This is a genomic window from Phocaeicola plebeius, assembly GCF_003437535.1.
GTDB classification, from domain to species: domain Bacteria; phylum Bacteroidota; class Bacteroidia; order Bacteroidales; family Bacteroidaceae; genus Phocaeicola; species Phocaeicola plebeius_A.
Map to the genome: position 1 here is coordinate 1 of NZ_QSQT01000014.1, position 57,671 is coordinate 57,671.

The window sequence follows — 57,671 nt, forward strand, 5'->3', positions numbered from 1 at the left end:
GTTATGCTATTGAGAAAATGTGCAAGGAAAAGAAAAGTTTAAATCACTTCAATGCTCTACTTGTAATCCCAAAGAAATAATCTCTCGAATTAAATTTAATTTTAAGGATACTTCATCCCCTTGTAGGGCTGCCTCACAATGCTGGAAAACACGATTTCCACATCCTTTTCCAATATAGAAGATTTTACCATCTCGAGGGTCTACTAACGAATATACATAGAAACCGAGTTCTTCAATCGATTTATTGCTAAATTTATTCATACCTCTATTATAAAAATACACTGTTTCAAAATTACGGAAAAAACTTCTGTTTCCCAAGTTCTTCTATAGCCCCTAAAAATGATTCAATAACTTCAAAGCCCCCATTCCTGCCACATGCAGAAATGAGGGCTTTTTTTTAGAGCGTATTGTTTTCAACTCCAAACATCGTATCGAGCAATGCCCGTCCTGCCGAGGTTTTGAAAATCTTTTCTTTCACCTTGCGAATAGCATCGGCCGGCAGATTATCTTCGTAAATGTTAACTAGAAAATCGGCTTCCACCAGAATCTGATAGTCTATTCCTGTAATGGAGTCATACGTATGATGATGCCCTACCAGCCAGCATATCCGTTCTATTTGTACTTCAGAAAATGTCCCCATATCCGTCAGCAGTTTCCGGGCTTCGTCCGGACCTTCCAGCTCCTGATGCTTTCCATCGCAGACTCCGTATTTCTGCTCACAAATCCGGATACCAATGTCATGCACAATAGCTGCCGCCTCCAAAATCAGTTGAGTAGCCTCATCCACATGTTCTGCCAAACCAATCATACGGGCAAAATAATGTACTTTTATCAAATGTTGTATACGCTTCGGGTCACCTGCATTATAGGCTACCATTCTGCCTGCCAGTTCATGAAGCTGCCGTTCCGCAGCCCCGATAAATTCAGTTGTTTTCATATTATTTTCGTATTGTTACACATTTATTCTTGTACTTCATAATAAGGATATACAGGACCGAATCCTCTTCCAAACTTAAAGCGGGCTCCTAACTCAATGGACTGCTGAATAAACCTTTCCGCTTCAGCAACAGCAAACTCAATCCCATAACCTTTACTTAAAAAAGTCGCTATTGCAGAAGCAAAACTATCTCCCGTTCCATTTACATTTCGGGTTCGAATTCCTTCCTTCTTGTAAACCTTCATCACCTTCTCCACCGGATTATAATAATAATCGATAAAGAAATCACGGTTCTCCACCGACTTTATAACTACACTATTTCCCCAACGGCTCAAATCCTTCAAACATTCCTCTATATTACCCTCATTCAACTCCTTTCCACACAACCACTCAGCCTCTTTCTTATTCGGAGTTAGGATAGAAGCACGAGGAAATAGGTAATCTTTATAAGCTTGCACCGCATCTTCTTCCAACAATTTGTCACCCGAAGAAGTAACCATGACCGGATCAACGACAACTGGAATCGAGCTATATTCATCTAATATGCCTGCAACAAGCCGAATGATATTTTTAGAATACAACATACCGGTTTTTATGCAATCTGCCCCCACATCTCCAAGGAAAGAACGGATTTGTCCTGCAATCATATCTGCCGGTATCAAGTGTACTCCTTTTACATGAGTTGTGTCCTCATCTACAATACATATCACTGCTCCTGCCGCATACCCTCCACAAGCCACGATGGCTTTCATATCGGCCTGAATCCCCGCTGTTCCTAAAGGTTCGCTACCCGCAACAACGAAAACTTTATAAAGCTTATCTGCTATTTTCATAATATCCATCCAGCACTTTCTTCAAACTCCCTACAAATATATCCACTTCTTTCGTTGAAAGTATCAACGGAGGAAGTATTCTTAATGTATACAACCCGGAATAGCCGGTAAAAATCCGTTCCTCAAACAGCAGGGGTTCGCGTACCTCTTTCACCGGCACGGTCAGTTCCACCCCCACCATCAGTCCACGTCCCCGGATTTCTTTTATAAGCGGAGAGTGCAGTTCCTGCAACCGCTGCATCAGATACGCTCCCGTATGAAGAGCATTCTCTATCAGTTTCTCCTCGCGGATAATTTTCAGCACAGCCAGAGCGGCGGCGCATCCCAAATGATTGCCACCGAACGTCGTACCGAGCATTCCTTTTCGGGCGGCAAACATCGGACTGATCAAGACTCCCGAAAAAGGAAATCCGTTGGCTATCCCCTTAGCCACAGTGATAAGGTCCGGTTTGATGCCAGCCCATTGGTGAGCAAAGAACTTCCCCGTACGACCATAGCCCGACTGTATTTCATCAAGAACCAATACCACCCCATAACGTCTCGTCAGTTCCCTCAATTGCCGCAGAAAGTCCTCATCGGGGACCTGGATTCCCCCTACTCCTGAAATTCCTTCTAGAATTACGGCACACACATCTCCCTTGGCCAACTCCGTTTCCACTTCCTTTATATCCAAGGCCGCAAAATACACGTTATGATTCGTATTAATCGGTGCATGAAGGGCAGGATTGTCCGTCACTTCCACAGCCGCCGACGTGCGCCCATGAAAAGAGTTTCTAAAAGCCACTACCCGTTTTTTTCCCGTATGAAACGAAGCCAGTTTCAGGGCATTTTCGTTGGCTTCTGCTCCCGAGTTGACAAAGAACGCCCGATAATCAGGATACCCCGACAGCTCACCCAGCTCATTAGCCAGTCTTTCCTGCAACTTATTTATGACAGAATTCGAATAAAACATCAGCTGTTGCAGCTGCTCACTCATGCACTTCACCAGATACGGATGCGAATGTCCCACCGAAATCACGGCATGTCCGCCATACAAATCAAGATAGGCCTGCCCCTTCTCGTCATATACCTCACAACCTTTTCCCCTTACGATATTCACGGGAAAAACCGAATACACATCAAACAGTTCCATCATCTTTTACATTTTACGATATAGCCTGCGGCAAGATCATTCCATCCTGCCGTATTTCATTTCATCTCCATTCTTGTCATATTGCTTACGCTTGCCGGTGGGAGGGCTTAATAAAGTAATCCGTACCACCTCCGTACGATGAAGGCTTCTCTGCACCGCCTCATCAAACGCATCCATATGCTTGGGCAGGAAACGTTGACTGATGGCCCGAAGCGCCTCAATCTTCTCTTCCGTATCCGTCACCCGTTCCGCCTTGCCAAAAGCGATGGCCGAACGATATTGAAGTGTAAACGTGCCGTCCTTCGGCCCCACAGTAGGCTGGCACTTCGTAACCGCCGAAAGACATACTTCCGGATGCACGGCAATGGCATCCAGCTTATCCCCTTCAGGAGCACAATGAAAATACCACACGTCATCACTTGTACAAGCCAGTGAAAGCGGCACCCCGTATGCACTTCCGTCGACCCGGGTAAAGCTGACCGTGATATAAGGAGCCCTGCGCATAACCTCCAAAGCCCACTGACTATCCATTTCTCTACTTGCTTTTCTCATCTGTAATTCCTTTTATTCAGATTTTTCCTTTGTATTTGTTTCACAAAAATACGGCTCGCCAGTCAATCTGCATGTAAGATTTATGACAAGGGGATTAATTAACACTCTCACAAAAACAGATTAATCCTGCCTTTCTATTGAAAGTAATAAACAAAAAACATATTTTTGCAAAAGAAAATGCAGAAAGACAGATAATGAAAAGCATACCATTCAACGATTATTACAAGGAAAAACTTTTTTCTATTCCACTCTTTAAAGAACTGCCGGATTACCTGAAAAGTGAGATTCTAAAAAGACTTGACTTCCGTCTTCAGGAAATCAACGAGAATACGGTTATCCTGGAGCAAGGAGATATATGCTGTAATCTGTATGTATTGCTTGAAGGAACCTTGGAGGTGAACATTATCGATGCCAACGGCAATGAAGTCTTAATCGAACACATTGAGTCGCCTAGGGCTTTCGCCACCCCTCACCTGTTCAAGAAAGACAACCGTTTCCCCGCCACATTCCGTACACTGGAAAAGTCTGTCCTCCTGACTGCCACCAAGGACTCCACCTTCCATCTTATCAGCAAATATCCGGATATGCTGAAAAGTTTTCTCTGCGTATCAGGCAACTGCAACGTGTGTACCACCATGCGACTGGACGTGCTGTCACGAAAAACCATTCGCGAAAGAATCCTGGTCTATTTACTGAAACAGCTGGATAAAGACACTTCTACCGTGAAACTGACGCATACCCTTACGCAACTGGCCGAATACATTAACGTGACACGTCCGGCCCTGTCTACCGAATTCAATAAGATGGAAAAAGAAGGCATCCTCAAAAGGAAAGAAGGCAATTACATCGAACTGAACCGAAAAGCCATAAAAGGCATTATATAAAGAACAAGGACCGCTCCTTCAATGTGGAACAGTCCTTGTCCTTTTTTATTGCGCACGTAACTATTATTTTTTGAAAAGAGTCGGATTGACGTTCAAAGACACCCATCCCCAGTCTTGCCAGCTTTTGTGATTTCCTCCTTTCACGACATCCATTGTCGAAGTTCCTCTCATCAGCGAGTAACCCACCGAAAGGCTGACATCTTTCATGATTTTCCAGTCCAGCTGATAATCCAGTTCAGACCCTAAGGTACGGTTCAGGCTCTCCAGCTTCACACCTGTGGCGAAATAATGATAATTCAGTCCCATCGATACAGAAGAAGATACCTTATAACCTACTCCTATCTGCGTGTCAGAAAGTCCCGGTGCATAGCCATTCACAAAATCGGACGCATAAAAATAATCCATTGCTCCGTAAAATTTATGATGAGTGCCATACAGCGGATTAAAAGCCCGGTAAGTGGCATCGGACTTCTTACTACCACTCAGGTAATCAGTTCCCACATTGACCGTCCAGCTGTCATTGATAGAATACGAAGCCCGCACACTTCCCATGAAAGCAGAAACCTTGCGTGCGGATACATTCTTTCCTGTCTGATAATAGAAAGATCCTGACAGATTCCATGAGGCCGGGGTGAATTGTACGTACGTGCCCACCGTCTGCATATATTGTGTATCCGACTCTCGGGTTTCGGCATCACCTCCTTCCTGACCCAGATTCATGGCCAGCACAGAAAGTTTCACAGGTGCAGATGCGAAATCATAATGATACCACAAGGACTGCATATTTTTATAAAGTTTGGTCTTGCTGCTGTCATAATATGTTCCGCCTATCAGGGTCTCGTCATTCTGGTTGAAAGCAAAGATACCATCCAGCTGATGCCCTCCATGTCTGTAGCCTATTTTCAGGGCATCATGATAGCGCCCTGCCACGTTCCAGTCCAGTCCTCCCAAAATGCGCTCATCATCATACACCAGCGACTGCCTTCCCAGCTGCATGAACCACGAGTCATTCAGATGGAATGCAGCCCAAGCCTCGTTCAATATAAAACGCCCGTTTTTGTCAACCAGCGCATCCTGCCCCCACACACCGACATGCTGTGCCGAGAACTTCAACGACAACTTCTTGCGTTCATATCCCAAAGTCAGTCGGGCACGTTCATTGATAAACCCCGCAGGTTTATCACCCTCACCGCGGGGAGACAGCGCGCCATTCCGGTATTCTCCTCTTGTACGAATCTGGGCTGAGGCCCAAAAATGACTTTCTTCATTCTCCTGAGCATGGACCAAGGACACCTGCCCAAGAAGCAAAGCCACCGCCCATGCAGACAAAATTCTTTTTCTCATACTCTCAGCGTTTTTATCAGTTCATATTATAGGTGTGAATACTGCTTCCTTGTGCGGAAGGCAGGTAATTAATGCCCCACCAGCACATCTGCAGAAAAACAAAAGAAATCAGCAGGACCGACAATGACAACCGACGCTTCTGCTGTAACCCTATTCGCATGTGAATGTAAGTAAGATACGAAAACCAGGTCACAGCCGCCCAAGTTTCCTTGGGGTCCCACGCCCAGTAATGTCCCCAGGCTTCCTTCGCCCATAAGGCACCGGTAAGCATTCCCAGTGTCATGAACGACAGTCCGACATATACAAGGTTATCACACAAGGCCATTTCCTTCTCGTCACACCGGTTCTTTCTGACCCAGAGCAGGTAAATGGCCATCACGGCAGAAGCTCCCAGCATGGCATAAGCGAACATATAAATAATGACATGAGGAGCAAACCAGGGACTCTGCAAGGCAGGCATGAGCGCTTTATTGTGTATCTCCGGCTTCAGAATATTCACACAGATAAAAACAACCGACGGCAATGTGCCAAATCCTAATATCCATTTATATTTCCACCTTATGTAAGTAATCAGTCCGGCAAAAGGCAAAAAGAACGAATACCACAAACGGGTTTCTCCCATCGTACGCAGAGGAGGACGCTCCAGTGAATGCCACAACAAGCTGATAAATGTACCAAACACCACAAGCCCTAACACCGTACACGCACATGCGCGCAGACGACTCCCCTTAAAGGCACTCCATGCACCAGCTATCCAGCACAGCACAGCCACCAGGGCAAAATAACTAAACCAGTCCCAATTCAGCATATTCTTCTCAACACTTATTATTCTTCTGGGCCGTTACGAACATGCATACAGCCCCCAACATCATCATTACAATTCCCACATAAACTACCGGAAGCCATGGGTCTGACACCAGTTCAAACACACTGACATCACTCCAGCGACCTTTGCCCTCATCGTAGCTTAACTGATAGATTTTCCAGCCTTCCACTTTCGCCGGCTTATTGACTTCAATTGTCTGCTCAAGCTTTTTTCCTGTCTCTGTATAAATTGTCACCTCAGACGAGAAGCGCCGTGGCTCTCTGTCGGGCATCACCAGGCTGCAGACACTATCGAGCCGGAGCGCCTGATACGGGAACAGAAAACTTCCGCAGCTTACCCAGCCGTCTGCCATCTGCTTTCCATCAGCAGAAGTAGCCCTGACATGGACGGCACACGTAGCTCCCATGCTCGGCCATTCCACGTACCTCACCGTATCTTCTCCTGACACGGAGGCAGCCATATCTATCTTGTTACGTACCTCAATATTCCATCCGGGCAACACACCCTGACTGACACCCTCTTCCAAAAGCAGATGAGCAGGTGCGTTGTCTGGCAAAGCTCTTCCGGTAGCATTGTCTATCAGCATCAGCTTGGGAGGATATTCTTCTATACTGAAATTCTTGAGTTCGATGGCCAGTGGTAACTCGGTTAACTGCCCGTTCGTGTCCGTAGCACGCCATTCAACCTGACCCACACGTGTATTCATCGTCAACCGTTTCATATCGGCACTACCCAGTGTAGCAGATACCAACGCCACGAATAACCCAAAATGATTCAGCAGAAACGGTATCTTCTGAAACCGAAATGAAAATAGGTGCTTGAGCGATACCAGTCCTACGATGGACGTCATCCAAAAATACTCCAACACGAAAGGCCACCATGAAATCATGCGGTTAAACATGGAAATACCCTCAGCAGGTACATGTCCCGGGACCTGCTTAATCATACCCATACAGAATGTAAGGACCGACACAGCTGCCAGCGAAGGAATCGCCGCTTTGTACGACATGGCCCAGCGCACGAAATAAAGCTTTTTCCGCAAAGAATACAATGCCACCAGCCCCACCAGGTAAGCCACTGCCACACACAAATTCAATGGCCAGGAAAAGCTGTTCCAGTCTACTCCACCCGTCATCAAATGAAGAATAAGACCTATGACGAGCAATCCCGCACAGGTCATTATTCCTTCTTTTATCCCCCAAGTATTTTTCCACATAACACTTAAATGATACGTTCCTTCAGTTTTGCTTCTTTCAACCAGTTCGGAACCGTTTCATTCAAGAAACGTTCTTTAGCAGCTTTTTCAGCCGGGATGTCCAGACCTATGAACTCCTGCGCTTTCTCTTTGGTAGAAATATCCGGCATCGGCACACTCTCCGTGTAACCGTGCTTAGCCAGAATACGGACAAGAGAAAGACGGGCCTGCAGTGCTCTGTCCAGTCCATGCGACAGGATTCGCTGAATTTCCTGAGGTGCATGGAAAGCAGCTCCATGAGAAGCTACTCCAAAATCCCAGCGCCACTGAGCTTCACGCAGCAGTTTCAATACCGGTTGCATTTCATTCTCTGTCGCTCCCTTATCCCAGGCGAATTTAGCTTCGATATGTGCCGAAGCCAGTTCTTTTTCCAGACGGGTTCTGATCTCATTGGCCTTACGCTGACGTTCATACACGTTATTGCGCAATGTTTCTTCACTTTCACGATGACACACCTGACACGTACGGTCTATCATGGCAAGCGGACTCTGGATGTGATGGTCACTGAATTTCATTCCTCCCTCACTCTTATACGGCATGTGACAATCGGCACACGATACTCCTCTCTGTCCGTGAATGCCCATCTGCGAAATTTCATAGTCAGGATGCTGTGCCTTGAGAATCGGTGTACGGCTCAAAGCATGCGTATAGTCAGAAAAGCCGGCTTCATCGTAATATTGCTCGATGGCCTCTACCGTCATGCCCTTGTCCCATGGGAAAGTGAGGTACTTGCCGTCTCCTTTAAAGTAATATTCCACATGACACTGTGCACACACCAGCGAGCGCATTTCCTGAGGAGTGGCTTTTGTGATGTCTTTTCCCTGACGGGCAAAAGCTTCAATCAGGGCCGGACGGCTAATATGCAAATCCATTGTTTCTGAATCATGACAATCTGAACAGCCTATCGGATTCACAATCTCATCGCCGAAAGCAGCCCACTTGTTATTGTAGAATGAATCTACCCCTATCTCCTGCATCATGCGCGGTACATCAGGACTCTTGCAGGTCCAGCAAGTAGAGGGCTGAGGGCCGTCTTTTTCACCCTGAGGTGCTCCTGTTCGCAACGTGGCACGAATGTCTTCAATGGCATGCATGTGGCCACGAGGAGTGGCATAGTCTTTTGAAAAGGCATAGCCTGCCCAAAGAATCACCATCTCCGGCCGCTGTGCCAGCACATCCACCTGCACATTTCCGTTGAATTCACTTTCAAAATCTGTACGGGCAGTTTCAGTCCAAGTCTGATATTCTCTCGGGAAATCTCCCTGGAATTTCTCGTTCTGAGCCACAATCCCTTTCATCGGATTCTTCCGGTTATTAAATATGCTTGCCACTTCGGCCCTGCGCTCTGACAACGCAGACACGGCAAGTCCTAAACAAAACACGACGGCCATTGATGCACCAAACAACAGCCATCCCTGCCAAGATTTAAAATTATGAATCATACTATACGAGTTTTAAATTATTCTTTCATCTTTCTCAACCATTCCGGAACTGGTGAATCCGGCAGTGGCACAATGGCCGCCGGTGTGGACGACAGACTGTTCTTTCCTCCATGGGGCACATCGCGGTGGCAATCCCAGCAGGCTTTTCCCTTTCCCACTTCCGACATCATATAGTCTATGCGGCCGGTCTTTACCAGTTCCGTATTCAACTGTTCATGACAGCGGATACAATTGTTCATGATGACCTGTGAACTGGCCGGATGTGCCTGAATGACCTGAGGCTCCGAACTGGTTAGAAAAGCAGCCACGTGCTTCACGCCGTCCATCCCTTTGAACGTCCACTTCTTCAAAAAATTCTCATGTGGCACATGGCAGTCGTTACACGTCGCATTTCGCGAATGAGAGCTGTGCATCCAAGTGGCATAATAAGGTGACATGATGTGGCAATTCACACAAGCCGAAGGCTCGTCGGTGAGATACGTATGTGCTCTCAAGAGGTAAAGGAAGTACAGTCCACCGCCTGCCACCACTCCTGCAATGAGAGCCGTTATCATTTTTTGTCGTTTGGATAGCATCATATAATATACTTTTTTGCAAAAAAAAGATATTATTTCAAATTCAGGTGTAATAAATATGACACCCAGCCCAATTTTGCAGACATATAACATGCGATTCCTACCCAAAAATCACAAAGAACTTGAAGACAACCCTGAAACCTCCCTATAAAATTAAAGCCGACCCATAAGATTATACCTTACAGGTCGGCCACCATCATTTATAAAACATGTACGCCACTGCTTATATTTTCTCGGCAATACGCTTTACCACACCAGGACCTTCATAGATGAAAGCGGAATACACCTGTACGAGGTGAGCTCCCGCATTCCGCATGGCCTTTGCCTCAAACGGTGTCATCACACCTCCCGCACCAATCAGCAACATGTCCTTGGGAGCATGTGCCGACAAATACTTCATCACCTCCAAAGACTTATGAATGACCGGAAGTCCGCTGATGCCTCCGGCTCCTACCCGTTCCACTTCAGCCTGTGCGGAATGAATCAGAAGCGAACGGTCCTGTGTAGGTCCCGTAGCAATGAAACCGTCAATATGATGCACCTTTGCAAATTCAATCACCGCATCCAGTTTCTCCACCGGCACATCGGCAGGCAACTTCAGGAAGACCGGTCTGTGGAAACGCTGTTTGTAGCTCTCGAGTGCAGTCAACACGTCAGTCAGAATCTCAGGCGTCATACTGCCCCAGTTTATCGTATAATAATCCGCATAGGCACTGAAAGTCTCGTACAAATCTGTAATATCTGTCACGGCCCGCTCCACATCGGTCGGAGCATTGGTATTGATATTTACTCCCAAAATGTATTTTCCGTCCCGTTTCCGTTGCAGATTTTTCAGGACAACCTCTTTTCCGGGATTATTGAAGCCCGTACGTGAAACCAGCGCATGATCCTCCGGCAAACGGAAGATTCGGGGGAAAGGATTTCCTGCTACCTTTTCCGGAGTAACGGTTCCCACTTCCAGAAAACCAAAACCCAAATCACTCAGTTCGTCAAAGCAATTCGCCTCTTTGTCGAATCCGGCCGACAGTCCCACCCGATTGGCAAAAGTCAGGTTCCGCCATTGAAACGGTGTTGCCTTCGGACGATAAAATGCACGAAGAAGACATTTCACCGGTGGAAAATGACGATAAACATGAAGTAAAGCAACTATCTGACCGTGAATTTTCTCGGCATCCATACGGAACAACCAGGGACGAAGAATAGATTTGTACATAATCATAATGTTTTTAGTTTCGTGATACAAAAGTACGACATCTATCTGGATTTTTGTCATAAAAAAAAGTTATCCCCTATTACCTGAAAAAACGTAAGTACGTTTGGGTCGAAACACAAGTTCGTTTAAGACAAAACGCAAGTGCGTTTTACTTCAAACGTACTTGCGTTTTACCTGAAATGTCCTTGCGTTTTAGTTCAAACGCAAAGGCGTTTTTTACCAAATCCTAATCTACTAAAAATCAAACATTTACAAAACCCACAATTTACATATTTCCCATCGTATTGACAACCTCCACCCGACTTAGCGTATGGTTTACCCGCTCCACATGAATCTGGGTGGCAATGCGTTCGCGCAGGGCTTCCACGTGACTGATGATGCCTACCTTCTTGCCTCCTATCTGGTGCAACTTCTCAAGTGCTTCCATCACCGTGTTCAGGTAGTCGCTGTCCAGTGTACCGAAACCTTCGTCGATAAACAGCACATCCACCGAAAGACTTTTCCGGTTGAGTGAAGACAATCCCAATGCCAAGGCCAGTGACACCAGGAAGCTCTCCCCACCTGAAATGGTGGATGTGGGACGTTTCACCCCGCCTTGGTATTCATCGCGCAACAGAATGGTAAGTCCACCCGGCGGACACTCCATACGGTAACGGTCGGTCAGCCGGCTCAGGTAATGATTGGCACCGGCCAGCAACTGGCGAAGCACGTAGCTTTGGGCAATGTTACGGAACTTCTTGCCGTCGGCACTGCCGAACAAGGCAGCCACTCCAGCCCAGTTGTCCACTTCCTTTTGCTTCACTTCTATCTGTTCCTTCACTTTCCGGATACGTTGCAGGCACTCTTCGTGATGTGCCAGCATCTGTGCGATGGCTCCCAAACGAGCCAACTTCCCGGTCTGCTGTTCTTCCAGTCGGGAAATGGTTTCCTCTACGACTGCCAGCGTCATCCCTTCGGTTTCCGACGGACGCTGTGCCCGATGTTGCGCCAGTTCCCGACCGACCCGTTCCATTTCTGCCCGCCGACTCGTCAGGTCGTTGTCCAACTTCTGCAAAGTACGGCGTGCCATATTCACTTTCTCCACTTCCAGTCCGGCCAGTTTCTCCAAATACTCACGGGAAATCTCGGGATGATCGACAAGAAAAGCTTCCACTCCGGTGCTTTTTTCCTCCCTCAACTTTTGCGATGTCTTTATGGCATGGCAGACAGAAAGCACGGAAGTGTTCAGCGTGTTCCATTGTCCCGGAAGTCCTTCCGGACACGGCCCGTCGGGTATCGTCTCTGCCGTCTCCAGCTCCCAGGCCGGAAGTTCCGACAAGATGGACTGACGGACGGACTGCACCTGCTCCACCTGAGAAGCCAGCGACTCAACCTTGTGCGAGAGTTGCTCTCTCCTCGTCTGCTGTTCCACATACCGGTCAGTTTCTTTCTTCAAGGCGGTAATGAAGTTTTCGCGGTCGGTCTTCCAAGCTTCTTGCCAAGGCGTAAAGACAATCAAGATCTCTCCTTTCTCCACGCACTGGGAAACGGTCAGTGCCTCACGCGAAAGTGCCTCTTCCAGCATACGCAGCTCGGTTTCCAAACGGGACACGGCTTTGTCGGCTTCCTCAACCTTCCGATGCCATTGCTCGCTGGCAGTGGTCAGTTCCTCCCGTTCCTTCGTCAGACGGTTCAGGCGTTGCTGTCCTTCCTCGGCTTGTTTCCACTGCGCTTCCAGCCGGTCGCATACTTCCAGCTGCGCCGACAAGGCTTGCTCTACCTGAGATACGACCTCGTCCGCTTCTTTCACGGTGGCATAAAGCGGCATATCTGCCACGGCCTTTTCCGCCAGAGAATAAGCTTCTTTTGCAATAGTCTCCTTCTTCGCCTCCATTTCTTCCAGTCGCATCAGAGAACGGACCTCCGCTTCCGCCCGTGCCAGTGCGGTCAAGACTTCCTCCGCCCGACGTGCCTTTTCTTCCAGCAACGCACGGACCGGTTCCAGCAACGACACAAAATGAGCCTCGCTCTTCAAGTCATCACCTACCTCCTTGCCACAAACCGGACACACATCGCCTTTTGACAGACGTGCGCGGGCTTCGCGTGCCCAGTCCTCGCACGACATCCGCTGCTTGTCGTACACCTGCTGCACTTCTTCCTTTTCCTTACGGCAAACTTCAGCCTGCGCTTTCAGTTGCGCTACCGTCTGTTGCTGTTTCCGGCAATCGTCCTGCAAGGTTTTCCGGTTCTTCTGCACATCCAGCCAGGCCTGTTCCTTTTCCGCACGGACAGAAAGTGCCTCCCGCAACTTCTTCCATCCGTCCAGCTGAACGTCTGCCTCCTGCTTCTTCTGCCGAAGTTCCTCCACTTGCAAATCCTCTAACCGCATGCGGCACACTGCCACCTCCTGCTGCTTTTCTTCCGCTACCTTTCGGGCCTGCTCATACGATGCCGTAGCTTCCTGCCGGACTTTCAACGTTTTTTGATGCATTGCCGCCTTGTGCGCTTTTTCTTTCCGGTAATCTTCCGACTGCTGGAACGCGCGCTGAATCTGGTCAGACAAAGCCGAAAGCGATTGCAACGATTCGTACACCGGCACCTTTTCCTGCACACCGGTAAGATAGGTCTCGCACGCCGCCCACTGTTCCCGGCACTGCACCTGCATACGCTCCAGTTGACCCAGGCCAACACTCAACGAACGGTACTTCTCTTTCAGTTGTTCCAGTTCTTCTTCCGACGTACGGATACGCTGCTGCAAGGCCACCTGTTCCGTCCACTGGAAACGCACATCAGCCGTACGGTCCCAGTCATCCAGCAACGATTTGTTGCGCTTGTAATCTTCCGATTCTACCCGTTCCGTCAGTGCCTGAAGCGCCTTTCCGGTCTCCTCCAGATCATGTGCCAACTTCTGCTCGTCGGTCAACCATTTCCGAAGGTCCTGCTCCTGCTTCAACTGTGTGCGGAGCGTAGCAGTTTCTTCTGTCACCTGGCGCTGTTCCGCCTGAAGCGCGGCCAGTTCCTCGTCAGTCAACAACACAATGCCGCCCGTCTGCGCCTTCAGTTCCTGCAGCTCCGCCTCCTTTTCGGTCTTCATCACGTAGATTTCCCGACTGATGCGCGAGTAGATTTCCGTACCTGTCAGTTTCTCCAGGATATTTGATTTTTCCTCCTCCTTGCTTTTCAGGAACTTGGTAAACTCTCCCTGTGCCAGCAGCGTAGTCCGGCAGAACTGCTCAAAGGTGAGACCGATACGCCGCTCTATCTCCGTACGTGTTTCGGTCGACTTATTCGTGAGCGGAGTGCCGTCCTGCAAAGAAAGTGTCCAGACCACTTTCTGAATTTTCCCTCCAGCCTTGTTGCGTGCCCTTGCCACGCTCCACACGGCCCGTAAGGCATCTCCTGCCGCATCCGTAAACCACAGCTCCACTTGTGCCGACACACTGTCGCGCCGCATCAGCATGCGTGAATCGTCAATGCTTACTTCACCCGTGCCGGAAAAGCTGTCGTTCTCGTCCAAGTAGCGTTCATTGGCTGCCTGTTTCAAGCGGGGAGTGGTGTTATAGAGTGCCAGACACACTGCATCCAGCAGCGTCGACTTGCCGGCTCCCGTCGGCCCACAAATCAGGAAGATGGAATCCTCGCCCAGCGGCCCATGCTCAAAATCAATGCACGCCTTCTCGATGGAGGCTATATTTTCAATAATCAGTTTCTGTAATTTCATGTGCTATTCCTCCTCTTGGCTTCGTACCCGTTTCACGGCTTCTTCCAGCATGTCGAGCATTTCCGGAGCGATGTCCCGCTGAAACTTGTCCTGATAATAGATGGCTGCTACCTGCGACGGAGAAAAAGTCTGCAAACGGTCTACATCCAGCTCTGTAATCTCCTTCTGCGTTTCCACTACTTCACGTTCCCACTTGTAACGGCAGAAACGGCACTGCTTATCACGAGCTAACTCGTAGGCCCGCTCCATGCAATAGGCCGGAGGTACATCCTGAATACGGACGTGCAACTGCACATACATCTTTTCCTCATCGGGAATGGCCTGCAACACCTCCAATGCCTCTTCCTGCGACACGGCCCGCGAAGGCAGCACTTTTAAGGGCCACACATTCCGCACCGGCAAGGTGCGCACTTCGGGCATAGCACCGTGTGCAGCCAGTTCTACCAGACTGACGGAATGCCCGTAACTCTCGTCAAAGTTGACCGGAAGCGGGGAGCCGCAATAACGGGCCCGTCCGCCGAGCAAGGTTTGCGGAAAATGGATGTGTCCTAAGGCCAAGTAATCGTATCCCTCCCCCATCAGGCGGATGTCCGTGTATTCCATGCCGCCGCGTCCGTCGTCCTGTCCGGTAATGTCACTTCCCGTCAGGGCCAGGTGGGCCATCAGCGCCACCGGAAGATTCCCCTGGTTTCGTTCCTCCACACGGTTCAGTAAAGTTTGGATAAAATGATGTTGCCGCTCTTCACGTGGGACTTCTTCATCGAGCGCCGGAAAGTTTTGCGGATACACATGAGGCAGGGCTATCACATAGCCTTTCAATTCGCCGCAACCGTTCTTCACTTCCACGATATGACGTTCCAGGTCTACCTGGCCGGCTTCATCCCTTCGGATAGAACCCACCACAGTGACTCCGGCATACTTCCACAGATTCCGGTTGATTTCCAGCTTGGAACTGCTGTCGTGATTACCTGCCGTGATGATAATCTGCATGGAAGGGCAGGTTTCATGAAATTCCACCAGCGCATCCGTGTACAACCGCTGGGCGGCTGCCGAAGGACTGCAATAATGAAACACGTCGCCCGACACGATCAACGCGTCGGGCTGTTCTGTGGCTACCCAGTGGCACAACTGCCGCAGAAAGTCTTGCTGTTCTTCGCTGCGGTCGTATTCAAACAGTTGCTGCCCCAGATGCCAGTCACTAGTATGTAATATTTTCATCCGTTTTACAAGGTTTTAGGAGGATAAAGGGTGTTCCACCAGGTCGGGTCATCCTGCAACCATTTGGCAAACCAGGCAAAGATGGTGTTCTGCCACTGGATGCGTTTCTGATAGTCCTTGATGTGATGGTCTTGTCCGTCTACCACTACCAGCGCCGTTTCACGTCCTAACAGTTTCAGGGCCGTAAACATCTGGATACTTTCGCCCACCGGCACATTGGTATCTACTGCTCCATGCAGGAAGAGCAGCGGAGTGTGTATCTTGTCGGCATTGAACAGCGGACTGTGGTCGACAAAGAGTTCCGGATTCTTCCACGGATAACTGTTGGCTGCCGATACTTCACTGTAAGAATAGCCCCAGTAGCCTTCGCCCCAGTAGCTGGTGTGGTCGCTGATACCGGCATGGGAAATAGCTGCCGCAAACAAGTCGGTCTTTGTCTGGAGATACTGCGTCATGAAACCACCATAGGAAGCGCCGATGCAACCGATTTTCTTGCCGTTGACAAAGGAATGAGCTTCCACAAACTTACGTGTTCCTTCGATGATGTCGTCGGCCACATAATCACCGAACGTATTCACATGACGGGCAGAAAATTCCTGACCGAAACCGGTCGCTCCACTCGGTTCTACCACATATACCACATAACCTAATGCGGCATACGCATGATGCGGATAACGGCTGGCAAAATTGCGGCTTGTGGGACTGCATCCGCCGTAGTAGTTAACTATCATCGGATATTTTTTGTTCGGGTCAAAATGAGGCGGTAGGTAGTAGCGTCCGCAAATGGTGTCCCCACGGGAGTTGACAAAGTCCCACGCCTTGCATTCACCTAACAGCACATCTTTCAAGTCTCCGTTCAAATCTTCTTCCAGCTTAGAGGCATCCTTCTTCAAATCGACCACATACAAACGATGAGAATTGGAAGCACTTTCTCCGTAGAACGATAACGAAGAGGCTTTCTCGGCCACAGAGAATCCCAATACCATTTCTTCAGGCACATTCACCTTCTCAATGTGTTTCTTTGCCGGATTCAGACGGAACAGTGCGATACTGTCACGGTCTTCGGCGGTGAAGTACACACAATTGTCTACAGCCGACCATACCGTCTGCATCACGTTCGGATTGAATGTCCGGGTCAGCGGTTCAATCTGCTTGCTCTGCAAATCCATCAGGTAAAGCTGATTATCAATCATGCTCGGGGTCTGTCCTTCCTTCACGTTCTTGCCGATGCCTCCCAGACACTCCGGTGTTCCGGCCAGCAATACCTGACGGCCATCGGGAGAGAACTGCGCATTGGTCAGGAAACCGTCATCTTTCACCAGTTCTTCCACCTGCAAGGTCTGCACATCCATCTTGTACACGGAGAACAAGGTGGTCGGGCGTTTTCCCATACGGTGGTTGGAAGCCATCATCAGGATAAAGCGTCCGTCGGAAGAGATGTCCGTAACCCACACATTCTTGTAACCGAAGGTCAAAGGCTGGCACACGCCCGTCTTTACATCAAAACGGGCCAGATACGTACGGTTGCGCCATCCCGGCTGGCGGTCGTCCGGGTCAATGAACTCATAGATTTCCTTCTTCTCTTCCGGTCCCTTCTGTACGAGAGTAAACAGCAGATAATCCTCTGTAGGTGCTACCAGAAAGTTGCCTTCCGGAAGATGGCTCACCCACACTTCCTCATGTCCGGATACAGGGTCTACCGTCACCAGTTCCCGTCCGGATACACCCTGACGTACATAGTAATATTTCACGGAACGCGGCATCCAGTACAGGGTTTCTCCACGGGTTACCAATATTTTGCCAGTCTTCAGTTCCTTTACCTTGGTCTGCGAAGTCATTTCCCCACCTTCCTTTGTTATAGTGTACGATGTAATCAGGTATTTCCCATCGGCTGAAAGTTCAGTACCCGTAAAGCGGGTACCATGCAGTACATCGGCCAGTGTAAACAGACGGCCCTGTTCGGTACGCAAGGTAAACACCCCGTCCTGCTTAGCATCCACGCTCACCTTCGGCACGTTTTTTTCGTCCGGCATGGAGAGGTACTTGATGACCATCTGATGCGTAGCCGGATTCAGCGACAACGAGGCATCCTCCACGCGCTTACCATCCACATACACCTGATAGTGTTCAGCCCCTTCCACCTTCAGTGACACTTCTCCATAGTGTGTATTTTCCAATACAAAACCCATAAGGTGCAGGGCATAGCCTGCCAACAGAGACAGCTGACTTGCCTGCTTCACTTCTGCTCCTTCAAGCAAAAAAAATGACACCGGCGTATCCAGCAGTGACTCCGCTTTCCACGACTTGGAATTAACATCCACACTGTCAACCTGATAAGGTTGTACTAATGCATACGGTCCTGCGTATTTAAACGTAGTGACCTCTATATTCTCAGCATTCACCAGCATGGTCCCGCAAAGAGAACATGCTATAAAAAGTTCCTTTTTCATCTCTTTTTTATAGTTTATTGCCACAAACATAATCAAAAATCATCATTTTTTTGTTATGTTTGTAGAACAACTAACGAAACCGTTATGAAAAAAGAACTAAGTGTGTATGTCCTTTCCTTGCTGATGCTGACAGGATGCAGTTCGGTACCGCTCACCGGACGTAAACAATTGTTGCTGGTTTCAGACCAGGAAGTGCTTTCTTCCAGCCTGACTCAGTATAAAGACTACATAAAAAGTGCCCAGAAGTCGACCAATGCCACCCAGACGGCCATGGTTTTACGAGTGGGAAAGAACATTGCCGCAGCCACAGAACGATACCTGCGCAGCAACGGACTTTCTGACGAAATCAAGGAGTTTGCCTGGGAATTCAATCTGGTAAAGAGTGACGAAATCAACGCATTCTGTATGCCCGGAGGAAAGATTGTGGTGTATGAAGGACTGATGAAATTGGTTTCGTCGGACGATGAACTGGCCGTGGTACTGGGGCATGAAGTAGCACATGCTGTAGCCAAGCACAGCAACGAGCGTATCAGCCAGCAGATGCTTACCCAGTATGGCGCACAAATATTAGGACAGACTCTCTCACAAAAGAGTGAGATGGTACAGACTATCGCCAGTACGGTATACGGTGTGGGAGCACAATACGGAGTAACCCTTCCTTTCTCGCGCAAGCACGAAACGGAAGCAGATTATATGGGACTGATTCTGATGACCATGGCGGGTTATAACCCTGACAAGGCAGTGACTTTCTGGCAAAAGATGTCGGCCAGTTCTGGTGGCAAGGTACCCGAATTCATGAGTACACACCCCAGTGATGCACGTCGTATCAATGACATTCAGAAAGAACTTCCGGCCATTAAAGCTAAATACCGCAAATAAAATATCTATCAAAAAACAACAACCATGAAGAAAGTCGCGATATTATGTTTAGCTGTATCCTTACTGAGTAGCGGATGCGGAACGACGCAACCGGAACGTACCGGTGCCATTGTAGGCGGTGCTGCCATCGGCAATAGTGTGGGAGGTGCCATCGGTGGACTGGTGGGCGACTCCCGTCATGGCTGGAGAGGAAGCTACAGGGGTTCTGCCATTGGAAGCATTGTCGGCACACTGGCTGGTGCTGCCATTGGTGGAGCGCTGACGGCTCCTAAATCGCGTGAAGAAAACAGGGCAAACTATCCCGTGAAACAAGTGTACGCCGAGCCGGACTATACACAGTCTGCCCTCTCCTCTTTATACATCCGGAACATCCGTTTCATAGATAACGACCATGACCATGTCATCAGCTCGGGAGAAAGCAGCAAAATCATTTTCGAAATCATGAATGGAGGAAATGAAATTGCCTACAACGTAATTCCCAGCGTGGCAGAAATCAGCGGAATGAAACATCTGCATATCTCCTCTTCCATTCTGGTGGAACAGATTCAGCCGGGAAACGGGGTGAAGTATACGGCTACCGTCACTGCCGGAAAACGTATCAAGACGGGTACAGCCACTTTCCGACTGGCTGTGACCGATACCCGTGGACAAATGTACGACCATAAAGAATTTACACTGAACACGGCACGTTGACGCGAGTCCGAATTGCTATATTAAAGTAGACAAATGGAAAAAGAACAATCGTTATGTAAAGAAAAAAAACGTGTGGAGCTGCACGAACCCAAACATTATAAAGTGATTCTCCACAACGACGACTTCACCACTATGGACTTCGTGGTGAAGGTACTTAAAATCGTGTTTTTCAAATCGCAGGAGGAAGCCGAGGCACTGATGCTGAAAGTACACCAGCAGCAATCGGCCACGGCAGGCGTCTATTCTTACGACGTGGCACAGTCCAAAGCACAGAAAGCCACTCAGATGGCACGTGAGGAAGGATTTCCTCTGCGACTGACCGTAGAACCCGAAGACAATTAAACTGTAAAAAATCAATGAGTCACATCGAAAAATCTGTATATGTAGACAAAGCGCTGTCGTTTGCTCAGGGCCTGGCGTTCCGTTATCGCCATGAATTCATTACTCCGGAGCATATTCTCAGCGCACTCTTTAACCAGGACCCTTTTGTGGAGGCCGTAGAAGAATGTTTCTGTCACATCCCGGTGATGGAAGAGGAAGTGGACGAATATTTGGCACAAAAAATGGAACAGGTGCCGGAAGATACCAACTATGAACTGCAGTTTTCCGTACAATCCAACCTGCTGTTTCAGAATGCGTATGCCTTCGTGGAATCATCCAATGCCGAAGTGCTGGACATTCCTCACGTAGTACAGGCCATGTTGCTGCTGCCGGAGTCCTGGGCTTGCTATTTTCTGAAAAAACACCTGAAGGAACGGATTCCGGATTTCATCAGCCAACTGGTAGTCATCTATGGAGACGACCTCAGCTTGGATGAGAATGATTCAGACGAACCTCATGGCATTTCCAAGAATTTCATTACCTGCCTGAACGAACAGCTGGAGAATCACAATCCGCTGATTGGACGGGAGATGGAACTGGAACGTACCATCGAAGTGCTGTGCCGGAAAGACAAAAACAACCCATTACACATCGGTGAACCAGGAGTAGGGAAAACAGCCTTGGCTTACGGACTGGCAGCCCGTATCGAAGCCGGAGAGGTGCCCGAGCGTCTGAAAGGCAGTCGTATCTACGAACTGGATTTAGGTAGTATGCTGGCCGGTACACAATATCGGGGCGACTTCGAACAGCGGTTGAAGAGTGTAATGAAAAGCCTCAGCGCAGAGAAGAAAGCCATTCTCTATATTGACGAGATACACAATCTTATCGGAGCCGGACAAATCGGTGATGGCTCGATGGATGCCTCCAACATGCTGAAGCCTTACCTGGAACAGGGAGACATCCGTTTCATCGGTTCTACCACCTACGAAGAATACAACCGTTATTTCTCACGCAGCAAAGGAATGGTACGCCGTTTCCAGCAAATCGACATTCAGGAGCCCAGCATCGACGAGGCTATCCGCATCATAGAAGGATTGAAGGAAAAATATGAGGAGTATCACCACGTAACCTATGAACCGGGAGTGATTGAGTATGCCGTAAAGGCCAGTGCCCGCTACATCAGCGACCGCTTCCTGCCCGACAAAGCCATCGACCTGATTGATGAGGCAGGTGCTTACCGCGAAATTCATCCGGCCGCAGACGGCACAAAGACGGTGGACAGAAAGCTGATTACCGAAGTACTTTCACGTACCTGCAAGATTGATGCCAATGCACTCAAGGAGGAAGACAACGCTTCACTGGAAGCATTGTACGAACGCATATCGGGACAGATTTACGGACAAGACGAAGCCATTCGTCAGGTAGTGGAGGCGGTGCAAATGGCCAAAGCCGGATTACTGGACGAGAACAAGCCGCTGGCCAGTCTGTTGTTTGTCGGCCCTACGGGAGTGGGAAAAACTGAAGTAGCCAAAGTATTAGCTTCAGAATTAGGTATCTCACTGGTACGTTTCGACATGAGTGAATACATGGAAAAGCATACCATCGCCAAACTTATCGGTTCTCCGGCAGGTTACATCGGATACGAAGATGGTGGTTTGCTGACGGATGCCATTCGGAAAACGCCCAACTGTGTACTGCTACTGGATGAAATCGAAAAGGCTCATCCCGACATTTTCAACATCCTGCTGCAGGTGATGGACTATGCAATGCTGACGGACAACAAAGGACGGAAATCGGACTGCCGCCACCTGATTCTTATCATGACTTCCAACGCCGGTGCTCAGTATGCGCATCAGGCTTCCATTGGTTTCAACAGTCAGGTAAGCACCGGACAGGCCATGCTCCGTCAGGTAAAGAAAACCTTCAAACCGGAATTCCTCAACCGTTTGTCGGCTTCCGTCGTATTCCATGACATGAGTCGGGAAATGGCTACGCAAGTGCTCGACAAGAAGTTGCGCCAGCTGGATGAAAAGCTGGCTCGCCGTCACGTCTGCCTGCACCTGACACCCGAAGCACATGAATGGCTGCTGAAAGAGGGTTTCAAACCGGAATACGGAGCCCGCGAAATGGACCGTGCCATCGCCGCCCACCTGAAGCCGTTGCTCATGCGTGAGATTCTGTTTGGCTCGCTGAAGCAGGGAGGTGACATCACGGTAACGGCCGAAAACAATCAACTGAGTATTCTCAAATAATTTCGATACCATGGTTTTCCAACTGACAAAAAGACTGGCTTTTCCGGACCCGCACTGGGGAGACCCTGACGGCCTGCTGGCCATTGGAGGTGACTTGTCCGTCGACCGCCTTATCCTGGCCTACTCCAACGGTATCTTTCCCTGGTATGCCTTCCGCGAGAAAGTCATCCAATGGTGGTGCCCGTTGCAGCGTTTCGTCATCTTTCCGGAAGAGATTCACATCTCCCATTCCATGCGCACGCTAATGAACAAGAATAAGTATAAGGTAACTTTCAACCATGCGTTTAAACAGGTGATACGGAACTGCTCCAAGCTCCGCATCGAACAGGAAGGAGCCTGGCTGGGAGAGGAAATGATTGAAGCTTACATCCGAATGTACGAACAGAACCTGGCCGCCAGCGTAGAAGTATGGGAAAACGACAAGCTGGTCGGAGGCCTGTATGGAGTGACTTTGGGCACATGCTTCTTCGGCGAAAGCATGTTCTCACTCGTACCCAGCGCTTCCAAGCTTGCCCTGATACGACTGGCCCAACTGCTCCATGCGCACGGAGGTACCCTTATCGACTGCCAGTTTGAGACGCCTCACCTCAAGTCAATGGGTGGCCGGTCCATCAGTTACGAAGAATATATGGAATGCCTGAAAGCAGAATAAAGCCCATAAAAAAAAGTCCGATTCCCTCTTTCAAGAGAACCGGACTTTTTTATGATATTACTGTAAGTATAGCCAATTAATATGCACGGGCAAACAAGACACGGCGTGCAGAAGGTTTGCCAGTCAGCATATCCACACCCGGAGTCAGGCTTTCTTCATCTGCTTCGAAAGGCAGACAGCGGATAGTTGCTTTCGTTTCTTCCTTAATGCGGTCTTCTGTTTCCGGAGTACCATCCCAGTGAGCCAGGATAAATCCACCTTTCTCAATCTGTTCCTTGAATTCTTCGTAAGTATCTACCTTATAGATATGTTCGTTACGATAATTCAATGCTTTCTGGTAGATGTTCTGCTGAATTTCTTCCAACAGGTTCTGTACGTATTCTTCGATACCGTCACAAGAACGAGTTTCTTTTTCCAGTGTATCACGACGCATGATTTCCATCGTGTTGTTTTCCAGGTCACGGCCACCCATTACCAGACGTACAGGTACACCCTTCAATTCATAGTCTGCGAACTTGAATCCCGGACGCTTGTTATCAGCGTTATCGTATTTCACAGAGATACCCATGCTGCGAAGTTTGTTGACGATACCTTCTACCTTGGCATCAATCTGTTTCAACTGTTCGTCGTTCTTATAAATAGGTACGATAACAACCTGAATCGGAGCCAAATGCGGCGGAAGAACCAGACCGTTGTCGTCAGAATGGGTCATGATCAAGGCACCCATCAGACGAGTAGATACACCCCATGAAGTAGCCCATACATAATCCAGCTTATTGTTCTTGTCAACGAACTGCACGTTGAATGCCTTGGCAAAGTTCTGTCCCAGGAAGTGAGAGGTACCACACTGCAATGCCTTGCCATCCTGCATCAATCCTTCGATAGTATAAGTATCCAATGCTCCGGCAAAACGTTCGTTTGCAGATTTCACACCCTTGATAACCGGCACAGCCATGTATTTTTCAGCGAAATCGCCATACACGTGCAACATCTTCTGTGCTTCTGCTTCAGCCTCTTCGCGGGTAGCATGAGCCGTATGACCTTCCTGCCACAAGAACTCAGCTGTACGCAGGAACAGACGAGTACGCATTTCCCAGCGCATTACGTTTGCCCACTGGTTACACAAGATAGGCAGGTCACGGTATGAGTTGATCCAGTTTTTATAAGTACTCCAGATAATAGTTTCTGAAGTTGGACGAATAATCAGTTCTTCTTCCAGTTTGGCAGCCGGGTCTACAATCACACCCGAACCATCTTCTGCATTCTTCAAACGATAGTGAGTTACTACCGCACATTCCTTAGCGAAGCCTTCTACGTGTTCAGCTTCACGGCTCAGGTAAGATTTCGGAATCAACAACGGGAAATACGCATTCACATGTCCTGTAGCCTTGAACATATCGTCAAGGATACGCTGCATTTTTTCCCAGATGGCATATCCGTAAGGCTTGATTACCATACAGCCACGCACAGGAGACTGTTCAGCCAAATCGGCCTTTACCACCAAATCATTATACCATTGTGAATAGTTTTCACTTCTCTTGGTTAGGTCTTTTAATTCTTTTGCCATAACTTTATGTAGTTATTTTATTCTTTAATATCAATTGAGAGTGCAAAATTAGTAAAAAAGATTTGTTTGCTCTTGATTTTGAAGCAGGATTTATTCAAAACGGATGGATTTTGCAGGATGAATGTGGCTTATCAGATAAGAAGGACCGACCAGCATCCCTACCGACACCAGCAAGGTACACACGTTCAACAATACAATCCAGCCCAAATGAAGCTCTACGGGCACTGCATTGACATAGTACGTAGCCGGATCTAACTTAATCGGTTCGAAAAAATACTGAATAAGACAACACGACAGTCCGATGACATTTCCCCAACACATTCCCCTTCCGATAAGGAAAACAGAAAATGACAGGAATATCTGACGAATGGAAGCGTTGTTGGCCCCCAACGCTTTCAACACCCCAATCATCTGCGTACGTTCGAGAATAATAATCAGTAATCCGGAAATCATGGTAAAGCCCGCCACTCCGGTCATCAGAATCAGAATGACCCATACATTAGTATCCAGCAAGTCGAGCCACGCAAAAATCTGAGGATAAAGTTCCTCTGAAGTACGGGAACAATAGATTGCCCCATAACGGTCTGTCTGTTCCTGAATATGACCACGAATATCGTCATTCACCGAGTCCAAGAAACGATAATCCGACACGGCCACTTCCACGCCTCCCACCTGATCCGGTTCCCAACCGTTCAGACGACGAACCATGTACATGTCAGTTATCAGGAAATAATCATCGAATGCAGAGAAATTGGTTTGGAATATCCCACTCACCGTCAACCGACGGGCACGCACATTGCCTTCTATATAATAAGTATAAAGCTTATCACCTACCTTCAATGAAAGTTTGTCGGCCATGGAGCGGGAAACCAGCACACGGTTGCTGGCTACGGAGTCCGTCAGTGCAGGAATCTCTCCTTCCTGCAAGTGTGCCTTCAGGTACGTCCAGTCGTATTCCTGCGCCACCCCCTTCACAATCATTCCCTGAAAGTTATCAGCGGTCATGATCATGCCCGGTTTCGTAGCGTAACGCTGCACGTGACTCACCTGGGGAATATTCCGTATCACCGACAACAAGCTGTCGTTTGCTACCACCGGATTCATCTGGTAAAGCTGAGCTCCTTCGATACTGGAAACCACAATATCAGAGCCCATGCCTATCACCTTGTCGCGCACCTGATGCTTGAAGCCGATGACCACCGCCACCGACACAATCATCACGGCCAGTCCGATAGCAATACCGGCCATCGCAATGCGTACGGCCGGTTTTGATACTTCTTTCTCTCCTTCCCTGCTACGGTAAATCCGTCGGGCAATAAAAAATTTCCAGTTGCTCATCATTCATCCACCCTTCCCGGATAGGCTTCGAGCGCCTTACGCAGAATGAACAAAGCCCGTACCAGGTCTTCTTTCTTCAATACATAAGCCACACGAACCTCGTTTTTACCGCCGCCCGGTGTAGTATAGAATCCGCTGGCAGGTGCCATCATGACGGTTTCTCCTTCATAATTGAAATCAGACAAACACCATGCGCAGAATTTCTCGCAATCATCCACCGGCAATTTAGCTACGGTATAGAAAGCTCCCATCGGTATCGGAGAATAGACACCCGGTATACGGTTCAATCCGTCAATCAAACATTTACGGCGTTCCACGTATTCATCATACGTTTCGCGAGCATATTCTTCCGGTTCATCGAGTGAAGCCTCAGCTGCAATCTGGCCAATCAACGGTGGACTCAAACGGGCCTGGCAGAATTTCATCACCGCCTTGCGCACTTCCGGATTCTTCGTAATCAGTGCACCGATACGAATTCCACATTCCGAATAACGTTTCGATACGGAGTCAATCAATACCACATTCTGTTCGATGCCTTCCAGATGACAGGCAGAAATATAAGGAGAACCTGTATAGATAAATTCACGATACACTTCATCGGAGAAGAGGAACAAGTCGTACTTCTTCACCAAATCCCGAATCTGATTCATCTCCCGGCGAGTGTACAGATACCCGGTCGGGTTATTCGGGTTACAAATCAAGATACCCTTGGTGCGTTCATTAATCAACTCCTCAAACTTCTCTACCTTCGGCAAAGAGAAACCTTCGTCGATGGTAGTCGTCACCGTACGGATAACCGCTCCTGCCGAAATCGCAAACGCCATGTAGTTGGCATACGCCGGTTCCGGCACGATAATCTCATCCCCCGGATTCAGACAGCTCATAAACGCAAACAGCACAGCTTCCGACCCTCCGGTAGTAATGATAATGTCATCGGCATCCAGGTGAATGTCGTACTTCTCATAATATCCCACCAGGCGCTCTCTATAACTTCTGTATCCCTGGCTGGGACTATATTCCAACACCTGGCGGTCAATATTTCGAATCGCATCGAGGGCCGCTCGTGGAGTAGGCAGGTCAGGCTGACCAATATTCAAGTGATATACATGAATTCCTCTCTCTTTCGCAGCTTCAGCCAAAGGCGCAAGCTTACGTATCGGCGACTCCGGCATTTCAGTTCCTCTGATGGATATTTTTGGCATATTTTATAGTTTAAAAAAGATTCTGAAATGCAAAGATAAAGCGAATGTCGAAATTAAACAACTTTGTGCTCAGAAAAATACGGCTACTCCTTTCTTTTGAGAAAAAGGCCCTCCAAGTAAAGTTTAACGCCTTTTCAGGCATTTTCCAAGTCTTCTACCCAAAAAATCCGTATGTTTGCTATCGATAACCAAACACTCAAGCATTATGAACCTTTACCTAATTATATTTACAGCCGGCACATACAAGGTAGAGCAAGTCTACGAAAAGCATAAAGACCTGTTCGTGGAACTGGAAAAACATTTCACCCTTCACCTTGTCAACTATACAGACTCTGAAAGCATTCCCAGCCATGAATACAAAATGGCATTCATAGCCAGCGGGGGTGTAGAGAATGCTGTAGTACGTTTTTTCAGCATCCTGCCCTATCCCATCACTCTGCTGACGGACGGCCTGAACAACTCACTGGCTGCCGCCCTTGAAATCTCGGCATGGATTCAGTCGAGAGACATGAAGGTAAAAATCATCCATGGATCAGTGCCCAATATGGTAAATCAGGTACTTTTACATCACCAGGCGTTTGCCGCCAAACGTTCCTTGAAAAAGAAACGCATCGGCGTAATCGGCACTCCAGCCTCCTGGCTGGTAGCCAGTCATGTGGATTACCTGTTAGCCGGACAGCGTTGGGGAGTGACTTACACGGACATCTCCATTGAAACCGTAGAAAAAGCTTTCCACGAGATTACGGAAGATGAAATAGGACCTGAAGCCTCTTTGTTTGCCAACCGTGCCAAAGGAATTCAGGAAGCAACCCCAGAAGAGCTGCTTCGGGCCATGCGATTATATAAGGCCATCCGGCGTGTATGCCAGGAAGAAAACTTGGACGCTCTTACCTTGTCCTGCTTCTCGCTGATCCAAAGTCTGAAAACCACAGGCTGCTTGGCCCTTTCTCTGCTAAATGACGAAGGAATACCTGCCGGATGCGAAGGTGACTTGCAGTCCATCATGACCTTACTGATGGTAAAAGAGCTCATCGGAAAGCCCGGCTTTATGGCCAATCCCTCGTTTGTAGACCTTGCCCGTAACGAGGTACTGCTGGCACACTGCTCCATCCCTACTAAAATGGCCGAAGAGTTTATTATCCGAAACCATTTTGAAACAGAAAGCGGCATTGCCATCCAGGGCATTGTACACCCAGGCGAAGTTACCCTCTTCAAATGTGGCGGAGAATGCCTGGACGAATATTATCTGTCATCGGGACATCTTATTGAAAATACCAATATGGTAACCTGTTGCCGCACACAGCTAAAGGTACGCCTGGATAAGCCGGCAGACTATTTCCTGCACAATCCGCTAGGCAACCACCACATTCTGATTCAAGGGAATTACACCGACCTCATTCAGGAATTCATGCAACAAAACCGTTGCAAACCAAGAATTGACTGATTTTTCAAAACCATTTATTCTCTCATTCAATTTATAATCGTATCTTTGTGTGAAATATTACAAATTGAAAAGCAAGAAAAATTATGATGCATAATTGGTTTGAATGCAAAATCCGTTACGAGAAAATAGCCGAAAACGGAATGAACAAGAAAGTAACGGAACCCTATCTGGTGGACGCACTCAGTTTCACCGAAGCTGAATCGCGTATTATCGAAGAAATCACTCCGTTCATCAGCGGAGAATTCACTGTATCCGACATCAAACGCGCCAACTACAGCGAGCTCTTCCCCAGCGACGAGGAAGCTGCCGACCGCTGGTTCAAGTGCAAGCTCTACTTCATCACCCTCGACGAGAAAAGCGGTGCGGAAAAGAAAACAGCAACCAACGTACTGGTACAGGCTGCCGACCTGCGCGATGCCGTGAAGAAACTGGACGAAGGCATGAAGGGTACAATGGCCGACTACGTCATCGCATCGGTTGCCGAAACTGCACTGATGGACGTATACCCCTACTCTGCAGAACCTGACGTAAAACCGGAATTCCCGGATGCAGACAAACGATAAACAAACACATATCACACCATGGATATTCAGTCTAATTTAAAAGAAATACGGGCACAACTTCCTCCCCAGGTCAGCCTGGTTGCTGTATCCAAATTTCACCCGAACGAAGCGATTCTGACTGCATACGAAACCGGACAGCGCATCTTCGGAGAAAGCAAGGAACAGGAACTGAGCAAGAAGCAGGCTTCCCTGCCCGCCGATATTCAGTGGCATTTCATCGGCCACCTGCAGACCAACAAAGTGAAGTACATCGCACCCTACATCGCCATGATTCATGCCGTAGACAGTTACAAGCTACTGGCTGAAATCGACAAACAGGCGGCTAAATGCAACCGGGTGATTCCTTGCCTGCTGGAAATCCATATCGCAGAAGAAGAAAGCAAATACGGATTTTCTTTTGAAGCTTGTCGCGAGATGTTGGAAACCACCCCGTGGAAAGAGCTGACACATGTATGCATCAGCGGAGTCATGGGAATGGCCACCAATACGGACGACGAATCACAAATCACCAATGAATTTGAAAGCCTTCACCGTTTCTTCACTGAACTGAAAGCTACCTATTTTAAAGATTGTGATACCTTCAAGGAAATTTCCATGGGCATGTCGCACGACTATCCGCTGGCAGTTCAGGCAGGAAGTACAATGGTACGTGTAGGCAGCAAGATTTTTGGAGATAGAGTATATTAAAAACGAGAAGAATATGGCACAACTAAAAACAACTTTTGCAGGGTTAACTCTGAACAACCCGATTATTATCAGCAGTTCTGGACTGACTAACAGCCTGGCTAAAATTCAGAAACTGGAAGAAGCCGGAGCCGGTGCAGTAGTACTGAAATCAGTATTCGAAGAACAAATAAACATGCAGGCAGGAAGCATGCAGGGCTATGGCTCACCCGAAGCCGACGACTACCTGGGAGCATACGTACGCTCACATGCGCTGAACGAACATATCACCCTGATTGAAGACGTAAAGAAACACTGCAAGATTCCGGTAATCGCCAGCATCAACTGCTACAGTGACAGCGAATGGACAGATTTTGCCCGCCTGATGGAAGAAGCCGGAGCCGATGCACTGGAACTGAATATCCTTTCTTTGCAGACCAGCAAGGATTACACACCGGGAAGCTTTGAACAGCGTCACATCGACATCCTGCGCCACATCAAGAAAGTAGTCCGCATCCCGGTGATTATGAAACTGGGCAGCAACCTGACTAATCCGGTTGCACTCGTCAACCAGTTGTATGCCAACGGCGCTGCTGCTGTGGTATTGTTCAACCGCTTCTACCAGCCGGACATCCAGATTGACAACCTGACTTTCACTACAGCCAATGTAATGAGTTCACCTTCTGAATTGTCTGACCGCATCCGCTGGACAGCCATTGCTTCGGCAGAAGTTCCTCAGCTGGATTATGCTGTTTCAGGCGGCGTACACAACGGAAAAGGCGTTATCAAGTCTCTGCTTTCAGGCGCTGCTGCCGTAGAAGTTTGCAGCGTTATCTACCAGCACGGCAACCAGATAATTGAAGAGATGAAGAAAGAACTGACCGAATGGATGGACGACAAAGGATATGATTCCATTACACAGTTCAAAGGAAAGATGAATGCCTCAGCCGCAGGCGACATCAACCCGTTCGAACGTACACAGTTCATGAAATATTACAGCAACCACGAAGAATAATTCCCTCAGCGGAAATGCACAAAAAAACGGATTCCCTGACGTTTCAGTCGGAGAATCCGTTTTTCTTTTATCCATGTCTAAGACTTATCGCTTCAGCAAACCGATTTTCAGATTCAGTTTAAAGTAGTACACTCCATTTTCACGTTCCAGATAACCATACTTGTCTTTTTCCGTAGAACCTTTCTCCAAGCGGCTGTTCTGGAAAAGGAAATCGGCAAATGTCTGGCGGAAAGCACGCTGATAGCACAACACTTCCCCGTCACCCGTCACGAAAAGGAACCCTGCAATGGCAGAGTCTGTTCCGTTGTACAATTTTGCCGGACGAAGTCCCATGGCCAATGCCAGCAGCAGCTCTTTCACCTTGTATTCATAGAAGCCATGCTTCGTAATCAGCTCGTCCTTTATCTTCAGCGGATTCAGCTTTTTGATTTCCTCCGTCAGTTCCGACACCTTCGTAATACCGTCCAGCCACATCAAGCGTGTCATTTCCGCCATCAGTCGTCCCATGTGCAAATCAATCATGGACAGGTTGCTGCGGAAAATCTTATCGGCCACATCACTGTACTTCAGTGTACCTCCCAGACGCTCTATCATCAACATGCGGGATATGACATCATCCTCCTCACCTTCCGCATTGATTTTGTTGACGGTCGGAGTAGCAAACTTCACACCTGTCTGCTCAAACTTGAAATTGGCAGTTCTTCCCCCGTCAAGCAACGGAATCATCACTCCCAGACGGGAACGGACACAGAATCCAGTGAGCGGAGCATCTACCGAGTAAAAAGCCACGCTGAAATCTGTGCGGTCGTCCGTCTTGGCTTCCAAATCAAAAATGGCCACCTCATCCAGAAACTCCTCTACGCCATCAGGCGAAGTAACATCATCCTCCCGGCTCTGACGAATCGCTGCATAGATAAGCTCTGCCACCGTAGCAAAGTCTTCACGAGGAATCCGCTTGTCTATATTCTCTCCTTTCAGATGCACGGTATCTTTTTCCAAAATATACTGACGCGTGCCGTCATGTTCTTCCCGCTGAACCATTGCCACCGGAAGACGGAGTGCTTCGTTTTTCTTCACATCAGGAGTACCACCGTACACGTAACCGTCGGCCAGCAGCCGGAAAAACGCATACAGTTCTCCCCATTCTCTTTTCGTCGCTTCAAATGCCATAATCTGTCTATTTTTTAATTGCAAAGGTAGTAAAAGAAGCGTTAACAAAAACCTTTCTGGCAAATGCAAATTATAATAGATGTTATAAAACAGATTTTAAGCATCATTTTACTTGCAGAGAAACAGAAAATACGTACCTTTGCAATGTGTTTTTCATAGTATTAGATTTAAGGTTAACAAAGGTTGGAGTTCAGCGGAACTCCTTTTTTTATGCCCTTATGTGAGATGCTGCCTTTTTCCTCTCTCCAAAGACTTGAAAACCCGCCAATCTAAATAGAAATAAGCAAAGATATTCTTTAGGTTTCGCGTACGTAAACCGTACGTTTCTCACGGCGGAAACATACGGTTTCCGTAAGGAAAACGTAAGGTTCCGGCAGGAGAAACATAGATACTGATAAAAGATTTGACCATAAATGTCCTGAGGATTTACAATTCACTCTACGCGTAGTGTTTTCTTTCTCATTTCCTCATAAAATTCATCTCAAAATACACTTGTAGAGATTTCCCGTTTAGGTTTCTCACATAAATCCACTGATAAACAGAGATATATGCACGCTATTTGCATACAGGGCTGTAGAGACCGATTTTTCGCAGACATGAGATTTTTCTTTCTATATTTGCAATACAGAAACTACTATCAAAAAAAGTAGACAAACACACTTTGCAAATAATAAGAAAACAAGTATCGTATGCACACAATTGGAAAAGCACTCCTGCTATTATGCAGCCTCACATCTGCCGGCGAAATAGCCGCACAGACCGTCAGTGGAAAATTAATCGACGAAAACAAACAACCCCTCCCCTACGCCAACGTGGTCCTTCTGTCACTCCCCGACTCGACCTTCGTCACGGGAACCGTTACGGCTGAAGACGGTACGTTCAGCCTGAATACCACCACACCGAATCAGCTTGTACGTATTTCTTCCATCGGATATAACACCGTATACAAACCCGTCCAACCTGCCAACTTAGGGGTAATACAGCTGACATCAGACACACAACAGTTAGGAGAAGTCGTAGTTAAAGCCGATTTACCAAAAACACGTGTAAAAGGGGATGCCATGGTGACTACCGTAGCAGGCAGTATCCTTGAAAACGCAGGAACAGGAAATGACCTGTTAAACAAAATACCCGGCGTATCGGCTAATGAAGGGGATATTAAAGTATTTGGTGCCGGAACTCCTGAAATATATATCAACGGCCGTAAAGTAAGGGATAAATCTGAACTCGACCAACTTGCTTCCGACAACATCAAAAGCGTGGAAGTGGTGAACAATCCCGGCTCGCGCTATGATGCGACGGTCAATGCGGTTATCCGTATTCAGACCAAAAAGCCGCAAGGTGAAGGATTCGGTTTCAACAACCGTTTTTATACAGGTTACGGTTACGGATGGAATGTGCTGGACCAGTACAACTTCAATTACCGAAAAGGAGGATTTGACCTTTCGGGTATGCTGTATGGCAAGAAAGGATACACAGAAGACCGCAAGACCATCACACAGAAAACACTGTTGGATAAAACATGGATACAGGATTCATATCTCTGCACACAATATGACATGAAAGATGTTTCGGCCATGCTGTCGCTGAATTATCAGTTTAACGAGAATCACTCTCTGGGTGCACGCTATGATTATGACCGGACACCGGAACGTCATGAAACGGTAGATCCGATGAATACCCTGGTGTATCAGGATAATGCTCTTTATGAGGAGAGTCACACTACGGGCTGGAGAAATACACAGGAAACCAGACATACTCTCAATGCTTATTATAACGGACGTGTAGGAGACTGGAATATCGACTTCAATGCGGACGGATTCTGGTCGGATACGAAGAATCCACAGGAGATGCTCGAGCAGTTCACTCCAGCGGGAGGTTCCTTAGAGAAACAGACTGTCACCACCAAGAATCTGACAGACAATACCCTTTATGCAACCAAACTGGTATTCGGACATCCATTATGGGGAGGAAACCTCTCTTTTGGCGGGGAATACACCTATACGAACCGGGATAATTCGTACATGAATGTGGAAGGAATCCTGGATAACAATAACAGCAGCATCAAAGAAAACTCCACTTCGGCATTTCTGGAATATGCCCGCAGCTTCGGCAAGCTACAGGCACAGTTAGGTGTGCGCTATGAGCATCTGTCTTCCGACTATTACGAGGATGGCAAGTATATGGACGAGCAGAGCAGGACATACGACAACGTATTCCCGTCCATATCCTTGAATCTTCCGATTGGTAAAGTACAGACACAATTGACCTACACCGGCAGTATCTACCGCCCTTCATACTGGATGCTGAGAAGTGACATCATGTACGGAAACCGATATACCTATGAAGGAGGTAACCCGCTGCTGAGACCGTCACTGATAAACCGTCTTACGTTGAATGTGTCATACAAGTGGATATACCTCAATTCACGATATATACACGGAGAAGATGCCATTACACAGTTAAGCAGGGCATATTCGGAAGATGATCCGACTGTTTCGTTATATTCCTTCTACAACATGTATAACAGTGACAAGTTATATACCACTCTGACATTGTCTCCCACCATCGGGTTATGGTCTCCCCAGTTCAATTTCCTTCTGCTCCAGCAATGGTATAAGGTGGAGACATCCAATGGAACAGAAAACTTCAATAATCCAATATTGAACTTTGCCTGGAACAACAATTTCAAGTTGCCTCTTGGTATCAGTCTCGATGTAGATTTAGGTTTTGACACTCCGGGTGACAACGAAAATACAAAGGTCGAAGAATGGTGCTGGTTTGCCAATATCAGTCTTTACAAGAGTTTCTTTAAAGACCGTCTTTCGGTTCAGCTGAAAGCCTATGATCTTTTCAACTCATATCAGGCTAAATCAACCATTTACAGTGGTAACCGTCTGATGACAGGAAAAATGGAAGCCCGCAGAAATATTGGCATCACTTTACGCTATAAGTTCAATGCTACCAAGAGCAAGTACAAGGGAACAGGAGCAGGCGACAGCCAGAAGAACCGTATGTAAGTTTTATATCAGTTCCAAGAATGAATGTCATAAAAGGTACGACTGAAGAATATAATGTTTTATAACCTGAACGCCCTATTGAAAACCAATTTTTAAACAGAATACACAATGAAAATACTGAAAGGATACCTACTGATTTTACTTTTGAATTTAATCTGCTTTACAAGCCTGTCAGCACAAACCGATGCCGAACGGAAGTTTCTGGCCTCCACCGACTCGCTGAACACACTGCTCTCTGATGCATATACCGGAAAGGACTATCCGACTGCCGAAGCCCTCTGTCAGAAGATTATCGACTTATACGACGCACATGCGACGCAACTGGCCGAAGGCTATGCTTACTTCAAATACTCCAGCTACTATAACATGGCCAGTACCCAGGCAATACAAGGGAAAAAACAAGAAGCCGCCAACAACCTGCTCAAAGCACTGGACAGCGGAAAGATTGAAGTAAGCTACAACAGGATAACCAACGACGAAGACCTGAAAGACATTCTGGACGCACCTGAACTACAACCCGCCCTGAAGCGTCTGAAAGAAACCACCGATTACCTTTATATCCTGCAGAATGCGCCGGAATACACCCGCACGCAGTCAGTCGACAGTCTGCCCCAGATTGTCTATGCGCAGGCTGATGACCCCGACCTGAAGCGTGTCCGTGACTATTTCCAGCTGGACAGTGTAGCCGTGCCGGGCAATGAACTGGTTACCATCAAACGTATCCTGACTTATATTCACGACAAGATACGTCACGACGGACAGAACGGCAACCCGAAGGGTGGAAACAACTCTATCAATTTTGCTGAAGCCTGCAAGGACGGCAGCCGGGGCTTGAACTGCCGCGGGTTGGCTACGGTACTGAACGAGTGCTACCTGTCGATGGGCATTCCGTCGCGTGTCATTACCTGTATGCCGAAGACGTATATCAACGACTGCCACGTCATCAACGCCGTCTATTCGTCCACTCTCGGCAAATGGCTCTGGATAGACCCCACGAACGACGCTTGGGTGACGGACGAGCTGGGCAACCTGCTGAGCGTACAGGAAGTGCGTGCACGCCTCAGAAACGGCCAGCCAGTCCATGTAAACGAAGAAGCCAACTGGAACAATGAAAAGAAGACCACGACGGAAGACTATCTGTACGAGTACATGGCAAAAAATCTGTTCTACCTGGAAAGCTGGACACGCTATGGGTTCAACACGGAAAGCGATCGGGAGAAGCTCATCAACTACATCTTCCTGCAACCTACTGGCTGCGACAGCGAGGAACGGAACCCGAGGAACTATTCCGTCAACGACGACCGATACTTCTGGCAGGCTCCTCAACAAGCGAAAACTGATTGATGAGAATGCAGAGGGAAAGACCACGAATAATGTAGATCGTGAAACCGGTATAACCATATAAACTTGTACAATCATTATAAAAATCACACTCTAATTACATTTTAAAGGACAGCCTCGCAAGAAGTTGTCCTTTATTTGTTATTCTGAAAAACTGTATATGTAGAAAAACAGACTACCGAAAATGTCTTTCTTCAAGAACTTATCAGCTCTTAAAATATAAAAAACACAAATTGTAGAGATACATGATTCCGATGTTATATTTAAAATACAATAAATCAGCTGCATACAGGTTTTATCAAGAACAAACCTGTAGAGACCGTTTTTCGCATACATACAATTCTTCTTTCTATATTTGCAATACAGAAACTACTATCAAAAAAAGTAGACAAACACACTTTGCAAATAATAAGAAAACAAGTATCGTATGCACACAATTGGAAAAGCGCTCCTGCTATTATGCAGCCTCACATCTGCCGGTGAAATTGCCGCACAGACCGTCAGTGGAAAATTAATCGACGAAAACAAACAACCTCTTCCTTATGCCAACGTAGTCCTTCTGGCACTCCCCGACTCGACCTTCGTCACGGGAACCGTCACAGCTGAAGACGGCACGTTCAGCCTGAATACCACCACACCGAATCAGCTTGTACGTATTTCTTCAATCGGATACAACACTGTATACAAACCCATCCAACCTGCCAACTTAGGGGTAATACAGCTGACATCAGACACACAACAGTTAGGAGAAGTCGTGGTAAAGGCCGATTTGCCCAAGATGCAGCTCAAAGGTGATGCCATGATTACCACTGTTACGGGTAGTGTACTCGAAAAGGCTGGAACAGGTGAAGATTTATTGAACAAGATTCCGGGCGTTTCTGCGGAAGATGAAGAAGTAAACGTATTTGGCTCGGGCACTGCCGAGATTTACATCAACGGACGCAAGGTACGCGACAATTCGGAAATTGACCAGTTATCGTCCGAACAAATCAAGCGCGTGGAGGTTGTGAAGAATCCCGGAGCAAGATACGATGCTTCCGTGAAAGCCGTCATTCGCATCATTACAAAGAAAGCAGCAGGCGAAGGATTCGGATTTAATAACCGTTTTGTAACCCGCCACCGAAGAACGTATGGCTGGACTACTTTCGACCAGTTTAATTTCAATTACCGGAAAGGAGGTTTCGACCTGTCGGGAACATTGTTCGGAGGCAGATTCCGCAACGGGAATAACCAGCAGATTGGCATGAAGACTTATCTCGACAAACTGTGGGAACAGAAAATGGATGCTTCTTACGGAAAGAACTCCAATAGTAATGTCCAAGGCATCCTTTCACTAAACTACCAGTTCAATGAGAAACACTCCATGGGTGTACGCTACGATATGGACAAATACTTCAACTCTTCAGGCGACTGGCGTTACACAGCCAATATCTATGCTGACCAAGAACTGTACGAAAACAATGCAAGTACAATGATTGGTGAAGACCCTTCTACAAGACACAGCCTGAACTATTACTATAACGGACAGATAGGCGACTGGAACATTGATTTCAATGCCGACGGTTTGTGGAACGTAAAAGAAGAAAGCCAGCACACAAGAGAAATCACCAATGGAGAAACGGAGAACAATGTCAATACCTTCAACAAAAACAACGGAACACTGTATGCCACAAAACTGATTGTGTCGTATCCTTTATGGAAAGGTAATCTGTCATTCGGCGGTGAGTATTCGCATACTAGCAGAACAAACCTCTATCACAACCAAGAAGGCATCCTCGACAATGATGACAGTAAAATAAAAGAAGGTTCCACTGCGGCTTTCATGGACTACTCACACTCGTTCGGCAAGGTAGATGTGCAAGCCGGAGTGAGATACGAGAACGTGAAGTTCGACTACTATGAGCAAGGAAAACACATCGACGAACAAAGCCGCACGTTCAACAATGTATTTCCTTCTGTCAACATAAACTTTCCCATAGGAAAAACACAAATTCAGCTGAGCTATAGCGGTGGTATCACGCGTCCTTCATACGATATGTTGAGAGGAAACATATATTACGGCAACAGATATACCTACCAAACGGGAAATCCATTTCTCAAACCTATCATCAATCAGGACCTTATATTTTCCGCATCCTATAAATGGGTGAATTTCAGCTTTACTTATAACCGTACGAAAGACGATATTATTCAGGTTTGCGAACCTTATTCGGAAGCTGATCCTACCATATCCTTGCTAAAAACCGTCAATACGGAACCCTACAACAATATCATATCAGCTATCACCTTATCGCCTACTATCAGCTGGTGGAGTCCGCAGCTTACCGCACAGGTCTTTAAGCAGTGGCTTCATGCAGAAGGACCGGACGGCAAACTCACACTGAGTAAACCAAGGACAATCATTGTGTGGCGTAACAGTTTCACTCTTCCGGCAGGATTCCTATTTGATGTAGATGGCACTTATTACACCAAAGGACATTCACAGAACATGTACATGGGTATTAACTCTCTGGATGTGTCTATGGGGCTCTATAAGAGTTTCTTCAAAGAAAGATTGAGTTTCCAACTTCAAGTCACCAATCTGTTGGAAAAAGATGATGTGGACTGCACTATTTATAGCGGCATCAAAACCACTACAGATTATATCACCAATTTCAGAAGAATCTCACTGACCATGCGCTACAAGTTCAACGCTACCAAGAGTAAGTACAAGGGTACCGGAGCCGGAGAAAGCCAGAAAAACCGTATGTAACAAGAAATCGTTATATTTGTAGGACGAAAAAGTGATATCACCTTATCAACAGCCACATGAAACACAAAATAAAACCCATTCTCTATATAGCAGGCATCTTGCTGCTGTTTGCTACTTGCACAAGGCAACCGCACGCAAGTGCTCTGCTACAACAAACGGACTCTTTGCTGCATCATCACCAACCAGATTCTGCCTTGCAACTTCTGTTTAATATCAAGGATGAAACGTCTCTTCCGGAAGCAGAACGGATGAAACTGGTATGGAACAAGGCGATGGCCCACTACCAGCTGGAAATGTCTTTGTTAGAAGATTCCCTGCTCTATCAGGCTATTGCCTACTACCGCCAACAGCCAACAGATACCGCACGACTACTGGATACATACCTGCTCGAAGGCATGTACCTGAGGTGGAAAGAAGCAAACGATGAGGCCATCACAGTGTTCGACAAAGGCATTGCCCTGGCCATCTCCCGAAAAGACACCACCAACATGTTAGTGCTGCAGCGCAAGAAACTGGAAGTGCTATACAAGCAAAGCCGTTTCTTAGAATGTAAAGCGATGATTGAAGACATGCTTCGCATTGCCCACAAGCTACCGGTGAAGGAGCATTACCAGATGGTATATTCACTGGCCCTCGTATCGCAGTTGGGAGGAGATACATCGAACATTGATTGTCCGGAGAAAGGGTTTCAACTGGCATTAGAAGCCGGTGATACCTTGTTCGCCCATCATATTCTGCGAAACCATGGCTGTATGCTGGTAGGAGCACACAGATACAGGGAAGCCATCGCCCAATTCCAACGGCTTATCCGTCTCAACCCAGATTTTCTGCCGTATGCTGTCCAGTTAAGCCTGGCAGAGATTTATATAAACTTAGGAAAGAATGATTCGGCGTTCTATTATTTGGATAAAGCTGCCCAAAGCATGGACAAAGAGCAAAAGCAGAAAAAAGACCAAATCATGTTATCATTCAAATCCTTATATTATCAGATGCAGTCCGCATTAAATGAAAGAATGGGCCTTCCATATAGCGGACAGGTATTCAGACGGTATTGCGACTCCATCACAGAAGACCTCAAAGACAAGCACAACACGGCATTGCGACAGCAGGAAACCAGAGCCCAGCTGCAACAACGAAACTACGAACTCATCATCAACCGCCAGCAAATGGAACTCCGCATTGCGGTAATTGTATCCTTGCTGTTAGGAGTGATTCTGGCACTTATCGTCCTCTACCAGCAGAACCTGAAGAAGAAGGAACGCACCATTCACCGCCTTTCCAGCGAACTGCAAAAATACAGTAAGCAGTTAAAGGACAACGAGGTATTAATGGCACAAAACAATGAAAGTATCCAGGAACTGCAAATGCAACTCTCTACCCAGAAAGCCAGTGAACAGGAAGCACAATTGTCGCTCATCAAGCAACTGGAAGAACAGAACCGGCAACTGAATCTTGCCAACCAAAATCTGCAACACCAAATTGAAGCGCACTGGAAACAATTGAAAAGCGCACCGCTCAAAACTCCACATCTTCAGGAACTCACCACCGAAATGCTGCGACTCAAAGAAAGAGAAGAGGCACTGACCGGACAACTGATTTCTACCCATCCGTTAGTGGCTGAACTTCGGAGCAAACCGCGCTTTCTGCAACCCGAGGATTTTGTCCGGATTGCTACCTTGGTCAACGAAATCTATCCACATTTTACCGAACGGCTTACGGATACTTTCCCCAACCTGACCGAACTGGACCAGCAGCTCTGCATCCTCATCAAATTAGGCTTCAGTGTGTCGCAAATAGCTGTATTCATGGCGGTATCCCCCAGCTCCGTATCGCAGCAAAAATCAAGGATGAAGAAACGCATCCTGCAACAAAAAACGGATAGCTTTACCGAAGGAGAAACGCTGGATTTATGGCTTCACAGATTCTAAAAAAGGCCCTCTGTATATATACACACAAAAAGAAAACAACATAAAACACTAACTTTCAGTAATTTACAAAACAAAGGCTGTATATATGGATTTATTTTAAAGTAAATAAGAATGCGCTAACTTTGCCAAAAGTATAATTATAGCGTGAAAAAATAAACCCCAGAGAAAAGATGAATCGTTTGAAAAAGACATACGAAAAACGAAATGCGACCCAGCCAAAAATGAATCACAAAAGCCATATCCAGCACATTCAGACGCTGACCAATGAAATGGAACAATTGAGGGAAAGGGAACACAGACTGGCCGAACGACTCATCTCTGAACAGCCGCTCATTAACGAATTGCGCCACAGCCCGCGCTTCATTAAAGAAACAGACAAAAGTTGCCTGGCTGCTTTGGTAGACGACGTGTACAATAACTTTACTTCACGCCTCACCACCCGTTTCCCGAATCTGACGGAAATGGATATCCAATATTGTATTCTTATCAAACTTCATTTTACGGTATCGCAAATTGCCGTACTTTCGGCCATCTCTCCTACTTCAGTCTACCAGCAGAAATCGCGGATGAAGAAACGCATCCAGACACTGGAGCCCGAGCTCTTCACGGATGGAGAAACACTGGACGAGTGGCTGAACGAATGGTAAAAGGAGGTTTTTCACGCTATATTCCCTCCTTCTGAAAGATTTGTGTTATCTTTGAGCAGATAAAATCCGTAATCTTTCATACCGTTTATTATTATGATACAACAAACTACTTTCACACTTCGGGCACGCGCGCGTGGCTTTCACCTTGTGACCGACGAGGTTCTCAGTCACCTGCCTGCCTTACCCAAGACCGGACTACTCAATCTTTTTATCCAGCATACCAGCGCCGGACTGTCGGTCAACGAAAACTGCGACCCTGATGTACGCAGCGATATGGAAAAGATATTCAATAACCTGGTGCGCGAACGCGAGTCCTGGTACGACCATACCTTGGAAGGCTGGGACGACATGCCTGCCCATGCCAAATCCTCACTGGTGGGCGCCAGCTTGTCTATCCCCATCACCGACGGACGACTGAACTTAGGCACCTGGCAGGGAATCTATCTCTGTGAATTCCGCAACCACGGAGGAGGACGGCGCATCGTGGCTACCATCCTCGGAGAATAACTCAGGGAACAGGCTGTGGCGTAGAGAAGCTGAGACTGTCAGCGAAACATTTTCCAGCTTCTCCGGTCAACACCACACGCGACAAGTCGACTCCTTCTGCAGCTGCTTCCGAAATTACTCCCTTGGCCGCCATTCTGCGGGCTACCAGCCGGAAGTGTCCCTCCTGATTTTCTTTCAACCGTCCATTAGCTTCGAATGAACTGCGATAATGCTTCGGCTTCGGAATAATGGAAGCCAAGTAAATACATTCTTCCAGCGTCAGTTGCGACGGACGCTTGCCAAAATAAAACTCTGATGCCTCTAACAGCCCATACACTCCCGGTCCCCATTCGGCGATATTGAGATACACCTCAAACATACGTTCCTTTGAGGTAAGCCGGTTCTGTTCTATCAGCCAGACAATCAATGCTTCCTCCAGTTTACGCGCGATATTTTTCCGACGATTCAGAAACACATTCTTGACCAGCTGCATGGAAATTGTACTTCCTCCGCGCGCAAAGCGACGTTCTTTCAAATCGTAAACCATCGCTTCACGAATGGCGTCGGGAAGGAATCCCTGATGATAAAAGAATCCTCCGTCCTCGCTCTGCAATACGGCCATGCGCATCAGCTGAGGCACACTGTCAAGAGGAAGGAAATGATTCCACGACGGCCCCACCGGAAAAGTACGTACAGGCATTTCATTCTCGTAAGCCGTATACTCAAACTCTTCAGACATCTTACCAAGATTGGTTGTTCCGTAACCCAGTATCTGGAAATGCTGCGGACGCAGGTCGGAATAAAACTTCAGGCTGTCAGGACGAGCCAAATCGGCATCCAGTTCGAAATCGTATGCCAATTCTCCTTCCACACGAATCCCTTCCAGGTTCTCGAAAAGTCCATGCGGAAGGGAGTTGAAAAGCTCCTTAGCCGGAAACTGGGGTTGATGTATGGAAGCCATAAGGTGGCTGGGCGGTTCTACCCGCAGGTAGGGATGAAACTGCAAGTCATTGAAACGTATCGTACTACAACTGTCCAGTTCCAGGGCATGCGGTTCCACATTCAACTGAAAATCCAGCTTCCCATGATTCAGGTTAATACGCTCCGGCGACAAGCGACGATGGAAGACTTTCAGTCCGTCTACCTCCGTCTGACCAAGCAACACCATTTTCTCATCTTCCTCCTGCTGCGTGAAACTTAACCACAACCGTTCGAAGGCCACTTCCGCTCCCAAACGGCGGCGAATGTAAGGCACAGTCAGTTCAGGTGCCTGAATGCAGACCGACACACGGCGCTCACCGGAATTGATTTCTCCCTCCGTTTCCCAATGCTGTGTATGTCCTTCTTCTACAAAAGTAAGCTGGCTACGGAACCGGTGATTCTCAATATTGAATTCCGGTACATACAGGCTGACGGAATCGCTGTCCTTCCGTTCGCACACATGCAGACGGGTGAGACGCCCCTCAGAAGGCAACAAACGGAACACTCCATTCAGCAAGGTTTGCACACGCTTGTCATATCCCGCCTTTTCGGGAACCCGTTCCGTTTCTTTTTCACCATTCGATCTGCTTCGGAACAAGAAATCATAATTAGCCTGCTGGTTCTCTTTAACAAAATCCACCGTCAATCCGTCCAACGCCACATCCATCACCTCCACATTTCCTTTCAGCAATTGCCAGAAGCCTAAATTAAACGTGGCCGACCGAAGTGTCAATAATGTATCCCTCTCCTCGGGAACAACTGACAGCCCGTTCAGGAAAAGACATCCGGTTCCCTCAAAGCGCAACTCATCATAATGCACTTCCAGTCCGTACCGCTCCTCCACTTGAGTAATCTTTCTTTCTGCCATCCGGTTCAAGATACAGTTACGGAAAATCCATAGTCCACCGGCCAGTAACAGCAATAACAGCAGCAAGCCTGCACCTGTATAAATCAATATTCGTTTCATAACGTCCTTATTCCATGCTGCAAAGGTAAAAAATATTCAGCTAAAATATCATAGATTTTTCGCCCGCATAGTCCACAAATTCGCACAAATAGTTTCAAAATCACAACAATCACAAACAATTTGAACTTATTTGAATTTGTTTTAAAACAAAAATACAATTACTTTTGAGAAAAATGAAAAACAACAAAAACGTTTGCAGTTGGAAATAAAAAAATCAAAAAGCGAACACATTCCTTTCTACAAGGAATATTCCCTGCGTTCGCATATTTTATCACTCGCATCAGGGGAATAGGCGTATAAAATGAAAAACACTATGAAACAACTTCTCAAACTATTCAGTATTGTATTTTGTGCCATGGCTCTGTATGCCTGCGGAAGTGACGATGAACCAGGCAAAAGCGCATTGCAAGACCAGTTTATTGATGTAGACAACAGTGAATACACAGAAGGAAGTATGCCTGTAGGAGACACTCCCATGCTTCAAACTGCTACTTTTGATAAAGCAGCTCTTCCTGGAGGAACATCCTATCTTACATTAAATTCCTATGAAGAATTAGACTATGTAAATATCGGTGTAGAAGGAGAATCCGGATACCTTAAAGTAAAGTTAGATGCACCAGCAAACGTACAAGGACGTGCCACCACAAATAATGGAATCTACACCTATACTGTGCTTGTATTATTAAGCCAGAATCTGAATAGCAGCTTCACGCTTGTATTTACCACAGTAAACAAACAAGGTGAAGTTTCCTCTCAATTTACAAGTGAAACCAACTACATAGAAGCCGGTACAGGCGATTTACAAGTCAACCTGCGTTTCAGTAATGAAAAAGACGTGGATTTGTATGTCGTAGAACCCAACGGAAATGTCATTTATTACGGTCAGCCTTTCCCCTATTATTCAAAAGAATACGAAATTATCAATGACTGGCTGGAAAGTGATGATTATGAAAATGAACCAGATGTTGAATGGGGAAAAATCGGATTGGATATTGACTCCAATGCAGGCTGCGACATTGACTGGAAAAACAGTGAAAACATTTTCTTCAAAACAGATTGCATGCAAAAAGGAACATATCAGGTATGGGTAAATATGTTTGCAAACTGTGACCCCTCTATTGCCACAAACTATACCGTCAGAGTTACTTACAAAGGTATAGCAGTTACTCCTAAATCAGGAAGTAACCCGACATCTGGAGTATTTCCTATAGGAACGCCCGACAACGAAATTGACGATGAACTGATAGGAGCTACCAAAATAATGGAATTCACCATCAATGAAGGTATCGAACCGGGAAGAAGTGCGGCAGTAACAGCCAAGAAACATTTGATAAAAAAAGAATTCAACATGCTATTTGCGAACTAACACTTTGCCTTTTATAAAGGACAACCTATAGATCTCTCTTTACTAATTTCATTCCGTACGTTCCGGTGACAAATTCTTCACTCAATACAGGTCGCCGGAGCAGTACGGAATGTTTTTATCTACAAGAATCGGGTACTGTTTCATGGATATTCCAAAAGAAATCGTATCTTTACACCATAATCATTTTTTATTAACTAAAAACTTTAGAATTATGGCTAGTAGAAGATCATTGAAAAAAACAGTCAATTATATTACAGAACTGGCAGCAGGACTCTGCCTGGTGGAATCAGCAAACGCAAATGCAGAAAAACGGGAAGCTTACAGCGAAGTATTCCTGCAGATTATCAACCTGCGTAATGACATCATCAGCCGCATCAGCCACACAGAGCCGGGCAGCGTGAAACTGTTCTACAAAAAACTGAGAGCGGACTTCAATGCTGAAGTAGACAACGTGTTCAAGAAACTGGAAGAACTGTCGAAATAACACACATGAAACAAGCTATCTGCCGGTTTATCTACCACAAACTGCTGGGCTGGAAAGCAGAAGTAAATGTACCCGATTTTAAAAAGTGCATCATCTGTGCGGCTCCGCATACCACCAACTGGGACTTGTTTATCGGAAAATTGTTTATCACAGCCATAGGGCGTGAATCGGGTTTTCTGATGAAAAAGGAATGGTTCTTCTTCCCGTTGGGAATCATATTCCGAAAAATGGGAGGTATCCCCGTACACCGCGACAAGCGTACTTCTATGGTAGACCAACTGGTGCAACGCATTGAAAAAAGTGACACATTCCATCTGGCCATTACACCGGAAGGAACACGTTCGGCTAATCCCGACTGGAAAAAGGGATTCTATTACATTGCCTTGGGGGCAAAAATTCCGATTGTATTGATTGGAATAGATTATGAAAAGAAGTGCATTACAGCAGGAAAATACCTCTTGCCCACGGGTGACATTGAAAAAGACATGAAGGAAATCAAGTTATATTTCAAGGATTTCAAAGGAAAACACCCTGAGAAATTTACCATAGGAAATATTGACTGAAATGAATAAAAAAAAACGTCCTTGCGTTCGTTACCAAACGCAAGGGCGTTTTCTTTTAAACGCAAGTGCGTTTCAACCAAAACGCTTTGACGTTTTATCTAAAATGCACTTGCGTTTTGAATGAAACGTAGGATCGTTTTTACCTAAGTTCAAAAGAGGTTTGAAAAAGAGGAATTAGATTAATTTTCACATATATTTGAGACAATCTCTTCTTTCTCGTAATCAGGAATACAAATACTGAATTGAATCAAATCATAAACCAAATTTATATCCCACAGAAAGAGTTAGAGTGTGATAGTTGGCCCCAATTACGTCATTTTTACCTTCCTTACCCAGCGAAAGATCATATTGTAGCTTCGCATACCAATGATTAGTTTCTATGCCTATATTTGAAGATACTCCCCAATCAAAGTTTCGAGCCTCTTCATAAAGAAAAAGATTGGAATTGCCCATTGCATCCTCTCCATACATAAAACCATCGTAATACTGTTCATATTTCCCTGGATAAGCTCCATTCATGTAATAAGGATTACTATCAAAGCGGTTTTTCAAACAGAAAGCAACATAAGGTCCTACGCCAAAAAACATTTTCGTATTCTTATTCAAAGTCCATCTAAATTGAGCCAGCACTGGAATTTGTAAAAAATGTCTTGTCTGTGACACATTTTCCGTCCATGTAAACTTTCCATTGCTATAAGTTCCTCCATTGGAAATAGAATAGCCTCTAAATGTATAGAACAATCCCGATTCTATACCAAAATGATTGGTCAAATTAAAATCTACAGAAACACCAATTTTTGCAGAAGGTCTCCATTCTTGTCCCCATCCGTATCTCTGTACAGCAGAAATACCCATTTCAGGAGCCAATGTCACATTTTGAGCATACAAACTACAGATGCTTGTCATCAGCATACAAACCATTACGACTTTTTTCTTCATAATTTTCTAATTTAGAATTTTAAACTTACTTTCATGCCTCTTCTTCCTACGAAGAAAAAGAAAACGGCACAAATATATACAATCAATATTGTATTTATATATCGTAATAGTTGTCCTTTACGTAATTTTCGAGAATTTACACTTAAGCCATCATTTAAGTTCGATATTTCAAATATAATATAAAGAAGATTTCGCAAAATTAAAATTTCGCGAGGCAATCACACGTCAGTATACAATTAATAATCAACATCTTAAGTAAAAAATCATAGCACAATTTATTTCTATTTAGAGATTATTCCAACCCGACATAGACTAAAAAACAAAAGTATCACATCCAAAACGCCTCTTCCCCAAAGGTACTTTTTACCATCCAAGACTCTCTTTAAAGTAATTATTTTCCGCCTGAATTTTCAAAGTTCCTCAACAATTTGTAAAGGAATCCCTGTATATTCGGAAATTTTTTCGGATGAGACAGAATCCCTTTTCATCGCGATTGCAATACTTACAACGGAAGACTTGGATTGATCATGAAACAATAAACTGGAAAGATGTTTAATAGCCTTTAAAATCCTTTCTTTATCCGGCTCTTTACCAAGATTAATTCCGCTAAACTCTGATAGTCTGTCATGAAGTGTCATATAGTAAACTCCTCCAACTATCAAGGCTGAGATAGCTACAATGTCTGTATCTGAATCCGAGAACAGATTTGCAAATTTCTTACACAAAGGAAGAGTATGCAATTCTCTTAACTGGGCTGTACGGTGACTTATTTCATTATCCGTTGCTATTTCCCATCTTAACAACTCTTGCATGATTTTATTATCCCATAAAGAATTGAAAAGATTACATAGAATGTTCTCATAATATTCCTGACCATTCTTACCTAGATCAGCAACTTTAATCACATCACTAAACCAATAATCAAATTTCTTAACATACTCATCAATAAATGCATCAAGATCCTTGTATCTCCTATAAAACTGTACAGGCTCTATTTCAGCTTCCTGCATTATACCCGTAGCGGTCAAACAACTGAATCCATCTTTTTGTATTAAAGTAGTGGCTGCCTCCCAAATCGATTTCTCCACATCTTCTGCACTTCTTCTTTTCCTACGTTTTTCCATCCTATTTCATTGCGTTACTTGTTGTTCTTTGAACACATCGATTAAACTATTAAACGGTAAAAATACTATTTTTATTATACCTTCACAATCTTAATCAGATTAAAATACTTATATACACAATTGAAACGATTTGGTATCTATAAAAAAGAATAGGAACCGCCTTGTTTTACATAAAGACGGTCCCTATTCTCATATCCTTTTAAAATCTGCTTACAGCAGGGAAGAAATATATTCCTTCATTTCAGGAACTGCACGACGTGCTTCCTGATACAGCTTATACTGTGCCAGTGTACGCACATAGTTGTGTTCGGCATATTTTATCTGATAATATGTATCCCCGTTGATATAGTCAGCCAGGAAACGTACTGCCTGCATATATGGGAACAACATCACAGCGTATGGCAGCATTTCTATCTCCAGCGGAGTAAGGAAACTCTTGGCCGATTCGATGTATCCCTTGGCAAAGGCACGGAAAATATCCATGTTGAAATGAATCTTGTTCAAGTCAGGTTCATCTTCAGGAGCCGTATTTCCGGCAGAACGAAGGAAATCACCGAAATCAGAGAAGACGAAACTTGGCATGGTCGTATCCAAATCGATTACGCACAATACGTTTCCATCTTTATCAAACAACATGTTGGATACCTTCGTATCACAATGGCAGATACGTTTCGGAAGTTTTCCTTCCCGATACAGACGTTCTGCAGCACACATTTCATCTGCATCTTTCTCAATATCATCTACCAGTGACTGTACCTTCTCCATACGTCCGGCTGCATTCTGCGCCACAGCTTCACGCAACTGCTGCATACGGAATTCCATATTATGGAAATCGGGAATGGTTTCCCCTAACTTTTCAGGCAGGTCGGCCAACATGGCTTCAAACTCACCAAATTTCACACCTACCAGATAAGAAGATTCGGGAGTTACCGCTTCCAGTGTTTGTGATTCCGGAATGAACACACACACACGCCAGTAGCGTTCGCCATCAAAATAATATGTTTTTCCTTCGGCAGTCGGTACAAAGCGGAGGACTTTGCGGTCTATATCCGTTTCATGAGCCTTTTTCAGTTTCTCGCGAATATGACGAGTCACACATTCAATGTTGTGTTGAAGAAGTTCCACATCCTTGAAAACCTGATGATTGACACACTGCAATATGTAATCGCAAGCCTGCGGATCTTCTGTCTGAACTTTATAAGTCTGATTAATCAAACCGGCTGTCAAAGGAATTATTTCCCCTACCTTTCCAACCTCCGGAAATTGTGCAATAATTTCATTAAGTGACTTCATGGTTAGCAAATAAATTAGGTTTATTATATTATTTAATTAGAATCTATACTTATTCAATATACCTTTTAAAATATTCTGATTTTTCTACACTGCAAATATAGGGAAGTTTTTACGGATTACCTTCATCTCATTGTAATATTTTCTACAAAATCTTTGCAGAATAACAAAAAGTTTATAGATTTGCGCCCGTTAATAAAACTAGACTCTATGAAAGCCACCATGAAAACACTCTCAGCAATTCTGATTTGCTGTTTTATTTCTACTATACAAATGTATGGAGAAAATATTCAACGCCCTGAAAGCGAAAACTATGTAAAAGGAGTAGAAGCTCTCAATGAAGGAAACCCTGAAGCGGCTTATACTTATTTGAATGCAGAAATCAATGAGCACCCTGACAACGGATATGCACATTGCTACATGGCACTTATCTGCAACTTCTGCAATGATACCAAACTGGCACTGCAGGCATTGAACTCCAGTCTGGAACTTATTCCAGAAGCCGATACAGAATACCGTTCATTTGCACACTATTCTAGAGGCGTGCTGCTAAGCAATCTGAAAATGTGGGAACGTGCCGAAGCAGACCTGAATGAAGCAATTCGTCTGAATCCGGAGGATGTGGAAAACTACAAATCACGCGCACAACTCTATTTTGAAACTGAACGCTATGAAGAGTCACTCGACGACCTGACACGCGCACTCAAGCTTGACAGCAAAGCTGATGTAAACGACCTGATGCTGCAACTTATGGCAGTAGCTCCTACTTCCGAATTCATGGAACGCATCACTGCCACTTACCAGCAACTGGATCAGGTTACGATTCACTGATAAATCCATACAATTACGTTATACTTGAAAGCCATCTCACCCTCTGAGATGGCTTTTTCATTTGCAGGGATAAGAATGATTTTCTATTTTTGCAAAAACAATCAATTTACTAACATTTTATCAATAAAAACAGAATGAATCAAACAAAAGGGCATCCAAAAGGACTTTATTTACTCTTCGTAACTGAGATGTGGGAACGGTTCAGTTACTACGGCATGCGCGCGCTGTTCATGCTTTACATGGTACAGGCGTTGCTTTTCGACAAGGAAATGGCTTCACAAGTGTATGGCAGTTACACGGGGCTGGTGTATCTCACCCCGCTCATCGGCGGATACATTGCCGACCGCTACTGGGGCAACCGGCGATCCATCGTGGTTGGCGCACTGACCATGGCACTCGGTCAGTTCCTTCTATTCCTCAGTGCCTGCTATTTTCAGGAGGTAGCATTGGCCAAATACCTGATGTTTTGCGGACTGGGACTGCTGATTTTAGGAAACGGTTTTTTCAAACCCAATATCTCGACCATGGTGGGACGGCTCTATACACCCGATGACAACCGCAAGGACTCGGCCTTCACCATCTTCTATATGGGAGTGAACGTAGGCTCTACCCTCGCCCCGCTGGTATGCGGACTCGTAGGAAACACCGGACATCCGGAGGACTTCAAATGGGGATTCTTAGCTGCCTGCATCGGCATGATACTGGGAGCAACCGCATTCCAGATTTTCAAGAACAAATACATATGCGACCCCGATGGCAATCCAGTAGGTGTTGCCCCACAAAGAAGCGCATCAACCGCACAGCAATCAGAAACTTCTTCGCAGAAGTCCACTTCGCGCACCCTTCTGATGCTCGGAAGCACCCTCCTGCTTACCTTGCTTTTCTCCATCAACTGGAATGCAGACAGCGCGCACCTGTTTGCCGATGCCGATTGGATTGGTTCACTGATTTACGCCACTACCGTCGTCATGCCGGTGATTATCATTACTGATCACTCACTGAACCGACATGAAAAGTTGCGTATCGGAGTGATTTACATCATTGCATTTTTCGTTATCTTCTTCTGGGCAGCCTACGAACAGGCCGGTGCTTCACTCACCTTCTTTGCCGACGAACAGACCGACCGCCACATCGGAGGATGGGAAATGCCAGCTGCCTACTTCCAATCGTTCAACCCTATTATGATTGTGACACTGGCCCCAATCTTTGCAGCAGTATGGTCATTCTTGGGTAAAAGAGGCATTGAGCCAAGTTCTCCCCGCAAGCAAGCCATCGGACTGGGATTGTTAGCGTTAGGCTATCTGTTTATTGCCTTCGGAGTGAAAGATATTGAGCCGGGTGTGAAAGTCAGCATGGTATGGCTCACCGGTCTTTATCTGATTCACACCATGGGCGAACTCTGTCTGGCCCCTATCGGACTTTCATTGGTGTACAAACTGTCACCAGCCCGTTTTTCTTCATTGCTGATGGGTGTATGGTACCTGAGTACCTCGGCTGCCAACAAGTTTGCTGGTCTGCTGAGCGGTTACTATCCGGAACATGGGGTAAGCAAAAGTTTCATGGGCTATCCCATTGAAAATCTGTTCGACTTCTTCATGCTTTTCGTGTTCATGAGCGGATCAGCTGCCGTTATCCTTTTCCTGCTCTCAGGAAAATTGAAGAAAATGATGGAAGTATAAAGAACTTACTTCACATACCCATAAAAAACGCGAGCCTCTCTGTAAAAAGGTCCGCGTTTCTTTTATAATAAGTTCTTACTTTAAAGAAACTGATTATTTCATCAGTTCTGCAAGTTTTGCTTCCAAGTCCTCACCACGCAAGTCACGGGCTACGATTGTACCGTCTTTTGAAACCAGCAAAGTAGCCGGGATGGCACGCACGCCATACAAAGCCGCACCTTCACACTGCCAACCTTTCAGGTCAGACATCTGCGGCCAAGTGATGTTCAAATCTTTGATTGCCTTCTTCCAGCTTTCTACATCGTTATCCAAAGATACACCTACAATGCCGAAGCCTTTTGCCTTATATTTTGCATAAGCAGCTACTACATTCGGCATTTCCATGCGGCAAGGTCCGCACCAGCTGGCCCAGAAATCAATCAGTGTATAGTTGTTGGCAGCAATGAAGTCAGACAATTTCACCGGTTTGCCTTCTGGCGTATTCAGCGTAAAATCGATAAATTTCTTTCCTACAGCTGTCTTAGCCACTGTCTCTACATGTTCCTTCAAAGCCTTTACCTCTTCATTTTCAGCAAAAGCAGCCGGAACTTTTTCCAGCAAAGGCTGTACTTTTTCTACTTCAAAAGAAGAACCGAACATGGTCAGCAAGTGTACCCCTGCGGCACTAGCAATATTCTCAGACACGAGCTGATAAATACTGTCCATACCTTCTGTCTCTTTCTTGTCGAGTACTTCCATCAGTGAATCACGCTGAACTTCAGTCAGCAAGGTATCACCCTTAATCTTCTGATACATGTCATTCATTTCCTTACCAATCTTCTGGTATTCATCCATGAATTTCTGATAAGTATCGTTGTTGGGTGTTCCTGAAATACGGCTTTCCATCGGGCTCAGATTTACCTGAATGTTTCCTTTTTCTACAAACACCATGGCAGCCATACGGGCATCTCCCTTCATGTAAGTTACAAAACGAGATACAGCCACTGAATCGGGAGTTCCCTTAAACTCAAAAGTACCGTTTTTTACAACTACAGAATCCAGTGCTTCAAAACCTTCTTCTGTCTGTTTCTGCAAGAATACGGTATCGCCATCGGCCACACCTTCGGCTGTACCCTTAATGATATAGCCTGCTTTTTCCTGACAAGCAGCCAAAGACATCAGTCCGGCTGCTGCAAATAATACAATTTTTTTCATTTTATACGTTTATTCCGGTTTTTGTTGAAAATAACGTGGGCAAAGATAATCGTTTCAGAGGAAACAGCCCTATTTTTTACAAAAGAAAAAGCACACAGCAAAGCAGATAAGCACCGCGACATACTTCATCCGGCAATCCAGCATAATCTGTCAGCCCGCTGAACTCCAGCGAAGAGAAAAAAAGCGTAATGAAAAGAAGCACGACAAAGTACGTAGCCCGGTTCTTGTAAAGATAAGCCATTCCTTCTACTACATCCGAATCGTCTAGATAGGAATCAGAAGCAAAACCATACACGATAGAAGGCAGAGCTACCCCTAACGAACACACTCCCCAGAATCCATCGGCCAACGGAGAATCAGACAACGTACCGATGGCACTACGCACCGTATTCCAAGGACCAAAAGCCAGCAAGACACACAGTCCGACGTACACTAAAAAAGTGACGGCAGCCAGTCCCATTCCACGTTTCTCCTTTCGGGAAAATTTTCGGGTGCCCGACACCATCCTGTGACAGGCATCACCCAATCCGGAATGGAGAAATAGGCCTCCTCCAAAGAAAAGACACACCACGGCCTGAAATACGGGAGAAAGAATATAATCATCTAAAAGCGTACGCAAGAGCCATCGCAGTCCTTCGTCACTCAAAAGACTGCGTACACCTTCCCACTCATAAATACTGCCGGTCCATGACAACAAGGCAGCCAGCAAAAACAGCAACAGGAAGCAGGTGGCCGGATGCAGATTGAATTTATTCTTCATCGGGTTCCAGATTGTCGATGTCAAGTATGCGCAGCTCAAACGCACGTGTTACCAGGCGACAGGCATTGACTCCAGTCCGTTCATCAGAGCGGAACAACCGGTTTACAAGTTCATTCTGCCTTTTCTCAATCGATTTTACACCAAAAGGCATACCTTTAAGGTTGGTTATCATTTCTTTGGTATAGCCCAGTGCCAGATGACGGAGAAGTCGTTCGTCGTACTCGTCAATGTCATAATCGATAATTGCCTCCTGACGACGCTGTTCCACTTCCACCGTCTGCATGAAACGGGCTACAATCTTTTCCAGTATCGGCTCGTTAAATACCATCTTCTTTCCATCCATGACGGCCTGCACATCGGTCGCAGTCAACAGTTCACCGGTCTTCAAGATGATGCCTACTGCCCCAGCCCGAAGCGCATCCACCCAAAGTTTCTCGTTCAGAATTTCTCCGGTGAAAATAAGCACCTTCAGCTCCGGACGTTCCCGATGAAGACGGGCGCAAATCTCCACGCCAATGGTGGTAGAACCTCCCAACCCCAAGTCAAGCAACACCATATCGGGCGTACATGTCTCCATCAATTTCCAGAACTCTTCCTCGGTCATGGCCGTACCAATGACCTCCGCATTCGGTATTTCGTGACGGAAAATTTCTTCCGTTCCCTTTAATTCCAGTTTGACATCTTCTACTATGACAACCTTAAACTTCTCCATTTTGTCTTGATTTTATGTTCATTCTAATTCGTTATTTCTTTTGTCTAAACGGCAAGGTAAACCACACACTGAATCCCTTTCCTCCTTCTCCCTGCCAAGGATTGGCATTGATACGGCAGCCTCTTCGCCCGCCATACTCGTCATGGTCACGGATAACCTGCTTGCACACCAAGTACTCTGTGCCCGCCAGCCGTTGTCCGTCACCCGAGGGACACATCCGCTCTCTGTCGGGATAAAACAAGGCATTCAGTTCCTCTTGAGAGTAAGTCCGTCGCATATCAATGAAATCCACGCGCACAAAACCGTTTTCAGCTTTCGCTACCAAGCGCAAGATTCCGGAAACCTCATAACGCACTGCCTCATCAATCAGATTTTCGAGCAGGAAAAGCAACAAAACCCGGTCGCCCGTTACCCATAGTGAAGGTACATCCATCTGCCATTCCAGCGTAAAATTACGCTTGCGCATCACCTTGCGCAAATATTTCTCCGCACCCTCTGCCAGCTCGGCTACCCCCACTTCCGTACGACGGAAAGTAACCTCCTCCAGCTGACGCGAAGCACACGAACTGAGGAGCGTAAATATATCCTTGTAATACCCCACCAGTTCCGACATATTCTCCAACAACTCCGTCCGTTGTGCGGCCGTAACCTCACCGTTTAATTTATCGGCCACTTGCTTGATTCGGCTCGGATAATAGATTGTTTCATGCTTGATGGTAGAAAGGCAGTTGTCGAGCACCATATTCTGCACATGCAGTTGATTCTCCTCAAAGAGTGAACGACGGGCCTCATCCTGAGCCAGTTCAATGTCATGAAACTTCCGGTTCACCTGTACAATGGCATTATACAAAATAACCGCCAGATAGTTACATACCATTTCAACCAGCAAACGGTCTTCTTCCCGACTATAGGCACGTGCCAGCTTCAAAGCCAATACTCCCACGCAATGTTTGTCGCCTCCTGTTTCTACCCACAAAGGCAGGAAACTCCATTTCATGACACCGCTCCACTGCATCTGCCCCGAATCGTAACACCGCTGAAGACGTTCATGCAATTCTTCCTCATTCTCTTCCGTGGCAAAACATGCCGTTTTCAGGTGAGTGGTTTCCTCGTCATACACAGCCAATGCCAGATTCTCCAGCAGCAGCATCTCGTTCAACTCGTTAAACATGCTACGGACAATCCGGTCCAGCACCTCATCACCGAGTCCTTCCGTACAAGAGGCAGCCGAAAAGATGGTACGGTTCACCACAAATACCTGCTCCATGTTGTAACGATAATGCAAACGATGACGAAGATAAAGTGCATAATAGGCTACCAGGCATCCGCAAACCAGCAACACGAACAAAGACAAGGCAATACGCTTGTTGCTGGCCGAGCGCTGCATCTGTAAGCAATACTCCTCCAAAGAATTATCCTTGCTCAAACGTTTGTAAAGAGCCGCGTAAGCCGCATTATTATAGCGATATTTCCGGAAATCTTTTACGGCCAATGAAGCCACAGCTGCCTCATTACGCACATCCAGCAAAATAAAATAATCCGTATCGAACGACTGGGCCAGCCAAGTCAACTCAGCCCCCTCTCCTTCACTCTCCAGCCGAAGCAACGGACCGCTTTTTCCCGAATAACGAAGATAATGGGCATTCATATAATACAATACACTGTCAGCTAATACCAGCGCTGTAGCATGGTCGCCGTTCACATTGCACTCATACACCCAATTGGCATAGTCATTGGCAATGGCCAGCAAACTGTCATACGGAGCCACCTTTTCATTGTTGACCGTATGCGTGGCAGACTCCGGTTTAGAAGAACAGGCCATTCCCAGCAACAGGCACAAACCTATCCACAAAAGTCCGACCATCCGCCGCGCTCCTTTGGGCAAACGGAAAGAGAAGCGACTGCCTTTTCCTGGCGTACTTTGTATGTCGAACCGGCAAACCGCAAACAAGCTGTTCGTCTTCCGGTACTTTTCAATAATTCCCTTACAATTCATCAGTCCGAAACCATGCCCCTTCTGTCGTTGCAACTCTGCCGTATCCGTGGCAGTATCCATACCGATGGCTCCAGAATCGTACACTTTCTCTCCCAGGATACACATACGGTCCTTTTCCGAAAGACCCGGTCCGTTATCTTCCACGGCAATCTCCACATAGTCGGGTGTTTCTTCTGCGGAAAGGCTCACTTTTCCACCTTCCTGCGTATATTTACGGGCATTTTCCACCAGCGTATTCATCATAAAGAGTGTCAATGCTTTATCTGCTTTCACACAGGCCGTCGTTTCTCCCACGGTCAGTGTCTGTTTTTTCAGTTCGAACGAACGACGCCCCTTGGCAATCATTGCAAACAACTCCTGCAACTCAAAGTTTTCAATGTTCAGACTTAGCGTACCCTGCCGCATCTTAATCCATAAAGCCAGGATATCGTTGTATTCATTTATTTTGGTCACCAGCTCATCGATATAGCCTAACTTCCCCTGCTGTATAA

Annotated in this window: 47 protein-coding genes (1 of these 47 running past the window's edge); 21 read left to right on the forward strand and 26 right to left on the reverse strand. The window is 46.4% G+C overall.

Going from position 1 to position 57,671, the window contains the following annotated elements:
* Positions 1–48 precede the first annotated feature (48 nt).
* From DXD04_RS08535 to DXD04_RS08555, 5 genes are all read right to left on the reverse strand, one after another.
* Positions 49–261 carry a GIY-YIG nuclease family protein gene (locus tag DXD04_RS08535; RefSeq protein ID WP_117672603.1) on the reverse strand — a complete coding sequence of 71 codons (213 nt, stop codon included), beginning with the start codon at positions 259–261 and terminating at the stop codon, positions 49–51.
* 136 nt (positions 262–397) lie between these two features.
* A complete protein-coding gene (locus tag DXD04_RS08540) occupies positions 398–937 on the reverse strand; it encodes an HD domain-containing protein (protein ID WP_181977128.1) in 540 nt (179 codons plus the stop codon).
* Positions 938–960: 23 nt separating this feature from the next.
* The gene (gene thiD / locus DXD04_RS08545) at positions 961–1,779 is read right to left on the reverse strand and encodes a bifunctional hydroxymethylpyrimidine kinase/phosphomethylpyrimidine kinase (RefSeq protein ID WP_117672605.1); all 819 of its coding nucleotides are present in this window, start codon (positions 1,777–1,779) and stop codon (positions 961–963) included.
* Positions 1,754–2,902 carry an aspartate aminotransferase family protein gene (locus DXD04_RS08550; RefSeq protein WP_181977131.1) on the reverse strand — a complete coding sequence of 383 codons (1,149 nt, stop codon included), beginning with the start codon at positions 2,900–2,902 and terminating at the stop codon, positions 1,754–1,756. Before DXD04_RS08550 ends, thiD begins: the two co-directional genes overlap by 26 nt.
* 36 nt (positions 2,903–2,938) lie before the next feature.
* The gene (locus tag DXD04_RS08555; RefSeq protein WP_117672609.1) at positions 2,939–3,454 is read right to left on the reverse strand and encodes a pyridoxamine 5'-phosphate oxidase family protein; all 516 of its coding nucleotides are present in this window, start codon (positions 3,452–3,454) and stop codon (positions 2,939–2,941) included.
* 194 nt (positions 3,455–3,648) lie between these two features.
* Between DXD04_RS08555 and DXD04_RS08560 the strand changes: the two genes are divergently transcribed.
* Complete coding sequence (locus DXD04_RS08560) at positions 3,649–4,338, forward strand: Crp/Fnr family transcriptional regulator (protein WP_177298822.1); 690 nt, start codon at positions 3,649–3,651, stop codon at positions 4,336–4,338.
* 63 nt (positions 4,339–4,401) lie between these two features.
* On the opposite strand, the gene DXD04_RS08565 is transcribed toward DXD04_RS08560, so the two are convergent.
* The 9 genes from DXD04_RS08565 to DXD04_RS08605 form a co-directional block, all read right to left on the reverse strand.
* Complete coding sequence (locus DXD04_RS08565; RefSeq protein WP_117672613.1) at positions 4,402–5,682, reverse strand: alginate export family protein; 1,281 nt, start codon at positions 5,680–5,682, stop codon at positions 4,402–4,404.
* A 16-nt stretch (positions 5,683–5,698) separates the two neighbouring features.
* The gene (locus DXD04_RS08570; RefSeq protein ID WP_117672708.1) at positions 5,699–6,487 is read right to left on the reverse strand and encodes a cytochrome c biogenesis protein; all 789 of its coding nucleotides are present in this window, start codon (positions 6,485–6,487) and stop codon (positions 5,699–5,701) included.
* A gap of 10 nt (positions 6,488–6,497) precedes the next feature.
* Complete coding sequence (locus DXD04_RS08575; protein WP_117672615.1) at positions 6,498–7,724, reverse strand: cytochrome c biogenesis ResB family protein; 1,227 nt, start codon at positions 7,722–7,724, stop codon at positions 6,498–6,500.
* A 5-nt stretch (positions 7,725–7,729) separates the two neighbouring features.
* Positions 7,730–9,205 carry an ammonia-forming cytochrome c nitrite reductase gene (gene nrfA, locus DXD04_RS08580; RefSeq protein WP_117672617.1) on the reverse strand — a complete coding sequence of 492 codons (1,476 nt, stop codon included), beginning with the start codon at positions 9,203–9,205 and terminating at the stop codon, positions 7,730–7,732.
* Between the two features lie 17 nt (positions 9,206–9,222).
* Positions 9,223–9,783: a cytochrome c nitrite reductase small subunit gene (gene nrfH / locus DXD04_RS08585; protein ID WP_117672710.1), complete on the reverse strand. Its 561-nt coding sequence runs from the start codon at positions 9,781–9,783 to the stop codon at positions 9,223–9,225.
* Between the two features lie 220 nt (positions 9,784–10,003).
* On the reverse strand, positions 10,004–10,993 hold the full coding sequence (locus DXD04_RS08590; RefSeq protein ID WP_181977474.1) for a quinone-dependent dihydroorotate dehydrogenase: 990 nt from the start codon (positions 10,991–10,993) through the stop codon (positions 10,004–10,006).
* Positions 10,994–11,258: 265 nt separating this feature from the next.
* Complete coding sequence (locus tag DXD04_RS08595) at positions 11,259–14,693, reverse strand: AAA family ATPase (RefSeq protein WP_117672621.1); 3,435 nt, start codon at positions 14,691–14,693, stop codon at positions 11,259–11,261.
* 3 nt (positions 14,694–14,696) lie between these two features.
* Positions 14,697–15,911, reverse strand: coding sequence for a metallophosphoesterase family protein (locus DXD04_RS08600; protein ID WP_117672623.1), 1,215 nt, complete (start codon positions 15,909–15,911; stop codon positions 14,697–14,699).
* A 5-nt stretch (positions 15,912–15,916) separates the two neighbouring features.
* Entirely contained in the window at positions 15,917–18,361 is a 2,445-nt protein-coding gene (locus tag DXD04_RS08605; protein WP_117672712.1) for a S9 family peptidase, read from the reverse strand.
* Positions 18,362–18,445: 84 nt separating this feature from the next.
* Here DXD04_RS08605 and DXD04_RS08610 point away from each other — a divergent pair, with 84 nt between their 5' ends.
* Genes DXD04_RS08610 through aat form a run of 5 tightly spaced genes read left to right on the forward strand, consistent with a single transcriptional unit; the run spans position 18,446 to position 23,158 of the window.
* Positions 18,446–19,240, forward strand: a complete 795-nt coding sequence (locus DXD04_RS08610) for a M48 family metallopeptidase (RefSeq protein WP_117672625.1) — start codon at positions 18,446–18,448, stop codon at positions 19,238–19,240.
* Between the two features lie 24 nt (positions 19,241–19,264).
* Positions 19,265–19,933 (forward strand): glycine zipper family protein, encoded by a 669-nt coding sequence (locus DXD04_RS08615; RefSeq protein WP_117672627.1) that lies wholly within the window; start codon positions 19,265–19,267, stop codon positions 19,931–19,933.
* Positions 19,934–19,966: 33 nt separating this feature from the next.
* Positions 19,967–20,275, forward strand: a complete 309-nt coding sequence (locus DXD04_RS08620) for an ATP-dependent Clp protease adaptor ClpS (RefSeq protein WP_007560443.1) — start codon at positions 19,967–19,969, stop codon at positions 20,273–20,275.
* Between the two features lie 14 nt (positions 20,276–20,289).
* Positions 20,290–22,506, forward strand: a complete 2,217-nt coding sequence (locus DXD04_RS08625) for an AAA family ATPase (RefSeq protein ID WP_117672629.1) — start codon at positions 20,290–20,292, stop codon at positions 22,504–22,506.
* Positions 22,507–22,516: 10 nt separating this feature from the next.
* Positions 22,517–23,158: a leucyl/phenylalanyl-tRNA--protein transferase gene (aat, locus tag DXD04_RS08630; RefSeq protein WP_117672631.1), complete on the forward strand. Its 642-nt coding sequence runs from the start codon at positions 22,517–22,519 to the stop codon at positions 23,156–23,158.
* Between the two features lie 76 nt (positions 23,159–23,234).
* Here aat and proS read toward each other — a convergent pair whose 3' ends face one another.
* From proS to DXD04_RS08645, 3 genes are all read right to left on the reverse strand, one after another.
* The gene (proS, locus tag DXD04_RS08635; RefSeq protein ID WP_007560437.1) at positions 23,235–24,725 is read right to left on the reverse strand and encodes a proline--tRNA ligase; all 1,491 of its coding nucleotides are present in this window, start codon (positions 24,723–24,725) and stop codon (positions 23,235–23,237) included.
* Positions 24,726–24,815: 90 nt separating this feature from the next.
* The gene (locus DXD04_RS08640; RefSeq protein WP_117672633.1) at positions 24,816–26,066 is read right to left on the reverse strand and encodes an ABC transporter permease; all 1,251 of its coding nucleotides are present in this window, start codon (positions 26,064–26,066) and stop codon (positions 24,816–24,818) included.
* Positions 26,063–27,265, reverse strand: coding sequence for a pyridoxal phosphate-dependent aminotransferase (locus DXD04_RS08645; protein WP_117672635.1), 1,203 nt, complete (start codon positions 27,263–27,265; stop codon positions 26,063–26,065). Before DXD04_RS08645 ends, DXD04_RS08640 begins: the two co-directional genes overlap by 4 nt.
* Before the next feature lie 205 nt (positions 27,266–27,470).
* Between DXD04_RS08645 and DXD04_RS08650 the strand changes: the two genes are divergently transcribed.
* From DXD04_RS08650 to DXD04_RS08665, 4 genes are all read left to right on the forward strand, one after another.
* Entirely contained in the window at positions 27,471–28,709 is a 1,239-nt protein-coding gene (locus DXD04_RS08650; RefSeq protein WP_117672637.1) for a fucose isomerase, read from the forward strand.
* Between the two features lie 80 nt (positions 28,710–28,789).
* Complete coding sequence (locus DXD04_RS08655) at positions 28,790–29,272, forward strand: DUF4494 domain-containing protein (protein WP_117672639.1); 483 nt, start codon at positions 28,790–28,792, stop codon at positions 29,270–29,272.
* 18 nt (positions 29,273–29,290) lie between these two features.
* Positions 29,291–29,959 carry a YggS family pyridoxal phosphate-dependent enzyme gene (locus DXD04_RS08660; RefSeq protein ID WP_117672641.1) on the forward strand — a complete coding sequence of 223 codons (669 nt, stop codon included), beginning with the start codon at positions 29,291–29,293 and terminating at the stop codon, positions 29,957–29,959.
* A gap of 13 nt (positions 29,960–29,972) precedes the next feature.
* Positions 29,973–30,950, forward strand: a complete 978-nt coding sequence (locus DXD04_RS08665) for a dihydroorotate dehydrogenase-like protein (RefSeq protein WP_117672643.1) — start codon at positions 29,973–29,975, stop codon at positions 30,948–30,950.
* An 84-nt stretch (positions 30,951–31,034) separates the two neighbouring features.
* Here the strand turns inward: DXD04_RS08665 and DXD04_RS08670 are convergent, their stop codons facing one another.
* A complete protein-coding gene (locus tag DXD04_RS08670; RefSeq protein WP_117672645.1) occupies positions 31,035–32,120 on the reverse strand; it encodes an HpaII family restriction endonuclease in 1,086 nt (361 codons plus the stop codon).
* 689 nt (positions 32,121–32,809) lie between these two features.
* Between DXD04_RS08670 and DXD04_RS08675 the strand changes: the two genes are divergently transcribed.
* From DXD04_RS08675 to DXD04_RS08700, 6 genes are all read left to right on the forward strand, one after another.
* Positions 32,810–35,140 (forward strand): TonB-dependent receptor domain-containing protein, encoded by a 2,331-nt coding sequence (locus DXD04_RS08675; RefSeq protein WP_117672647.1) that lies wholly within the window; start codon positions 32,810–32,812, stop codon positions 35,138–35,140.
* Between the two features lie 108 nt (positions 35,141–35,248).
* A complete protein-coding gene (locus DXD04_RS16885; RefSeq protein WP_259299537.1) occupies positions 35,249–36,484 on the forward strand; it encodes a transglutaminase domain-containing protein in 1,236 nt (411 codons plus the stop codon).
* A 424-nt stretch (positions 36,485–36,908) separates the two neighbouring features.
* Positions 36,909–39,233, forward strand: coding sequence for an outer membrane beta-barrel family protein (locus DXD04_RS08685; RefSeq protein WP_117672649.1), 2,325 nt, complete (start codon positions 36,909–36,911; stop codon positions 39,231–39,233).
* A gap of 56 nt (positions 39,234–39,289) precedes the next feature.
* The gene (locus DXD04_RS16890) at positions 39,290–41,161 is read left to right on the forward strand and encodes a tetratricopeptide repeat protein (protein WP_259299538.1); all 1,872 of its coding nucleotides are present in this window, start codon (positions 39,290–39,292) and stop codon (positions 41,159–41,161) included.
* 170 nt (positions 41,162–41,331) lie between these two features.
* Positions 41,332–41,808, forward strand: coding sequence for a hypothetical protein (locus DXD04_RS08695; RefSeq protein WP_117672650.1), 477 nt, complete (start codon positions 41,332–41,334; stop codon positions 41,806–41,808).
* Between the two features lie 93 nt (positions 41,809–41,901).
* Positions 41,902–42,315 carry a secondary thiamine-phosphate synthase enzyme YjbQ gene (locus DXD04_RS08700; protein WP_007561948.1) on the forward strand — a complete coding sequence of 138 codons (414 nt, stop codon included), beginning with the start codon at positions 41,902–41,904 and terminating at the stop codon, positions 42,313–42,315.
* A gap of 1 nt (position 42,316) precedes the next feature.
* On the opposite strand, the gene DXD04_RS08705 is transcribed toward DXD04_RS08700, so the two are convergent.
* Positions 42,317–44,242 carry a biosynthetic peptidoglycan transglycosylase gene (locus tag DXD04_RS08705; protein ID WP_117672652.1) on the reverse strand — a complete coding sequence of 642 codons (1,926 nt, stop codon included), beginning with the start codon at positions 44,240–44,242 and terminating at the stop codon, positions 42,317–42,319.
* Positions 44,243–44,555: 313 nt separating this feature from the next.
* Here DXD04_RS08705 and DXD04_RS08710 point away from each other — a divergent pair, with 313 nt between their 5' ends.
* The 3 genes from DXD04_RS08710 to DXD04_RS08720 all read left to right on the forward strand — a co-directional run bounded on the left by DXD04_RS08710 (position 44,556) and on the right by DXD04_RS08720 (position 46,655).
* Positions 44,556–45,608 (forward strand): hypothetical protein, encoded by a 1,053-nt coding sequence (locus DXD04_RS08710; RefSeq protein ID WP_147330757.1) that lies wholly within the window; start codon positions 44,556–44,558, stop codon positions 45,606–45,608.
* Positions 45,609–45,819: 211 nt separating this feature from the next.
* On the forward strand, positions 45,820–46,092 hold the full coding sequence (locus tag DXD04_RS08715) for a hypothetical protein (RefSeq protein ID WP_022053139.1): 273 nt from the start codon (positions 45,820–45,822) through the stop codon (positions 46,090–46,092).
* 5 nt (positions 46,093–46,097) lie between these two features.
* The gene (locus tag DXD04_RS08720; RefSeq protein ID WP_007561940.1) at positions 46,098–46,655 is read left to right on the forward strand and encodes a 1-acyl-sn-glycerol-3-phosphate acyltransferase; all 558 of its coding nucleotides are present in this window, start codon (positions 46,098–46,100) and stop codon (positions 46,653–46,655) included.
* Positions 46,656–46,907: 252 nt separating this feature from the next.
* Here DXD04_RS08720 and DXD04_RS08725 read toward each other — a convergent pair whose 3' ends face one another.
* The 3 genes from DXD04_RS08725 to DXD04_RS08735 all read right to left on the reverse strand — a co-directional run bounded on the left by DXD04_RS08725 (position 46,908) and on the right by DXD04_RS08735 (position 50,011).
* Positions 46,908–47,594 carry a porin family protein gene (locus DXD04_RS08725; protein WP_117672655.1) on the reverse strand — a complete coding sequence of 229 codons (687 nt, stop codon included), beginning with the start codon at positions 47,592–47,594 and terminating at the stop codon, positions 46,908–46,910.
* Positions 47,595–48,004: 410 nt separating this feature from the next.
* Positions 48,005–48,718 carry a TetR/AcrR family transcriptional regulator gene (locus DXD04_RS08730; RefSeq protein ID WP_117672657.1) on the reverse strand — a complete coding sequence of 238 codons (714 nt, stop codon included), beginning with the start codon at positions 48,716–48,718 and terminating at the stop codon, positions 48,005–48,007.
* A gap of 210 nt (positions 48,719–48,928) precedes the next feature.
* Complete coding sequence (locus DXD04_RS08735) at positions 48,929–50,011, reverse strand: phosphotransferase enzyme family protein (protein WP_117672659.1); 1,083 nt, start codon at positions 50,009–50,011, stop codon at positions 48,929–48,931.
* A 207-nt stretch (positions 50,012–50,218) separates the two neighbouring features.
* Between DXD04_RS08735 and DXD04_RS08740 the strand changes: the two genes are divergently transcribed.
* Positions 50,219–50,839 (forward strand): tetratricopeptide repeat protein, encoded by a 621-nt coding sequence (locus DXD04_RS08740; protein WP_117672661.1) that lies wholly within the window; start codon positions 50,219–50,221, stop codon positions 50,837–50,839.
* A gap of 134 nt (positions 50,840–50,973) precedes the next feature.
* Positions 50,974–52,518 carry a peptide MFS transporter gene (locus DXD04_RS08745; RefSeq protein ID WP_117672663.1) on the forward strand — a complete coding sequence of 515 codons (1,545 nt, stop codon included), beginning with the start codon at positions 50,974–50,976 and terminating at the stop codon, positions 52,516–52,518.
* A gap of 93 nt (positions 52,519–52,611) precedes the next feature.
* Here DXD04_RS08745 and DXD04_RS08750 read toward each other — a convergent pair whose 3' ends face one another.
* The 4 genes from DXD04_RS08750 to DXD04_RS08765 all read right to left on the reverse strand — a co-directional run.
* Positions 52,612–53,712: a TlpA disulfide reductase family protein gene (locus tag DXD04_RS08750; protein ID WP_117672665.1), complete on the reverse strand. Its 1,101-nt coding sequence runs from the start codon at positions 53,710–53,712 to the stop codon at positions 52,612–52,614.
* A gap of 76 nt (positions 53,713–53,788) precedes the next feature.
* Positions 53,789–54,472, reverse strand: coding sequence for an AbgT family transporter (locus DXD04_RS08755; protein WP_117672667.1), 684 nt, complete (start codon positions 54,470–54,472; stop codon positions 53,789–53,791).
* The gene (locus DXD04_RS08760; RefSeq protein WP_007561928.1) at positions 54,462–55,184 is read right to left on the reverse strand and encodes a DUF5932 domain-containing protein; all 723 of its coding nucleotides are present in this window, start codon (positions 55,182–55,184) and stop codon (positions 54,462–54,464) included. Before DXD04_RS08760 ends, DXD04_RS08755 begins: the two co-directional genes overlap by 11 nt.
* A gap of 31 nt (positions 55,185–55,215) precedes the next feature.
* Positions 55,216–57,671, reverse strand: the 3' portion of a protein-coding gene (locus DXD04_RS08765; protein ID WP_117672669.1) for a DUF5112 domain-containing protein. 1,969 nt of this gene lie beyond the right edge of the window; 2,456 of the gene's 4,425 nt are visible here — the last part of the coding sequence; the start codon falls outside the window, past its right edge; it ends in the stop codon at positions 55,216–55,218.

Bases quoted from the DNA above. Each gene is read 5' to 3' on its own strand.
- DXD04_RS08535 (WP_117672603.1), bottom strand. From the start codon at position 261: ATGAATAAATTTAGCAATAAATCGATTGAAGAACTCGGTTTCTATGTA.
- DXD04_RS08540 (WP_181977128.1), bottom strand. From the start codon at position 937: ATGAAAACAACTGAATTTATCGGGGCTGCGGAACGGCAGCTTCATGAA.
- thiD (WP_117672605.1), bottom strand. From the start codon at position 1,779: ATGGATATTATGAAAATAGCAGATAAGCTTTATAAAGTTTTCGTTGTT.
- DXD04_RS08550 (WP_181977131.1), bottom strand. From the start codon at position 2,902: ATGGAACTGTTTGATGTGTATTCGGTTTTTCCCGTGAATATCGTAAGG.
- DXD04_RS08555 (WP_117672609.1), bottom strand. From the start codon at position 3,454: ATGAGAAAAGCAAGTAGAGAAATGGATAGTCAGTGGGCTTTGGAGGTT.
- DXD04_RS08560 (WP_177298822.1), top strand. From the start codon at position 3,649: ATGAAAAGCATACCATTCAACGATTATTACAAGGAAAAACTTTTTTCT.
- DXD04_RS08565 (WP_117672613.1), bottom strand. From the start codon at position 5,682: ATGAGAAAAAGAATTTTGTCTGCATGGGCGGTGGCTTTGCTTCTTGGG.
- DXD04_RS08575 (WP_117672615.1), bottom strand. From the start codon at position 7,724: ATGTGGAAAAATACTTGGGGGATAAAAGAAGGAATAATGACCTGTGCG.
- nrfA (WP_117672617.1), bottom strand. From the start codon at position 9,205: ATGATTCATAATTTTAAATCTTGGCAGGGATGGCTGTTGTTTGGTGCA.
- nrfH (WP_117672710.1), bottom strand. From the start codon at position 9,783: ATGATGCTATCCAAACGACAAAAAATGATAACGGCTCTCATTGCAGGA.
- DXD04_RS08590 (WP_181977474.1), bottom strand. From the start codon at position 10,993: ATGTACAAATCTATTCTTCGTCCCTGGTTGTTCCGTATGGATGCCGAG.
- DXD04_RS08595 (WP_117672621.1), bottom strand. From the start codon at position 14,693: ATGAAATTACAGAAACTGATTATTGAAAATATAGCCTCCATCGAGAAG.
- DXD04_RS08600 (WP_117672623.1), bottom strand. From the start codon at position 15,911: ATGAAAATATTACATACTAGTGACTGGCATCTGGGGCAGCAACTGTTT.
- DXD04_RS08605 (WP_117672712.1), bottom strand. From the start codon at position 18,361: ATGAAAAAGGAACTTTTTATAGCATGTTCTCTTTGCGGGACCATGCTG.
- DXD04_RS08610 (WP_117672625.1), top strand. From the start codon at position 18,446: ATGAAAAAAGAACTAAGTGTGTATGTCCTTTCCTTGCTGATGCTGACA.
- DXD04_RS08615 (WP_117672627.1), top strand. From the start codon at position 19,265: ATGAAGAAAGTCGCGATATTATGTTTAGCTGTATCCTTACTGAGTAGC.
- DXD04_RS08620 (WP_007560443.1), top strand. From the start codon at position 19,967: ATGGAAAAAGAACAATCGTTATGTAAAGAAAAAAAACGTGTGGAGCTG.
- DXD04_RS08625 (WP_117672629.1), top strand. From the start codon at position 20,290: ATGAGTCACATCGAAAAATCTGTATATGTAGACAAAGCGCTGTCGTTT.
- aat (WP_117672631.1), top strand. From the start codon at position 22,517: ATGGTTTTCCAACTGACAAAAAGACTGGCTTTTCCGGACCCGCACTGG.
- proS (WP_007560437.1), bottom strand. From the start codon at position 24,725: ATGGCAAAAGAATTAAAAGACCTAACCAAGAGAAGTGAAAACTATTCA.
- DXD04_RS08640 (WP_117672633.1), bottom strand. From the start codon at position 26,066: ATGATGAGCAACTGGAAATTTTTTATTGCCCGACGGATTTACCGTAGC.
- DXD04_RS08645 (WP_117672635.1), bottom strand. From the start codon at position 27,265: ATGCCAAAAATATCCATCAGAGGAACTGAAATGCCGGAGTCGCCGATA.
- DXD04_RS08650 (WP_117672637.1), top strand. From the start codon at position 27,471: ATGAACCTTTACCTAATTATATTTACAGCCGGCACATACAAGGTAGAG.
- DXD04_RS08660 (WP_117672641.1), top strand. From the start codon at position 29,291: ATGGATATTCAGTCTAATTTAAAAGAAATACGGGCACAACTTCCTCCC.
- DXD04_RS08665 (WP_117672643.1), top strand. From the start codon at position 29,973: ATGGCACAACTAAAAACAACTTTTGCAGGGTTAACTCTGAACAACCCG.
- DXD04_RS08670 (WP_117672645.1), bottom strand. From the start codon at position 32,120: ATGGCATTTGAAGCGACGAAAAGAGAATGGGGAGAACTGTATGCGTTT.
- DXD04_RS08675 (WP_117672647.1), top strand. From the start codon at position 32,810: ATGCACACAATTGGAAAAGCACTCCTGCTATTATGCAGCCTCACATCT.
- DXD04_RS16885 (WP_259299537.1), top strand. From the start codon at position 35,249: ATGAAAATACTGAAAGGATACCTACTGATTTTACTTTTGAATTTAATC.
- DXD04_RS08685 (WP_117672649.1), top strand. From the start codon at position 36,909: ATGCACACAATTGGAAAAGCGCTCCTGCTATTATGCAGCCTCACATCT.
- DXD04_RS16890 (WP_259299538.1), top strand. From the start codon at position 39,290: ATGAAACACAAAATAAAACCCATTCTCTATATAGCAGGCATCTTGCTG.
- DXD04_RS08695 (WP_117672650.1), top strand. From the start codon at position 41,332: ATGAATCGTTTGAAAAAGACATACGAAAAACGAAATGCGACCCAGCCA.
- DXD04_RS08700 (WP_007561948.1), top strand. From the start codon at position 41,902: ATGATACAACAAACTACTTTCACACTTCGGGCACGCGCGCGTGGCTTT.
- DXD04_RS08705 (WP_117672652.1), bottom strand. From the start codon at position 44,242: ATGAAACGAATATTGATTTATACAGGTGCAGGCTTGCTGCTGTTATTG.
- DXD04_RS08710 (WP_147330757.1), top strand. From the start codon at position 44,556: ATGAAACAACTTCTCAAACTATTCAGTATTGTATTTTGTGCCATGGCT.
- DXD04_RS08715 (WP_022053139.1), top strand. From the start codon at position 45,820: ATGGCTAGTAGAAGATCATTGAAAAAAACAGTCAATTATATTACAGAA.
- DXD04_RS08720 (WP_007561940.1), top strand. From the start codon at position 46,098: ATGAAACAAGCTATCTGCCGGTTTATCTACCACAAACTGCTGGGCTGG.
- DXD04_RS08725 (WP_117672655.1), bottom strand. From the start codon at position 47,594: ATGAAGAAAAAAGTCGTAATGGTTTGTATGCTGATGACAAGCATCTGT.
- DXD04_RS08730 (WP_117672657.1), bottom strand. From the start codon at position 48,718: ATGGAAAAACGTAGGAAAAGAAGAAGTGCAGAAGATGTGGAGAAATCG.
- DXD04_RS08735 (WP_117672659.1), bottom strand. From the start codon at position 50,011: ATGAAGTCACTTAATGAAATTATTGCACAATTTCCGGAGGTTGGAAAG.
- DXD04_RS08740 (WP_117672661.1), top strand. From the start codon at position 50,219: ATGAAAGCCACCATGAAAACACTCTCAGCAATTCTGATTTGCTGTTTT.
- DXD04_RS08745 (WP_117672663.1), top strand. From the start codon at position 50,974: ATGAATCAAACAAAAGGGCATCCAAAAGGACTTTATTTACTCTTCGTA.
- DXD04_RS08750 (WP_117672665.1), bottom strand. From the start codon at position 53,712: ATGAAAAAAATTGTATTATTTGCAGCAGCCGGACTGATGTCTTTGGCT.
- DXD04_RS08755 (WP_117672667.1), bottom strand. From the start codon at position 54,472: ATGAAGAATAAATTCAATCTGCATCCGGCCACCTGCTTCCTGTTGCTG.
- DXD04_RS08760 (WP_007561928.1), bottom strand. From the start codon at position 55,184: ATGGAGAAGTTTAAGGTTGTCATAGTAGAAGATGTCAAACTGGAATTA.